This is a genomic window from Nonomuraea sp. B10E15, from assembly GCF_039871615.1.
Classification (GTDB): Bacteria; Actinomycetota; Actinomycetes; order Streptosporangiales; family Streptosporangiaceae; genus Nonomuraea.
In genome coordinates, this window is record NZ_JBDPMB010000009.1 from 227,645 (window position 1) to 282,652 (window position 55,008).

General features: G+C 70.5%; 60 protein-coding genes (2 of these 60 only partly in view). 33 read left to right on the forward strand and 27 right to left on the reverse strand.

Annotated elements, in window-relative coordinates:
• From ABGB14_RS25635 to ABGB14_RS25655, 5 genes are all read right to left on the reverse strand, one after another.
• A protein-coding gene (locus ABGB14_RS25635) for a UvrD-helicase domain-containing protein (RefSeq protein WP_347646363.1) crosses the window boundary here: on the reverse strand, positions 1–447 show its start. The gene continues 1,386 nt to the left of window position 1, outside the view; only the first 447 of its 1,833 coding nucleotides appear in the window; the start codon lies at positions 445–447; its stop codon lies off the left edge, out of view.
• A 4-nt stretch (positions 448–451) separates the two neighbouring features.
• Positions 452–3,112, reverse strand: coding sequence for a hypothetical protein (locus ABGB14_RS25640; RefSeq protein ID WP_347646364.1), 2,661 nt, complete (start codon positions 3,110–3,112; stop codon positions 452–454).
• Positions 3,113–3,224: 112 nt separating this feature from the next.
• Positions 3,225–4,001 (reverse strand): methyltransferase domain-containing protein, encoded by a 777-nt coding sequence (locus ABGB14_RS25645; protein WP_347646365.1) that lies wholly within the window; start codon positions 3,999–4,001, stop codon positions 3,225–3,227.
• Between the two features lie 102 nt (positions 4,002–4,103).
• The gene (locus tag ABGB14_RS25650; protein ID WP_347646366.1) at positions 4,104–5,174 is read right to left on the reverse strand and encodes an ABC transporter substrate-binding protein; all 1,071 of its coding nucleotides are present in this window, start codon (positions 5,172–5,174) and stop codon (positions 4,104–4,106) included.
• A gap of 17 nt (positions 5,175–5,191) precedes the next feature.
• On the reverse strand, positions 5,192–5,422 hold the full coding sequence (locus tag ABGB14_RS25655; RefSeq protein WP_347646367.1) for a hypothetical protein: 231 nt from the start codon (positions 5,420–5,422) through the stop codon (positions 5,192–5,194).
• 104 nt (positions 5,423–5,526) lie between these two features.
• Here ABGB14_RS25655 and fdxA point away from each other — a divergent pair, with 104 nt between their 5' ends.
• From fdxA to ABGB14_RS25670, 3 genes are all read left to right on the forward strand, one after another.
• A complete protein-coding gene (fdxA, locus tag ABGB14_RS25660; protein WP_195897498.1) occupies positions 5,527–5,853 on the forward strand; it encodes a ferredoxin in 327 nt (108 codons plus the stop codon).
• A gap of 100 nt (positions 5,854–5,953) precedes the next feature.
• The gene (gene dapC / locus ABGB14_RS25665; RefSeq protein WP_347646368.1) at positions 5,954–7,024 is read left to right on the forward strand and encodes a succinyldiaminopimelate transaminase; all 1,071 of its coding nucleotides are present in this window, start codon (positions 5,954–5,956) and stop codon (positions 7,022–7,024) included.
• A 90-nt stretch (positions 7,025–7,114) separates the two neighbouring features.
• A complete protein-coding gene (locus ABGB14_RS25670) occupies positions 7,115–7,771 on the forward strand; it encodes a DUF4178 domain-containing protein (RefSeq protein WP_347646369.1) in 657 nt (218 codons plus the stop codon).
• A 44-nt stretch (positions 7,772–7,815) separates the two neighbouring features.
• Here ABGB14_RS25670 and ABGB14_RS25675 read toward each other — a convergent pair whose 3' ends face one another.
• Complete coding sequence (locus ABGB14_RS25675) at positions 7,816–8,631, reverse strand: hypothetical protein (protein ID WP_347646370.1); 816 nt, start codon at positions 8,629–8,631, stop codon at positions 7,816–7,818.
• Between the two features lie 37 nt (positions 8,632–8,668).
• Here ABGB14_RS25675 and ABGB14_RS25680 point away from each other — a divergent pair, with 37 nt between their 5' ends.
• The 6 genes from ABGB14_RS25680 (at position 8,669) to ABGB14_RS25705 (ending at position 13,693) form a co-directional block, all read left to right on the forward strand.
• Positions 8,669–9,502, forward strand: coding sequence for a 2,3,4,5-tetrahydropyridine-2,6-dicarboxylate N-succinyltransferase (locus ABGB14_RS25680; RefSeq protein ID WP_347646371.1), 834 nt, complete (start codon positions 8,669–8,671; stop codon positions 9,500–9,502).
• Positions 9,502–10,557, forward strand: a complete 1,056-nt coding sequence (gene dapE / locus ABGB14_RS25685; protein ID WP_347646372.1) for a succinyl-diaminopimelate desuccinylase — start codon at positions 9,502–9,504, stop codon at positions 10,555–10,557. Before ABGB14_RS25680 ends, dapE begins: the two co-directional genes overlap by 1 nt.
• Positions 10,558–10,806: 249 nt before the next feature.
• Complete coding sequence (locus ABGB14_RS25690; protein WP_347646373.1) at positions 10,807–11,604, forward strand: TIGR00730 family Rossman fold protein; 798 nt, start codon at positions 10,807–10,809, stop codon at positions 11,602–11,604.
• 11 nt (positions 11,605–11,615) lie between these two features.
• Entirely contained in the window at positions 11,616–12,200 is a 585-nt protein-coding gene (locus ABGB14_RS25695) for a TIGR00730 family Rossman fold protein (protein WP_347646374.1), read from the forward strand.
• Between the two features lie 60 nt (positions 12,201–12,260).
• Positions 12,261–13,151 carry a hypothetical protein gene (locus ABGB14_RS25700; protein ID WP_347646375.1) on the forward strand — a complete coding sequence of 297 codons (891 nt, stop codon included), beginning with the start codon at positions 12,261–12,263 and terminating at the stop codon, positions 13,149–13,151.
• Positions 13,148–13,693 carry a DNA-3-methyladenine glycosylase I gene (locus ABGB14_RS25705; RefSeq protein WP_347646376.1) on the forward strand — a complete coding sequence of 182 codons (546 nt, stop codon included), beginning with the start codon at positions 13,148–13,150 and terminating at the stop codon, positions 13,691–13,693. The genes ABGB14_RS25700 and ABGB14_RS25705 overlap by 4 nt, the downstream gene beginning before the upstream one ends.
• 103 nt (positions 13,694–13,796) lie before the next feature.
• Here ABGB14_RS25705 and ABGB14_RS25710 read toward each other — a convergent pair whose 3' ends face one another.
• Positions 13,797–14,573 (reverse strand): enoyl-CoA hydratase-related protein, encoded by a 777-nt coding sequence (locus ABGB14_RS25710; RefSeq protein WP_347646377.1) that lies wholly within the window; start codon positions 14,571–14,573, stop codon positions 13,797–13,799.
• On the reverse strand, positions 14,570–15,346 hold the full coding sequence (locus ABGB14_RS25715; protein WP_347646379.1) for a PaaX family transcriptional regulator C-terminal domain-containing protein: 777 nt from the start codon (positions 15,344–15,346) through the stop codon (positions 14,570–14,572). The genes ABGB14_RS25710 and ABGB14_RS25715 overlap by 4 nt, the downstream gene beginning before the upstream one ends.
• A gap of 181 nt (positions 15,347–15,527) precedes the next feature.
• Between ABGB14_RS25715 and ABGB14_RS25720 the strand changes: the two genes are divergently transcribed.
• Complete coding sequence (locus ABGB14_RS25720; RefSeq protein ID WP_020545024.1) at positions 15,528–15,695, forward strand: DUF3117 domain-containing protein; 168 nt, start codon at positions 15,528–15,530, stop codon at positions 15,693–15,695.
• An 83-nt stretch (positions 15,696–15,778) separates the two neighbouring features.
• A complete protein-coding gene (locus ABGB14_RS25725; RefSeq protein WP_347646380.1) occupies positions 15,779–17,188 on the forward strand; it encodes a leucyl aminopeptidase in 1,410 nt (469 codons plus the stop codon).
• A 6-nt stretch (positions 17,189–17,194) separates the two neighbouring features.
• Here the strand turns inward: ABGB14_RS25725 and ABGB14_RS25730 are convergent, their stop codons facing one another.
• A complete protein-coding gene (locus tag ABGB14_RS25730; protein WP_347646381.1) occupies positions 17,195–17,833 on the reverse strand; it encodes an O-methyltransferase in 639 nt (212 codons plus the stop codon).
• A 185-nt stretch (positions 17,834–18,018) separates the two neighbouring features.
• Between ABGB14_RS25730 and sigE the strand changes: the two genes are divergently transcribed.
• The 6 genes from sigE (at position 18,019) to ABGB14_RS25760 (ending at position 23,240) form a co-directional block, all read left to right on the forward strand.
• Complete coding sequence (sigE, locus tag ABGB14_RS25735; RefSeq protein ID WP_347646382.1) at positions 18,019–18,651, forward strand: RNA polymerase sigma factor SigE; 633 nt, start codon at positions 18,019–18,021, stop codon at positions 18,649–18,651.
• A gap of 1 nt (position 18,652) precedes the next feature.
• A complete protein-coding gene (locus tag ABGB14_RS25740) occupies positions 18,653–19,180 on the forward strand; it encodes a zf-HC2 domain-containing protein (RefSeq protein ID WP_132597645.1) in 528 nt (175 codons plus the stop codon).
• Between the two features lie 167 nt (positions 19,181–19,347).
• Positions 19,348–21,180, forward strand: coding sequence for a trypsin-like peptidase domain-containing protein (locus ABGB14_RS25745; RefSeq protein WP_347646383.1), 1,833 nt, complete (start codon positions 19,348–19,350; stop codon positions 21,178–21,180).
• Positions 21,181–21,639: 459 nt separating this feature from the next.
• Positions 21,640–22,002, forward strand: coding sequence for a sec-independent translocase (locus ABGB14_RS25750; protein WP_347646384.1), 363 nt, complete (start codon positions 21,640–21,642; stop codon positions 22,000–22,002).
• 159 nt (positions 22,003–22,161) lie between these two features.
• Positions 22,162–22,629: a MarR family transcriptional regulator gene (locus tag ABGB14_RS25755; RefSeq protein ID WP_347646385.1), complete on the forward strand. Its 468-nt coding sequence runs from the start codon at positions 22,162–22,164 to the stop codon at positions 22,627–22,629.
• Positions 22,626–23,240: an NAD(P)H-binding protein gene (locus ABGB14_RS25760; RefSeq protein ID WP_347646386.1), complete on the forward strand. Its 615-nt coding sequence runs from the start codon at positions 22,626–22,628 to the stop codon at positions 23,238–23,240. Before ABGB14_RS25755 ends, ABGB14_RS25760 begins: the two co-directional genes overlap by 4 nt.
• A gap of 33 nt (positions 23,241–23,273) precedes the next feature.
• Here ABGB14_RS25760 and ABGB14_RS25765 read toward each other — a convergent pair whose 3' ends face one another.
• Positions 23,274–24,410 carry an Mrp/NBP35 family ATP-binding protein gene (locus ABGB14_RS25765; protein WP_347646387.1) on the reverse strand — a complete coding sequence of 379 codons (1,137 nt, stop codon included), beginning with the start codon at positions 24,408–24,410 and terminating at the stop codon, positions 23,274–23,276.
• A gap of 160 nt (positions 24,411–24,570) precedes the next feature.
• Between ABGB14_RS25765 and ABGB14_RS25770 the strand changes: the two genes are divergently transcribed.
• Positions 24,571–25,032, forward strand: coding sequence for a MarR family transcriptional regulator (locus ABGB14_RS25770; protein WP_347646388.1), 462 nt, complete (start codon positions 24,571–24,573; stop codon positions 25,030–25,032).
• On the opposite strand, the gene ABGB14_RS25775 is transcribed toward ABGB14_RS25770, so the two are convergent.
• A complete protein-coding gene (locus ABGB14_RS25775) occupies positions 25,016–25,483 on the reverse strand; it encodes a DUF1003 domain-containing protein (protein ID WP_347646389.1) in 468 nt (155 codons plus the stop codon). The two genes, ABGB14_RS25770 and ABGB14_RS25775, sit on opposite strands and share 17 nt — an antisense overlap.
• Positions 25,473–26,675, reverse strand: a complete 1,203-nt coding sequence (locus tag ABGB14_RS25780; RefSeq protein WP_347646466.1) for a CBS domain-containing protein — start codon at positions 26,673–26,675, stop codon at positions 25,473–25,475. The genes ABGB14_RS25775 and ABGB14_RS25780 overlap by 11 nt, the downstream gene beginning before the upstream one ends.
• 102 nt (positions 26,676–26,777) lie before the next feature.
• Here ABGB14_RS25780 and ABGB14_RS25785 point away from each other — a divergent pair, with 102 nt between their 5' ends.
• Positions 26,778–27,743, forward strand: coding sequence for a DMT family transporter (locus ABGB14_RS25785; RefSeq protein ID WP_347646390.1), 966 nt, complete (start codon positions 26,778–26,780; stop codon positions 27,741–27,743).
• On the opposite strand, the gene ABGB14_RS25790 is transcribed toward ABGB14_RS25785, so the two are convergent.
• Positions 27,727–28,095, reverse strand: a complete 369-nt coding sequence (locus ABGB14_RS25790) for a hypothetical protein (RefSeq protein WP_347646391.1) — start codon at positions 28,093–28,095, stop codon at positions 27,727–27,729. The genes ABGB14_RS25785 and ABGB14_RS25790 overlap by 17 nt on opposite strands.
• A gap of 50 nt (positions 28,096–28,145) precedes the next feature.
• On the opposite strand from ABGB14_RS25790, the gene ABGB14_RS25795 reads away from it, so the two are divergent.
• A complete protein-coding gene (locus tag ABGB14_RS25795) occupies positions 28,146–29,078 on the forward strand; it encodes a CoA ester lyase (RefSeq protein WP_347646392.1) in 933 nt (310 codons plus the stop codon).
• On the opposite strand, the gene ABGB14_RS25800 is transcribed toward ABGB14_RS25795, so the two are convergent.
• Positions 29,068–29,613, reverse strand: coding sequence for a DUF6529 family protein (locus ABGB14_RS25800; RefSeq protein ID WP_347646393.1), 546 nt, complete (start codon positions 29,611–29,613; stop codon positions 29,068–29,070). The two genes, ABGB14_RS25795 and ABGB14_RS25800, sit on opposite strands and share 11 nt — an antisense overlap.
• Positions 29,610–30,341, reverse strand: coding sequence for a hypothetical protein (locus ABGB14_RS25805; protein WP_347646394.1), 732 nt, complete (start codon positions 30,339–30,341; stop codon positions 29,610–29,612). Before ABGB14_RS25805 ends, ABGB14_RS25800 begins: the two co-directional genes overlap by 4 nt.
• 98 nt (positions 30,342–30,439) lie before the next feature.
• Between ABGB14_RS25805 and ABGB14_RS25810 the strand changes: the two genes are divergently transcribed.
• Both ABGB14_RS25810 and ABGB14_RS25815 read left to right on the forward strand, forming a co-directional pair.
• Positions 30,440–31,426 (forward strand): CPBP family intramembrane glutamic endopeptidase, encoded by a 987-nt coding sequence (locus tag ABGB14_RS25810; protein ID WP_347646395.1) that lies wholly within the window; start codon positions 30,440–30,442, stop codon positions 31,424–31,426.
• A 140-nt stretch (positions 31,427–31,566) separates the two neighbouring features.
• The gene (locus ABGB14_RS25815; RefSeq protein ID WP_347646396.1) at positions 31,567–34,521 is read left to right on the forward strand and encodes a hypothetical protein; all 2,955 of its coding nucleotides are present in this window, start codon (positions 31,567–31,569) and stop codon (positions 34,519–34,521) included.
• 7 nt (positions 34,522–34,528) lie between these two features.
• Here the strand turns inward: ABGB14_RS25815 and ABGB14_RS25820 are convergent, their stop codons facing one another.
• Complete coding sequence (locus tag ABGB14_RS25820) at positions 34,529–34,924, reverse strand: NUDIX hydrolase (protein ID WP_347646397.1); 396 nt, start codon at positions 34,922–34,924, stop codon at positions 34,529–34,531.
• A 74-nt stretch (positions 34,925–34,998) separates the two neighbouring features.
• On the opposite strand from ABGB14_RS25820, the gene ABGB14_RS25825 reads away from it, so the two are divergent.
• The 4 genes from ABGB14_RS25825 to ABGB14_RS25840 are packed head-to-tail and all read left to right on the forward strand — an operon-like array spanning position 34,999 to position 38,587.
• A complete protein-coding gene (locus tag ABGB14_RS25825) occupies positions 34,999–35,625 on the forward strand; it encodes a DUF6758 family protein (RefSeq protein ID WP_347646398.1) in 627 nt (208 codons plus the stop codon).
• Positions 35,626–35,677: 52 nt separating this feature from the next.
• Positions 35,678–36,397, forward strand: a complete 720-nt coding sequence (locus tag ABGB14_RS25830) for an MBL fold metallo-hydrolase (RefSeq protein WP_347646399.1) — start codon at positions 35,678–35,680, stop codon at positions 36,395–36,397.
• Between the two features lie 54 nt (positions 36,398–36,451).
• Entirely contained in the window at positions 36,452–37,369 is a 918-nt protein-coding gene (locus ABGB14_RS25835) for a PD-(D/E)XK nuclease family protein (protein WP_347646401.1), read from the forward strand.
• Positions 37,370–37,411: 42 nt separating this feature from the next.
• On the forward strand, positions 37,412–38,587 hold the full coding sequence (locus tag ABGB14_RS25840; protein ID WP_347646402.1) for an MFS transporter: 1,176 nt from the start codon (positions 37,412–37,414) through the stop codon (positions 38,585–38,587).
• Here the strand turns inward: ABGB14_RS25840 and ABGB14_RS25845 are convergent.
• The 3 genes from ABGB14_RS25845 to ABGB14_RS25855 form a co-directional block, all read right to left on the reverse strand.
• Positions 38,538–39,449, reverse strand: coding sequence for an oxygenase MpaB family protein (locus ABGB14_RS25845; protein WP_347646403.1), 912 nt, complete (start codon positions 39,447–39,449; stop codon positions 38,538–38,540). The genes ABGB14_RS25840 and ABGB14_RS25845 overlap by 50 nt on opposite strands.
• Before the next feature lie 13 nt (positions 39,450–39,462).
• The gene (locus ABGB14_RS25850; RefSeq protein WP_347646404.1) at positions 39,463–40,353 is read right to left on the reverse strand and encodes an alpha/beta hydrolase; all 891 of its coding nucleotides are present in this window, start codon (positions 40,351–40,353) and stop codon (positions 39,463–39,465) included.
• A gap of 293 nt (positions 40,354–40,646) precedes the next feature.
• Positions 40,647–42,572, reverse strand: a complete 1,926-nt coding sequence (locus ABGB14_RS25855; RefSeq protein ID WP_347646405.1) for a DEAD/DEAH box helicase — start codon at positions 42,570–42,572, stop codon at positions 40,647–40,649.
• Positions 42,573–42,925: 353 nt separating this feature from the next.
• Here ABGB14_RS25855 and ABGB14_RS25860 point away from each other — a divergent pair, with 353 nt between their 5' ends.
• Positions 42,926–43,570, forward strand: a complete 645-nt coding sequence (locus ABGB14_RS25860; RefSeq protein ID WP_347646406.1) for a ferritin-like fold-containing protein — start codon at positions 42,926–42,928, stop codon at positions 43,568–43,570.
• A gap of 345 nt (positions 43,571–43,915) precedes the next feature.
• Here the strand turns inward: ABGB14_RS25860 and ABGB14_RS25865 are convergent, their stop codons facing one another.
• The 5 genes from ABGB14_RS25865 to ligD (ABGB14_RS25885) form a co-directional block, all read right to left on the reverse strand.
• A complete protein-coding gene (locus ABGB14_RS25865; RefSeq protein WP_347646407.1) occupies positions 43,916–44,146 on the reverse strand; it encodes a DUF3107 domain-containing protein in 231 nt (76 codons plus the stop codon).
• A gap of 89 nt (positions 44,147–44,235) precedes the next feature.
• Entirely contained in the window at positions 44,236–44,856 is a 621-nt protein-coding gene (locus ABGB14_RS25870; protein WP_165975053.1) for a TetR/AcrR family transcriptional regulator, read from the reverse strand.
• 135 nt (positions 44,857–44,991) lie between these two features.
• Positions 44,992–45,204, reverse strand: a complete 213-nt coding sequence (locus ABGB14_RS25875; RefSeq protein ID WP_347646408.1) for a hypothetical protein — start codon at positions 45,202–45,204, stop codon at positions 44,992–44,994.
• A 33-nt stretch (positions 45,205–45,237) separates the two neighbouring features.
• Positions 45,238–46,110, reverse strand: coding sequence for a non-homologous end-joining DNA ligase (gene ligD, locus ABGB14_RS25880; protein ID WP_347646409.1), 873 nt, complete (start codon positions 46,108–46,110; stop codon positions 45,238–45,240).
• Positions 46,107–46,949 carry a non-homologous end-joining DNA ligase gene (gene ligD, locus ABGB14_RS25885; protein ID WP_347646410.1) on the reverse strand — a complete coding sequence of 281 codons (843 nt, stop codon included), beginning with the start codon at positions 46,947–46,949 and terminating at the stop codon, positions 46,107–46,109. Before ligD (ABGB14_RS25885) ends, ligD (ABGB14_RS25880) begins: the two co-directional genes overlap by 4 nt.
• A 120-nt stretch (positions 46,950–47,069) precedes the next feature.
• Between ligD (ABGB14_RS25885) and ABGB14_RS25890 the strand changes: the two genes are divergently transcribed.
• A complete protein-coding gene (locus ABGB14_RS25890; RefSeq protein WP_347646411.1) occupies positions 47,070–47,936 on the forward strand; it encodes a Ku protein in 867 nt (288 codons plus the stop codon).
• A gap of 48 nt (positions 47,937–47,984) precedes the next feature.
• On the opposite strand, the gene ABGB14_RS25895 is transcribed toward ABGB14_RS25890, so the two are convergent.
• On the reverse strand, positions 47,985–48,158 hold the full coding sequence (locus ABGB14_RS25895) for a hypothetical protein (protein WP_347646412.1): 174 nt from the start codon (positions 48,156–48,158) through the stop codon (positions 47,985–47,987).
• 520 nt (positions 48,159–48,678) lie between these two features.
• On the opposite strand from ABGB14_RS25895, the gene ABGB14_RS25900 reads away from it, so the two are divergent.
• Together ABGB14_RS25900 and ABGB14_RS25905 are read left to right on the forward strand one after the other, a co-directional pair.
• On the forward strand, positions 48,679–48,984 hold the full coding sequence (locus ABGB14_RS25900) for a hypothetical protein (protein ID WP_347646413.1): 306 nt from the start codon (positions 48,679–48,681) through the stop codon (positions 48,982–48,984).
• 445 nt (positions 48,985–49,429) lie between these two features.
• The gene (locus ABGB14_RS25905) at positions 49,430–49,714 is read left to right on the forward strand and encodes a hypothetical protein (RefSeq protein WP_347646414.1); all 285 of its coding nucleotides are present in this window, start codon (positions 49,430–49,432) and stop codon (positions 49,712–49,714) included.
• Positions 49,715–50,662: 948 nt separating this feature from the next.
• On the opposite strand, the gene ABGB14_RS25910 is transcribed toward ABGB14_RS25905, so the two are convergent.
• A complete protein-coding gene (locus tag ABGB14_RS25910; protein ID WP_347646415.1) occupies positions 50,663–50,968 on the reverse strand; it encodes a hypothetical protein in 306 nt (101 codons plus the stop codon).
• A gap of 382 nt (positions 50,969–51,350) precedes the next feature.
• Positions 51,351–51,683 carry a hypothetical protein gene (locus ABGB14_RS25915; protein WP_347646416.1) on the reverse strand — a complete coding sequence of 111 codons (333 nt, stop codon included), beginning with the start codon at positions 51,681–51,683 and terminating at the stop codon, positions 51,351–51,353.
• A gap of 695 nt (positions 51,684–52,378) precedes the next feature.
• Here ABGB14_RS25915 and ABGB14_RS25920 point away from each other — a divergent pair.
• The 3 genes in view from ABGB14_RS25920 to ABGB14_RS25930 are tightly spaced (at most 44 nt apart) and all read left to right on the forward strand, a layout consistent with a single transcriptional unit that may run on beyond the window.
• The gene (locus ABGB14_RS25920; protein WP_347646417.1) at positions 52,379–53,371 is read left to right on the forward strand and encodes an alpha/beta hydrolase; all 993 of its coding nucleotides are present in this window, start codon (positions 52,379–52,381) and stop codon (positions 53,369–53,371) included.
• Positions 53,372–53,415: 44 nt separating this feature from the next.
• Positions 53,416–54,597, forward strand: a complete 1,182-nt coding sequence (gene moeZ / locus ABGB14_RS25925; RefSeq protein ID WP_347646418.1) for an adenylyltransferase/sulfurtransferase MoeZ — start codon at positions 53,416–53,418, stop codon at positions 54,595–54,597.
• Positions 54,598–54,619: 22 nt separating this feature from the next.
• Positions 54,620–55,008 carry the 5' portion of a hypothetical protein gene (locus tag ABGB14_RS25930; protein ID WP_347646419.1) on the forward strand. 331 nt of this gene lie beyond the right edge of the window, so 389 of the gene's 720 nt are visible here — the first part of the coding sequence; it begins with the start codon at positions 54,620–54,622; the stop codon falls past the right edge of the window.

A 55,008-nucleotide genomic window follows, 5' to 3' on the forward strand; every position in this document is an offset into this window, starting at 1 on the left:
CCTGAACAGCGGCAGCGCGTGAAAGTCCAGGCCGAGCGCGAGCAGATCGCCGTCGCAGATCGGGGCGAACAGCCCAGGCTTGCGCACCGACCTGCGTAACGCGGGCTCCACCCGTTCGAGCGCCTCGGCGTCCCACTCCTCGATCACGCCGAGCACCGGGTTGACGCCGAACCTGTGACGCTGCGCGTACGACCAGGCCTCCGGGTCGGGCAGCACCGTACGCAGCCAGAACACGTCCCGCTGCCGCACCACCACCCCGCGATGCCCCTCGGCCAGGCGCAGCGTCGCGACCCTCGCGTCCCTGGCGCCCCGCACCCGCTGCGGATGCGGGGCGCCGGCCACGTTCAGCAGGAACCGGCGCAGCGCGACCACGGCATCCCTGCGCACCGGCGGCGCCAGTGCGCTGAGCTCCCTGGGAAACCCAGGGCCGATCGCGAGCCGCGGCACCGGCTCAGTCCAGGAGAGCGAGCAGGTCGCGGTCCCCGCGCTCGCGGAGCCTGGTGAGCAGGTCGGGCAGGCTGACCGGGCCCGTCATCCCGATCCTGGTGGCGATGACCCGGGCCGCCTGGTCCCTGGTGCCTCCCGGGGCGGTGTACCCGACCAGGCGCAGCGCCTTGGTGATCTTCTCCGCGCCCTGGGCGGCGACCGGCAGGTGCCTGGCCCTGAGCACGCCCTCGTCCGACAAGGTCAGGAACAGGTGCCCGCCCTCGCGCGCGCCCACGTCGACCAGGAGGCGCTCGATCGACTCGAGCACCGGCTTGCCGTGCCACGTCATCGTCAGCTCGCCCGCGGCGCTCCTGACCGTCCTGCTCTCACCCGGCGACAGGCCCAGGTACGACGCGAACCCCGTCGGCAGCGGGCACTCGCCGCCCGCGAGCTGCTCGGCGGTCACGTCGATGCGCAACCACCAGCGCCCGTCAGGCTGCCGGAAACAGCGCCGGGTCTGGGAGACGTCCTTCAACGGCTGGTACGGCTGGCCGCCCTCGTCGGCGGAGCCGCCGTTCGACTCGCCCGCAGGCGCGACCGGCGCGAACGCCTGGAACTGCGGCGGGCCGGCCGGCGGGGGAGCCGCCTGAACCGGGCCGAACGCCGACTGCGCCTGCGGTGCCTGGGCGGCCTGGGGCTGGGGCTGGGGCTGGGGTGCGAGGGTCGCCAGGACGAACTGCCAGGCGGGCACCTCCAGCGCGCGGATCTCCACCTGGTGCCAGTCGGCCGCGCCGATGAGCTGCTCCTTGGGGGCGGCCGGGCCCAGCGTCCGCACCAGGTCGTCCAGGTGGGCGCGGTACGGCGCCGCCTCCTCGCTGGCCAGCCACTGGTCGAGGCGGGCGCGCAGCTCGTCCTCGGTGGCGGCGATCTCCGCCGGCGGGACGGCGAAGAGCTTGGCCAGCTGGTCCACCGCCGAGGGCTCGTCGGTGAAGATCCGGTTCTGCGCCACCGCCCAGCTCTTGTCGTCCAGCCCGGCGAACGCGGCCTCGATGAGCGCCGGCAACGGCTGCTCGCGCCCGGCCGCCTCCGCCACCGGTTCGGGCTCCACGGTGCCCGGTCCGGACACCGCCCCATCGCCCTGGGACTCATGCGCCGGCGCCGCATCGGCCCGAGGCCCGGGCTCCGGCGCCGCGTCGGACTGGGGTCCGGACTCCATCGCCACGGCCTGAGGTTCGGATTCCGGCGCTGCCACGACCTGGGGCTCGGATTCCGGCGCGGCGTTGCGCTGGTGCGCGGGCTCCTGCCCGGCCGCGCTCACCGGCTCCGCAGCCTCGGGGGAGGACTCCAGCACGTCCTGACCGGGCGCGAGGGCGTCGCCCGCGCTTTCCGCCCGCCCGCCGAACGGCTGCCACGACTGCCCCGCCTCCGCGGCGGGCGCAGCCTCTACGGAGGAATACCCCTCCGACGGCTGCGCGTCGGGTCGCGCCTGCTCGGCCTCCGCCTGCTCGGCTGGTGCCTGCGGGAAGTCCGCCGGGCGAGCCTGCTCACCCTGGAACTGTTCTGGCTGCTCGAACGGAGGGTTCTCGGACCGGAGCTCGGCCGGCTGGTCAGCGCCCTTCTCCTGGCCCTTCTCAGCACCCTTCTCCGGGCTCTCCACACCGTGCGCGGGGCCGCCCGCCTCGGCCTCGGCCTCCACGACCGGCCCCGGGCTCACGGCCTCAGCCGCGGATTCCGCAGTCTCAGGCTCCGCTACCCGTTCCGGGCTCACGGCCTCAGCCGCGGACTCCACCACCTGCGCAACACTCGCGGCATTGGCGCCGGCTTCCGCGACCTGCTCGGCACTCGCGGCCTCAGCGTCGCGGTCGGCCTCAGCGTCGCGGTCGGTCACTGGCGCGGCTTCGCCCGGTTCGGCGGCGAACCGTGCCGGCGCCTCGGCGGCACGCTCACCGGCCGCCTGAGGCGTCTCGTGCTCGGCGGCCCGCCTGCGGAGCTGACCCGCCTCGACGGCCTCCTGACCCTCGCCCTGCTGGTCGGCCGCGGCGGAGTGCTCAGCGCCCGGCCGGACGGCGGCGACGGAGTGCTCGGCGCCCTCCGCCGGGTGCTCGGCTGCACGCGCCTGAGAGGCGCGCCCTCTCCGCGAGGTCTCGCGGGGCGGCTCCCCGGCCCTCCGCGCGGGCTCCAGGCCGGCGGCGACGGGCTCGGAGCCGTGCGCCGGTGCGGGGGCCACGATCGGGCCGACCGAGGCCGCGGCCTCGGCCGCCGGCACCGGGTGCTCAGGACGCGGGCGCGCGAGGCGTACCAGGACCGCGGAGAACAGCGTGTTCAGCACCGGCCGCGCCTGGATGAAAGGCTGGTCGACCAGCTCCCGGCTGGTCAGCGCCAGCAGTCCCGCCCACGAGCCGGCCCGGTCGAGCGCGATGGCGACGGCGGGCTCGTCGGCCTCGTCGGGGTCCAGGACGTGCAGTGCCGGCAGGACGTCGCCCACCGTCGCCGCGGGCCAGTGCTCCAGGGCGATCTCCGTGAGCAGCTCGCCCAGCGACTCCGGGCCGATGGCCGCGAGCACGTGTGGCATGGGCAGGGTGCGCCACCACGCGTCCGGCAGGTCCGGTTGCCCGGTGAGTAGCGTGATCGTCGACGCGTCGCTCCACCTCAACGGTGGTACGAGGTCGCTCAGGCAGAAATTCATCCCGTTCCGTTCACCAGCCCCTCACGCCGCCGCAGCGGTGCAGCCATAGTCTCGCCGCCCACGGAACAGACCATAGTCCGGCAAAACAGCCCTACGCATCATGCACTACGCATCAGCGCCGAACAGCGGCAAAGCGTAGGCGCACGTAGTCGGCCATCCAGCCGCTCTCCCTGCGCAGCGCAGGGGCGGCCAGTTCGTTGACGCGCCGCAGCAGGGGCCCCACGATGTTCGGCGGGAGCCCCTCGAGCACCGAGGCGGCGAACGTGTTCACCCAGTCGGCGGCTCCGCCCGGGCACTCGTCGAGGGGCGTCGGCCGGTCGAAGTATTCGAGCAACCTGACGACGAAACCCTCCTGTTCGAGACGCCGGGCGTACTCGGCAGGCGTGGGAAAATACCACGGCAGGTCCGGTTCGCGCAGGCCGTATTCCCGCCAGGCGGTGAGCATGGCCGCGGTCAGCTCGGCGCAGTTGCCCGCTCCGCCCATCTCGGCGACGAAACGTCCGCCAGGCGTGAGCGCCTCGCGGACGTTCGCGATCACGGTGCCGGGGTCGCGGCTCATCCAGTGCAGCGCCGCGTTGGAGAAGACCGCGTCGTACGGTTCGACGACGGTGAAGTCGTGCCCGTCACCGACGATGAAGTTGATGCCCGGATACTGGGCCAGCGCTTTCTCGATCATCTTGGCTGAGCCGTCGATGCCGAGCACGTCGGCGCCTCTGAAGGCGATCTGGGCGGTGAGCACTCCGGTGCCGCACCCGAGGTCGAGCACGCGCTCTCCGGGTCGCGGGTCGAGCAGGTCGACCAGTGGCGCGCCCTGGGTCGAGACGTAGCCGAAGCTGCTGTCGTAGGCGCGACTGTTCCACCGCTCCAAACTCGGCGTGTCGTATCGCAAGACGATCAGCTCACATTCGATCAGACATCGGGCCCCCGTGGCCGTGCTGTCCGTTCACTTTAGAGCCTGAACGTCCCTACGACATATCAAGTCACATCGGACTCATCCCATGCTCTTCGCCCATTGCCGCTTGAGGTACGCCTTCGCCGCGTCTGCCTGCGGAATCGTCAGGATGACCGGAGGGCCGGGCGCCTTGGGCAATTTCGCGGCCTGCTCGGCGTCGAGCGTGCCCTTCATGCGCATCGCCTCGGTGCGCGCCGGCCGGGCGAACCCCTTCATGAGCAGGTTCTGGCCCTCGTCGGAGAACAGGAACTCCTGCCACAGCCGGGCGGCGGCCGGATGCGGCGCCGTCTTGCTGATCGCCTGCACGTGGTAGCCGCCGAGCGCGGCGTCGCGAGGGATCGTCACCTTCCAGCCGTCGGGCTGGTGCGCGCTGCGGGCGGCGTTCAGGTGGTCCCAGGCGACGATCGTGTTGGCCTTGGCCGGTTCGGTGAGCCTGCCCGCCTGCTTGAGCTTGGCGAACAGCGACACTCCCTGCGCCGGCTGCGGCACGCCGGCCCGCATGGAAGCGGCCATCACGCCGTCGAACGCCGACGCCGAGCGCAGCGGGTCGCCGTCGAGCGCGACCCGGTAGCCGGGCTTCAGCAGGTCGGCGAAGGAGGCGGGCGGCTTGACGGCGCGTGGGTCGTACCCGATGGACATGTAGCCCCCGTAGGCCGCGTACCAGCCGCCTGACGGGTCCTTGACCTGGTCGGGCAGGTCCTGCCAGCCCTGCACCTTGTACGGGGCGAACCGCCCGGCTCCGGCGACGGCCACGTCCATCGTCAGGTCGAACACGTCGGGCTTGAGCTGCGCGGCGACGTCGAGCTGGCGCTTGCTGCCGGCGTTGGGCTCGAGCTCGTTGACCTTGACGTTGTACTTGTCGGCGAAGGTGTCGATGATCTCGCCGTAGTTGACCCAGTCGCGGGGCAGGGCGATCACGTTGAGCTCGCCCTCGCGCGCCGCGGCCTCGACGAGCCGCTCCATGGTGCCGAAGCCGGCCTTCATGGAGGCGGCCTGGGCGTTGACGGGCGGCAGGTTCTTGGCCTCGGTGGAGGCGGAGTCGGTGGACGACGCGCCGCATCCGGCGCTGGCGAGGATGGCTGCTGCGGCGGCGCAGGTACGTACAGTCACACAACGAATACTTACCGCTACATCCGTTCAGGTCGAGGAGGCGCGGCCGGAACGACCCTGGCGGCTACGAGTGTCTCTTCAGGAATCTCCACCAGAGTGCCGTCCCTCTTGCGGACGGTCAGCACCCCTGACTCCCACGACACGAGGATGCCCACCGCGTCGCGAAAGCCTTCTGGAACGCGCCTGCGGGTGGTGATCCGTGCGCCGATGTCCTGACTTGTGATCGCGATGACGAGCCGTGCCGCCACGAGTTTGCCACCCTCCGTTTCGGCCAGTCGGCAAGCACGGCAATACTAGGGCGTAGCAAACCGCGGTCAGAGTCATGTCATGGTGCGGAGAGAAGGAGCTCGAGGTGACCTACGTCATCGCGCAGCCTTGCGTGGACGTCCTGGACAAGGCGTGCATCGAGGAATGCCCCGTTGATTGCATCTACGAGGGCGAGCGCATGCTTTACATCCACCCCGACGAGTGCGTGGACTGCGGCGCGTGTGAGCCTGTATGCCCCGTCGAGGCCATTTTCTACGAGGACGACCTTCCCGAGCAGTGGAAGGACTACTACAAGGCGAACGTGGACTTCTTCGAGGACCTCGGCTCGCCCGGAGGCGCCTCGAAGGTCGGAAAGATCGAGAAGGACCACCCGGTGGTGGCCGCCCTGCCGCCGCAGGCAGAGGACCACTGACGGTCCCGGCACGGAGCGAGCGGGGGCATCCAGGCCGGGTGCGCCCCGTTCTCGAGGCATGCCCGGCGCTCGATACGGCAACGTGACACCCTGGAGAACCGTGAACAACCTGCCCGACTTCCCCTGGGACAAGCTGGAGCCGTACAAGGAGCGCGCGCTGGCACATCCCGGCGGCATCGTCGACCTGTCGGTCGGCACGCCCGTCGACCCCGTGCCCCAGAACGTCCAGGACGCGCTGGTCCAGGCGGCCGACAGTCCCGGCTACCCCTTCACCCACGGCACCAAGGCGCTGCGCGAGGCCGCCGCGGGGTGGCTGCGCCGCCGGCACGGCGTCACCGTCGACCAACGTGACGTGCTCCCGGTGATCGGTTCCAAGGAGTTCGTCGCCTGGCTGCCCACCTACCTCGGGGCACGGCGGGTGGTCATCCCCGAGCTGGCCTACCCCACCTACGACGTGGGCGCCCGGCTGGCCGGTGCGGTGGCGACCGCCGCCGACAGCACGCTCGCGCTCGGCCCAGAGCGGGCCGACCTCGTCTGGGTCAACTCTCCCGGCAACCCGACGGGCAAGGTGCTGCCGGTCGAACACCTGCGCAAGGTCGTGGCGTGGGCGCGCGAGCGCGGCACGGTCGTGGCCTCCGACGAGTGCTACATCGAGCTCGGCTGGGAGGAGGAGCCGGTCTCGATCCTGCACCCCGACGTCTGCGGCGGCTCCCACGAAGGGCTGCTCGCGGTCCACTCGCTCTCCAAACGCTCCAACCTGGCCGGATACCGAGCCGGGTTCGTGACGGGTGACCCCGTCCTGGTCAAGCGGCTGCTGGAGACGCGCAAGCACGCGGGCATGATCATGCCCGCCCCCGTCCAGGCGGCGATGACGGCCGCGCTCGGCGACGACGCGCACGCCGACCGGCAGCGCGAGCTCTACTCCGCCCGCCGCGCCCTGCTGCGGCCCGCGCTGGAGCGGGCCGGGTGGCGCGTCGACCACTCGACGGCCGGGCTGTACTTCTGGGCGTCGAACGGGCAGAGCGCCTGGGACCAGGTGGGCAAGCTCTCCGAAATCGGCATTTTGGTCGCGCCGGGCGAGTTCTACGGACCGGCAGGTGAGCGGCACATCCGCATCGCCGTCACGGCCACTGATGAGCGGATCGGTGCGGCCGTGCGCCGCCTCCAGTAGGATCGCGCGACATAGCCCGCCGCGCGGGCTTGACGCATAAATTGATAAGAGCTTTTGCCGAGACAGACCGCGAGTGGAGCGAGCTGATCGATGAGCATGACCTCCATGGTCGTACTCGGGCTGAGCATCGTCACCATCCTGCTGTTGCTGGGTGCCTTCCTGGCCACCCTGCGACAGGACAGGAAGGGCCGGACGAGCGCGCCGCCGGCTGAGGTCGCTCCCGTCGAGACCCCGCTGGCCGCGCCGGTGATCGCGCCCGGGCATGCCGGCACCGACTACACCGACCCTCGCACGATCCAGGTCGGCGACCGGATCGAGGTGCAGGGCTCGCCGGCGCGCGTGCTCGGCTCCATGCACGTCTCGTGGCAGGGCAACCAGTGGACCGAATATCTCCTGCGCGACGGCTCGCGGCGCTTGCAGTGGTTGTCGGTGGAGGTGCTCGACGGCGACCCGCCGCACCTCGAGGTGCTGCTCTGGACCGACGTGCCCACCCAGGGCATGGTCCCGGCCAAGAGCATGCTGATCATGGAGGGCGTGGAGTTCTTCCCGATCGAGCGGGGCACGGCCGCGTTCAGGAGCGAGGGCGACACGGGAAACCCCGAAAGGGGCCTGCTCGACTTCGCCGACTACCGCGCGTCGGACGGGCGGCTGCTCTCCTTCGAACGCATCCAGGGCCGCTCATGGACGGCCTGCTACGCCCAGCCGCTGCCGCCCGGCTCGATCTCCATCGTGCGCAGGGCGTCCTGACCGGGCGTCCTGGCCGGGCCTTCTGACCTGGCCTTTCGCGGGCGCTACGACAGGTCCACCCGGCGGGCGCTCGCCTGGCCGCCCGCCTGCCAGCCGTCGCGCTCGAAGTCGTTGACCCAGGTGGCACCGTTGTAGCCGACGCGGTTGAGCGCGTACTTCTCGGCGTGGGCCACCGACCAGGCGGCCACCAGCCAGCCGCGCCGCTTCGTGGTGATCGCCGTGCTGCCGAGCGCCCTGGCGAGCTGCTTGCGGGCCGCGGCGGCCCGCGACTTCGGAGCGGGCGTCCTGCCGGCGGGATACCAGCAGTGCACCGCCTGCGGAACGCGCCCGGTGAACGCCGCGGCGAGAATCTCGGCCTCGCTTTCGTGCGCGGCATAGGCGTAACCGCCCGCCGAGCGCTGCACGGCCTGCGCCGCCTCCGCCAGCGGGAGCTTGCGGTAGTTCTTCACCTTGACCAGGGCGGCGAAGAACTTGTTGGTGGCGTAGACGGGGTCCATGAGCTGCTTCTTCTTGCCCCAGCCCTGCGACGGGCGCTGCTGGAACACGCCCACGGAGTCGCGGTCGCCGAAGTTGACGTTGTAGAGCTTCGACTCCTGGATCGCCGTCGCGTACGCGATCACCACGGCCCGCTCCGGCAGCCTGCGCCGCGCCGCGACCGCCGCGATGGTGGCCGAGATCTGCGCCTGCTCGGGATCGAGGTTGCGGACGCCGTCGGGCGTGTTGACCACGCAGTACGCGTGCCGCTCGGCCAGCTGGGGTGTCCGCTTGAGCAGGTGGTAGAGGCCCACGGAAATGGCCACGGCGAGAACGATCACGATGATCGCGATGGTGATGACCCCACGGGAGAAGCGCACGCGCACGCTGAAGAACCTACCCGGACGGATAAGCTCCGAGGCCATGAGTCACGTGAGCACCTCGTCACCGATCTCGCCGGTGGTGGACGAGCTGTGGGAGCGCAGGGCGGAGTTGTCGCCCGCCGACGTCGACGCGCGCAACGTGGTGGTCGGCGCCGTCGACCTGCTCGACAAGGGCGAGGCCAGGGCGGCCCGCCTGGTCGGCGGCGACGTCGTCGTGGACGAGCGCGCCAGGCGGGCGATCCTGCTCAGCTTCACGGTGCTCGGCATGGCCCGCTCGCAGGTGGGTGACTTCCAGCACCACGACAGGCACCCGCTCAAGAGCTCGTTCGACGGGGTGCGGGTGGTGCCGGGGGCGATCGCCCGGTGGGGCTCCTATGTGGCGCCCGGGGTGGTGCTGATGCCGTCCTTCACCAACATCGGCGCGTACGTGGACGCGGGCACCATGGTCGACACCTGGGCCACGGTCGGATCCTGCGCCCAGATCGGCAAAAACGTGCATTTGTCCGGCGGGGTGGGCATCGGCGGCGTGCTGGAGCCGCCCGGCGCCGTCCCCGTCGTCGTCGAGGACGACGCGCTGGTCGGCAGCCGGGCGATGATCGTCGAGGGAGCCCGGGTCGGGCAGGGCGCGGTGGTCGGCGCGGGGACGATCCTCTCCGGCTCGATCCCCGTGATCGACGTGCGGACGGGCGAAGAGGTCGCCCGCGGCCGCATCCCCGCGTGGTGCGTGGCGGTCGGCGGCACCCGCCAGAAGGAGTTCCCCGGCGGCACGTTCGGCCTGCCCTGCGTGCTCGTGCTCAAATACCTGGAGCCGGGGCAACGGCACGACAAGGCGGCGCTCAACGAGGTGCTGCGCGAACACGGAGTGAACACCTGATGCTTGACCTGACGCAGGACGTACGCGCGCTCACCGCCGCGATCGTGGACATCGAGTCGGTCAGCGGCGCAGAGCGTCGGCTGGCCGACGAGGTGGAGCGGGCGCTGTCGGCGCTGCCGCACCTGAAGGTCGATCGGTCGGGGGAGACCGTCGTGGCCCGCACCCGGGCGGGCCGCCCCGAGCGGGTGCTGATCGCCGGGCACCTCGACACCGTCCCCGTCGCCGCCAACCTGCCGAGCAGGGTCGAGGGAGACCTGCTGTACGGGTGCGGCACGTCCGACATGAAAGCCGGCGTGGCGGTCGCGCTCAAGCTGGCGGCGGCCGTCCCGGCGCCGGGCAGGGACATCACGTACGTGTTCTACGACTGCGAGGAGGTCGAGGCCGAGCGCAACGGCCTCACCAGGGTCGCCAGAGACCACCCCGGCTGGCTGGCGGCCGACTTCGCGGTGCTGATGGAGCCGACCGACGGCGTCATCGAGGGCGGCTGCCAGGGCACGCTGCGCGCCGAGGTCACCGTGACGGGCAAGCGCGCCCACAGCGCCAGGTCGTGGCTGGGGGTCAACGCCATTCACGGGATCGAGCCGGTGCTCGCCAGGCTCAACGCGTACGAGGCCAGGCGGCCGGTGGTCGACGGTCTCCAGTTCCACGAGGGGCTGAACGCGGTCGGCGTGCGCGGCGGGGTCGCGGGCAATGTCATCCCGGACCAGTGCGTGGTGACCGTCAACTACCGTTTCGCACCCGACCTGTCGATCGAGCGGGCCCAGGAGCGCGTACGCGAGGTGTTCGACGGTTTCGAGGTGGCCTTCGTCGACGCCGCGCCCGCGGCGCGGCCGGGCCTGACGCATCCGGTGGCGGCGGCCTTCACCGAGGCGGTCGGCGGCACGCCGCGCGCCAAGCTGGGCTGGACCGACGTCGCCCGCTTCTCCGCGCTGGGGGTGCCCGCCGTCAACTACGGGCCAGGCGATCCGAACCTGGCGCACCAGCAGGGGGAGTACGTGTCGCTGACGAAGATCGTCGAGAGCGAGCGGGCCATGCTCGACTGGCTGTCCACATGAAAGTGGCCTTCCTCGCCGGCCATTTGGCGGGGAAGACCACTTTCAGTCCCGAGCAGCACCCTCGGCAATTAGACGCGGGGGAGTCGAAATTCGGTTCCCTGCTTCTTCCAAGAATTTTTATTGGCCGGTGTCAAGGCGCCTACCTGCGGTTTCGTCCTGATAAGCACCTCCGTCCGCCGGCACCGTACGGCTCCGTCCGCCGAGCGGAGGTGGAACCGGCGGCGTCCGAAGGCGACTAGCGTGACCCGCATGGAACAGTCACGTCGGGAACGCCGTCAGGGGCAGGCAGTCGTCCGCGGTCGCCTCGTCCCCACCTCCACGCACGACCAGCGCCTGCTCGCCCGGCAGGGGCCGTCCGACTGGGTGCACATGGACCCGTGGCGGGTGCTGCGCATCCAGGCCGAGTTCGTGGAGGGTTTCGGCCAGCTCGCCGAGCTGCCGCGGGCGGTCACCGTCTTCGGTTCCGCGCGCACCGGTGAGGAGTCCCCCGACTACACGCAGGGCCGCCGTCTTGGCCGGGCGCTGGCGGAGGCGGGCTACGCCGTCATCACGGGCGGCGGGCCCGGCGTCATGGAGGCCGCCAACCGGGGCGCGCGTGACGTGGACGGCGCGGTGTCCGTCGGGCTCGGCATCGAGCTGCCGTTCGAGCAGAGCATGAACGACTACGTCGACCTCGGCATCGAGTTCCGCTACTTCTTCGTGCGCAAGACGATGTTCGTCAAATACTCCTGCGGCTTCATCGCCCTGCCCGGCGGCTTCGGCACGCTCGACGAGCTGTTCGAGGCGCTCACGCTGGTGCAGACGCGCAAGGTCACCTCCTTCCCCGTGGTGCTGGTGGGCACCGAGTTCTGGGGCGGGCTGCTCGAGTGGGTCAAGTCCGCTCTGCTCGGCACCGGGAAGATCGCCCCCCAGGATCTCGATCTGATCACCGTCACCGACGACGTCGACGAGGCCGTGCGCATCATCGCCGACGCCGACCGGGCACGGTCGAAGCAGCAGGAGGAAGAACTGGCGTCCGCCGCCGCCCAGCCCGCAGAGCCCCAATAGGCTGGCGCTTCGTGAACATCTGCGTCTTCTGTGCCTCCAGTCTGCGTATCGACCCGAAATACATCGAGCTGGCCCGGCAGGTCGGCACCGAGCTCGCCAAGCGCGGCCACACGCTCGTGAGCGGCGGTGCCACCGTCTCCTGCATGGGCGCGGTCACCTCGGCCACCCGGGCCGCCGGCGGGCGCACGGTCGGTGTGATCCCGCAGGTGCTGGTGGACATCGAGGTGGCCGACGACGATTCCGACGAGCTGATCGTCACCAACGGCATGCGCGAGCGCAAGGGCGTCATGGACGCCCGCTCCGACGCCTTCCTCGTGCTGCCGGGTGGCATCGGCACGCTGGAGGAGCTCTTCGAGATCTGGACCGCGCGGGTGCTCGGCATCCACGACCGCCCCTTGGTGATCCTCGACCCCTGGGGCCTGTACGAGCCGCTCAGGACCCTCGTCAGCACCATGTACGACCAGGGCTTCACCCGCGCCGACGTCTTCGACGCGATCTCCTGGACCTCCACCGTGGACGAGGCGTTCGCCCATCTCGAAGCCCGTTCGCAGCCCGTGCGGCCCAGCGTCGCCGAACTCGGCGAGGCGACCGGCTGACCGTATTGCGGTGCTTGCGGTGATGCTGAACGAGCCCCGCCGTATGAGTACGATGCCAATGTGCTGGTCGTACTCGCCATCGCCGCGATCGCCATCTTGGCATGCGTGGTCTTGGTCTCCCTTGGCAGGGGCGGTGAGCTGACCGAGTTCCCGCCGGACGTGCCGCCTCTCGAACTTCCCGAGCCCGCGCAACTCACGGCGGTCGACTTCATGGCGCTGCAGTTGCCGGTCAACCTGGTCGGCTACCACACGCAGAGCGTCGACGAGACCCTGCGCAGGGCCGCCGGCGCGATCAGCGCCCGTGACAGCCGGATCGCGGTGCTGGAGCAGCGCGTCTCCGAGCTGCTGTCGAGCCGGCTGTACGCGCGGCAGGAGAGCCACGCCGCACCGGGTGCCGGTCTGCGCACGGACCACGCGCCGCAGGCCCCTACCACCTACAGGGAGCTGCCCGAGTCGGGCGACCCGGTGCCCGGTGGAGGGCCCCGGGACGACGACGCGGAGGGCCAGTACGCGCAGTGGCGCGTCTCGCCTCGGGATGCCGCCGTCGAGCAGGCCTCCAACGGCGCCTCACCGGCCGGACACGAGCTCCGGGAAGGCGACGGCCCCGGCTTCGGAAACGGGGCCGCGGACGGTGGCGAGCGTGCGGAGCAGCCGGAGGGCGCGCCGCAGGACGGCGAAGGTGCGCAGGACGTGCCCCCCGACGGTGAGCGGGAAGACAAGCCCGCCGAGCCGACCGGCACGGGGACGACCGGTACGCAGACGGGCGGCGCGGGGACGTCCGCCGCGGAGGCCGGCACTGCGCCGAAGGGCGGCACGGAGATGGACGGCGAGCCGGAGTCCGGCTCGGAGACGCGCGGTGAGCCGGAGACGGGTGGCGAGCCGGTGGCCGGGGAGGTGCGCGAAGAGGCGGAGACGCCCGTGCGCTCCACGACGGGAGACGATCGGTCGTGACCGAGCCGATCCGCTGCACGTGGCCCGGCATGTCCGACCCGATCTACCTCGCCTACCACGATGAGGAGTGGGGCCGCCCGGTCAAGGGTGACGACGCGGTCTTCGAGCGGGTGGCTCTGGAGGCGTTCCAGTCGGGCCTGTCGTGGCTGACGATTTTGCGTAAGAGGGAGAACTTTCGTGCCGCCTTCGACGGCTTCTCGATCGTCAAGGTCGCCGCGTACACCGAGCAGGACGCCCGACGGCTGCTGGGCGACCCTGGCATCGTCCGCAACCGGGCGAAGATCGAGGCCGCGATCAACAACGCCAGGGCCGCGCTCGAGCTGCCCGAGGGGTTGTCGGACCTGGTGTGGCGCTTCGCCGAGCCCGACGCGGCCGTGCCGAGGACGATGGCCGACGTGCCCGCCACGACCCCCGGCTCCAAGGCGCTGGCCAAGGAGCTGAAGAGGCACGGCTTCACCTTTGTCGGCCCGACCACGGCATACGCGCTGATGCAGGCCATCGGCCTGGTCAACGACCACATCGAGGGCTGCCTGGCACGCTAGCGGCGCCGGCGAGCGTGCGCGGGCGGTTCCTCCGGCGGCAGCCCCGGCCGGCGCCCGACAGGCGGTGTCCAACAGCCGGCGTAGGAACGAACGGTCGTGCCCGTCAGGCGCCCTCGAACGTGGGGCGTTCCTTGGCGAGGAAGGCTCTGGTGGCGTTCTGGTGGTCGCGTGAGGCGGCGCACGCGTCCTGGAGGTCGGCCTCCAGCGCCAGCGAGTCGGGCAGCGCGTGCGTCGCGGCGTACGCCAGCGCCCGCTTGGTGGCGGCGTACGCCACGGTCGGGCCCTGGGCCAGCGACCCGGCGAGCTCCCGCGCGGTCTTCAGCACGTCGTCCTGGGGGACCACGCGCGTGACCAGGCCCAGCTCCAGCGCGCGGGCCGCGTCGACAGGCTCGCCGAGCAACATCAGCTCGGCGGCCCTGCCCTGGCCGATCAGCCGCTGCAGCGTCCACGACGCGCCCGAGTCGGGCGCCAGCCCGATGCCCACGAACGCCAGCGCGAACTTGGCCCTGTCGGACGCCACCCGCAGGTCGCAGGCGAAGGCCAGGGACGCGCCAGCGCCCGCCGCGACGCCGTTGACGGCGGCCACCACCGGCTTGCCCATGGTGGTGATGAGCTCCACGATCGGGTTGTAGTGCTCGCGCACGGTGTTGCCCAGGCCGCGGCCCGCCTCCAGGTTGCCGGCGTGCTCGTGCAGGTCCTGGCCCGCGCAGAAGGCCCGCCCCGAGCCGGTGAGCAGGACGGCCCTGACCGCGGGATCGGCCGCCGCCCGGCGCAGCGCGTCGAGGAGGGCCTGCTTGGTCTCGGCGGTCAGCGAGTTCATCGCGTCGGGACGGTCGAGGGTGATGGTGGCGACGGCGTCGGCCACGTCATAGCGGATCAAAGCAACTCCCTGTCGACGAACGCGGCTGCTGCGGGCAGCAGCCGGGTGGCTTCCTGCTCGAAATAGACCCTGGCCTTCTCGCCCGGCCATCCGGCGGGCAGCAGCTCGGGCGGCAGCCCCGGGTCGCGGAACAAGAAGTTGCGCCAGCCGTGCACGAGCCTGCTCCTGGTGGCGAACACCTGGTCGGCCGGTGCCCCCTCCGGGAGCCCGCTGATCAGCGTGTCAGCCTCGGCCAGCCAATGCTCGTACGCCTCGCCGATGGCGGCCAGATCCCACGCCCTGGCGACGAGCTCGCGGGGGTCTCCCTCCAGCGCCGAGTCGAACCTGTCCGCCCGCACGCCCTCGCTCTCGAGCAGGTTGTCCAGCTCGATCGACGAGCGCGGGCCGATCCAGGCCGTCTCCGACAGCGCGGCGTAGCCGAGGAACGTCAGATCGGCGCGGAGCCGCTCCCTGCGAGGGCGGTCCTTGACGGGTCCGAAGACGATCAGATGCCACCTGCCGTGCCAGATCAGCGTTCCGGCTCGGTAAATTCTCAGCGCCGCCTCATCCAGGCGCCTGACGCACTTCGGCGTCAGCCCGTAGCCGGGGCCCTGAGGGAGCCTGACCGGTTGCAGCCAGCCCTGCCGGACCATGCGTGAAACCGCCGTACGCACGGCGGGAGCGGCGATCTCCAGGGGCTTCATGAGCCGGACGAGAGCGGCCACGGTGGCTTGCCCACCGCGCGAGCGAAGGTGGTCTCCATAGAGGTCGAACAGAGCGGCGCGAGCGTGCACGAAGTCCAGTTTGGACGCGATCGCCGACCTCGACAACGCATTCTGGGAGGAGATCGTTACCCATGAGCGCTCTCGATGCGGGAGAATAGGACATCACAGAAGACGTGAATGCGCCGACCACCCCCGATGGGCGGTCGGAAATCGCGGGCCGCGGGAGCCCAAGGCAGGAAGGGAAACACGCATGGCGGCGATGAAGCCGCGGACCGGCGATGGTCCGCTCGAGGTCACCAAGGAAGGGCGCGGCATTGTCATGCGGGTCCCCCTGGAAGGTGGCGGCCGGCTCGTCGTGGAGATTTCCGCCGACGAGGCCAAGGCGCTCGGCGAGGCGTTGAAGAACGTCGTCGGCTGAGCGCTCCCGAGAGACACCTTTTTGGTTCTACGACCCTGGCGATAATCCGGCGCCAGGGTCGCTGACGTTCGAGGAGAGATTCCGTGCCCATAGAGACCACTGCGTCGGTGGTCGCCGAGGTTTCCGACGATCCCGAGCTGCTGGCCGTCCCCTACACCTCTGACCTCACCCCAGCGTACGCGGTCGAGCTGCACCTGCCCGTGTCCGACCTGCTGGCACACTACGAGGCCAAGGGGGAGGCTGGAGAGGTCGTCGAGGTCCCGGTGGCACGGGGTGGCGGTGTGCGCCGCGTGCTGCTCTACGGCGTCGGCGACGGCTCCCCGCGCGCGCTGCGCCGGGCCGGTGCGGCGCTCACGCGCAGGGTCAAGGGCAAGGACACGCTGACCGTGGTGCCGCCCGGCGGCGACGTGGCGGCCTTCGCCGAGGCGGCGCTGCTGGCGGCGTACTCGTACAAGATCGGCAAGGTGGGCAAGCCGGCGGTGCGGACGCTCGCGTTCGCGGGGGCCGACGAGGCCCAGGTGCGCCGCGCGCAGGTGGTCGCCCAGGCGGTGGCGCTCGCCCGCGACCTGGCCAACACGCCGTCCTCGGTGAAGAACCCCGCCTGGCTCGCCGAGCGGGCCGCCGAGAGCGGCCTGCCGGTCAAGGTGTGGGACGAAGAGCGCCTCCAGGCCGAAGGCTTCGGCGGCATTCTCGCCGTGGGCCGCGGCTCGGCCAGCCCGCCCCGGCTCATCCAGCTCTCCTACACGCCCGAGCGGGCGGCCGACCGGCACGTGGTGCTGGTGGGCAAGGGCATCACGTTCGACTCCGGCGGGTTGTCGCTGAAGCCGACGGACAACATGAAGACCCAGAAGACCGACATGGCGGGCGGCGCGACCGTGATCGCCGTGCTCGGCGCGCTGGCCAGGCTGGGCGCGCCGGTGCGGGTCACCGGGCTGGTCGCGGCCGCCGAGAACATGCCGTCCGGCACGGCGCAGCGGCCCAGCGACGTCATCAAGCACTACGGCGGCCGCACCGTCGAGGTGCTCAACACCGATGCCGAGGGGCGCCTGGTGCTGGCCGACGCGCTCGCCTACGCCGACGCCGTCCTCGACCCCGACGCGGTGGTCGACGTCGCCACGCTCACCGGGGCGATCACCGTCGCGCTCGGGCGCAACATGGGCGCCGTCTACTCCACCGACGACGCGCTGGCCAAGCAGCTCGTCGACGCCGGCCAGACCGCGGACGACCGGCTCTGGCGGATGCCGCTGATCGAGGACTACGTGCCCGCGCTGAAGTCGCCGATCGCCGATCTCAGCAACGTCGAGTCGGGGTCGAGGTTCGGTGCGGGGTCGATCACGGCGGCGTTGTTCCTGCGGGAGTTCGCGGGGCAGCGGCCGTGGGCGCACCTCGACATCGCCGGCGTCGGGCGCAGCACGGTCGACGAGGGCACCCTGAGCAAGGGCGCCACGGGCTTCGGCGTGCGCGTGCTCCTGGAGTGGCTCACGCGCACCTGACAGGCGTCAGTCGGCGATCTTGATGGCGGCGAGCAGGCCGTCGCCCAGCGGCATCAGCACCGAGCGGAGCCGGTCGTCCGACTGCACCAGCTTGCCCACCTCGCGCAGCGTCACCGTCTCGGGGTCACGCTGCGCCGGGTCGGCCACCCGGTTGTGCCACAACATGTTGTCGAAGGCCACGATGCCGCCCACGCGCAGCAGCCGGACCGCCTCGGAGAGGTAGTCGGCGTATTCGTGCTTGGCGCCGTCGGCGAACACCATGTCGTAGCCGCCGTCCGACAGCCGTGGCAGCACGTCGAGCGCCCGGCCCGAGATGAGCCGCACCCGCCCGCCCGAGAAGCCCGCCTCGGCGAACGCCTGCCGGGCCAGCCGCTGGTGCTCGGGCTCGACGTCGACACTCGTCAGCGTGCCGTCGGTGCGCATGCCGCGCAGCAGCCACAGACCGGAGACGCCGCAGCCCGTGCCGATCTCGACGACGGACTTGGCGTTGACCGCGGTGGCCAGGAAGCACAGAGCCGCCCCGCCACCGGGAAGGATGGGCGTGGCCCCCATCTCGAGCCCGCGCTGCCGCGCAGCGTGCACGATCTCATCCTCATGATGGAACTGCTCCGCATAGGCCAGAGTGGCCTCCACCGGAGTGGTCATCGGCCGCCTCCCCCCACTTTCGTGCGATTGTCGCAAAAGGTCATACACGTGATTGGTGTCGATCGCAGCCTATGGGAGACACGCCGGGACGGGAACTCAGGAGGGACCTGAGGCGTTGCAGGTTTAAACGGGCTTTGCCGGTCCGGAAGGCAGGCAGTGCGCACGAAGGGACGAAACCAGGCACTATGGCGGTAGCGGTGGTCCCAGAGAGAGGAGTTCTGGTGGACGAAAGCGACCACCAGACAGATACTCCGGTGTCGTCTGACTGGACTCCTCCCACATGGGAGGAAGTGGTGCGGACCCACTCCGCACGGGTGTATCGGCTGGCGTACCGGCTGACCGGCAATGTCCACGACGCGGAAGACCTGACCCAGGAGGTCTTCGTCCGGGTCTTCAGGTCGTTGTCGAGCTACACCCCCGGCACCTTCGAGGGATGGCTGCACCGGATCACGACCAACCTGTTCCTCGACATGGCGCGGCGCAAGCAGCGCATCAGGTTCGAGGGGCTGGCCGACGACGCCGCCGAGCGGTTGCGCGGTCGTGAGCCGTCTCCTGCCCAGGCGCTCGACGACGCCCATCTGGAGCCCGACATCCAGGCCGCCCTCGACGCGCTCGCCCCGGAGTTCCGGGCCGCGATCGTGCTCTGCGACATCGAGGGCCTGTCCTACGAAGAGATCGCGGCCACGCTCGGCGTCAAGCTGGGCACGGTCCGAAGCCGGATTCACCGTGGCCGGGCGCAGTTGCGGGAGGCGCTCGACCACCGAGCCCCCCGTAATTCTCAACTCCCCCCGACCGTGACCCGTGGGGAGGAAAACTGATATGGCTCATCTTGGAGAACGCGTATCCGCGCTTGTCGACGGGGAGCTCAACCACACCGAACGCGAGCGCGCGCTTGCCCATCTGACCTTCTGCGCTGACTGTCGGCGAGAGGTCGAGTCGATGCGGGCGCTGAAGTCGCGCCTGCGCTCGCTCGACGATCCCGCGATGCCGGCCGACCTGACGATGTCCCTGCTCCGGATGGCGGAGCCGGGAGGGCCGCTGCCCCCGAGGGAGCGCCCTTTCCCCACTCGCACCTTCGGCGGGGTGCCGATCCCTGGGCCGCACAGCATCGCGCCTCTCGACAACCGCCCGCGCCGGGACGCCGCTGGTGGGGCCACGGGCCCTGGGCGCGGGGGTAGGCGGCGCACGACCTACGTGGCGGTCGGGGTGGTCTCCGCGGCCGTCGCGCTCGGCACGTTCTTCGCAGCCACCGGCGTGGGCCAGAGCAACCCCGCGCCTCCGGTCGAGCTCTTCCAGCAGCCCGATCGCAACTCGCCGACGAGTGCTCCCCCCACCGCCACACCTTGAGATCGCACCATGCCTGGGATACTTGGGGTGGCGTAGTCAACGACGCGTGGGGCATACGATCTGGGTTCGGGATTTGTCACAAGCGATTCCTGACAAATGCTTTATGACCCTCGTATGCCGCAAGAGCGACGATTGCGGTGGCCGAGCCAAGGAGTGGTGAGACTTAGATGACCGACGAGACGCGCCCCAACGAAGGACGCACGACGTCGGACTACCCCGAGCCACAGGGGCGGCCGGACTTCCTGCCCGCGGAGGACGCGCCCGAGCACGAAGGCAAGCGGCCCGAGCCGCCCGCCTCTTTCGGCACCTCCTGGGGCGACCCGTCCGGCCGTTCCGAGCGTCCCGGCACGCCACCGTACGACAGCCGCCCGTCCGGCGGCTCGCCCACCGACGGCGGGGCCGCGCCGGACACTTCCGGCCAGAGCGGGCCGCGGCCCGGTGCACCCTCCTTCGGCCCGCCCGACCCGGGTGCCCGCTCCCATGACGGCCTGCCGTCCGAGCCGGGCGCGAGCCCCTACGGCGGCCCGCCGTCCGATCGGGACCCACGCTCCCAGGACGGGCCGTTCTTCGGGCTCGCGGAAAGCGGCACGCGGGAAAATCCCGCGTTCGGCCGCCCTGACGGCGGCGAGGGCGGCCACGGCCGTCCTGACGGCGGCGAGGATGGCTATGGCCGTCCCGATGGCGGCACGCAGGAGAATCTCGCGTTCGGCCGCCCTGACGGCGGCACGCGGGCGTACGAAGCCCCGCTCTTCGGCGGCCCGCCCTCCTACGGAGGCGCGCCACCGCCGCCTCCGCGCCAGGCACTCGGCATGGGCGCGGGCTGGGCGCCGCCGCCCTCGGGCGCGCACAGCCACGGGAGCAGGCCGCGCCGCATCCCGAGCACCGGCTTTCTCATCTCGACCGCGGTCGTCATCGCCCTGGTGGCCTCCCTGCTCGGCAGCGTGGGCACCTACCTGCTCACCAAGCCGACCAGCGACAACGACCCCGGCTACAGCCTGGGCCCGGTGCCGACCGGCGCCACCAACCGGGCACCCGACTCGGTGGCGGGCGTGGCCGCCCGGGTGCTGCCGAGCGTGGTCTCCATCGAGGCCGGCAACGGCATGGCCACCGAAGGCGCCTCGGGATCCGGCTTCGTGATCAAGAACGGTTACGTGGTGACCAACAACCACGTGGTCTCCCCGGCCGCCAAGGGCGGAGAGATCAGGATCATGTTCAACAACCGCAAGACCACCTCGGCCCGCATCGTCGGCCGCGACCCCGGCTCCGACCTCGCCGTGATCAAGCCCGAGGACACGTTCGGCACGCCCGAGATCACCCTCGGCAACTCCGACCAGGTCGTGGTCGGCGACCCCGTGATCGCCGTCGGCTCCCCGCTGGGCCTGACCGGCACGGTGACGACCGGCATCGTCAGCTCGCTCAACCGCCCCGTCATCGCGGGCGACGACACCGGCGCCAGTTCCGAGGAGCCCGCCTACATCAGCGCGATCCAGACCGACGCCGCCATCAACCCCGGCAACTCCGGCGGGCCGCTCGTCAACGGCCGCGGCGAGGTCGTCGGGGTCAACTCGGCGATCGCCACCCTCAGCCGCTCGCTGAACAGCCAGAGCGGCAGCATCGGCCTGGGCTTCGCGATCCCCGTCAACCAGACGCGGCGGGTGGCGGAAGAGCTGATCGCCACCGGCAAGGCCAAGCGTCCCAAGATCGGCATCCTCCTCGACCGCGACTACAAGGGTCAGGGCGTACGCATCGCCTCGGAGCCGGTCGGCGGCCAGCAGCCGGTCGACGCCGGCGGGCCCGCCGGCAAGGCCGGGCTGAAGGCGGGCGACATCATCCTGGAGATCGACGGGCTCGCGCTGCAGGACGGCAACGAGCTGATCGCGCTCATCCGCAGCAAGGCGCCCGGCTCCACGATCAACATCAAGTTCCAGCGCGCGGGCCAGGAGCAGAGCGCCACACTGACCGTCGAGGCCGACGACCAGCCCGCCCCGACCCCGTCCTGAGCGCGTTCGGTCGTCTGTGGATCGGCTGCTCCGCCACAGCAGCCGATCGCTCCTCCCTTCACGGCACAGCCGACCTGGCTCCACCCGCCGGCGTGCCTGACCGGCCTTCCAGGGTGACGCTCACCGGCTTCCCCGCCGTGCCGCCGTAACGAACCGGGCTCGGCCGTCCGCGTGGTGACCAGGCACCCCGGTCCGCGCGCGGTGGTTCGTGTGCGGGGTGGCGGCCCGGCTGTTCGCGCGGTGTGCGGGTGTTCCGGGCCGCGGGTGTTGGTCCGTGGGCAAGTGGCGGGGGCAAGTGGCGGACCGGGCGGCTGCGCGCGGGAGCGGATCGGGCGGCTGGGCACGGGATTCGCAGCAGAAATGACCATGGGGCGGCGACCGACCTACGCCGGAGAGCCCTTAGTCTGTGGATAGGCCGGGGTTGTCCTCGGAGAGGTTGGACTGCGGTAGGAGCTCACGGTGTTCGGACTCGGGTGGGGGGAATTCGCGGCGCTGATCGTCATCGCGCTGCTCGTCTTCGGCCCCGACAAACTGCCTCAGGCCGCCTCGCAGGCGGGCCGGACGCTGCGAAACCTGCGGCGCATGGCCACCAACGCGCGCGACGACCTGCGTGCCGGGCTGGGCCCGGAGTTCTCGAACTTCGACCCCGCCGACCTCAACCCGCGCACGTTCGTCCGCAAACATCTCCTCGACGACATCGAGGACGACTGGAACAACAAGCCGCGCGAGCTGGAGCCGGCGTCCACGGCCCCCGCCACACCCGACCCGGTGGACGAGCTCGGCTACGGCGAGCTCCCCCCTTATGACTCCGAGGCCACCTGACGGCACCGGGTGACGCCGGCCGCCCCGGGCGATCCCGCTCGGCGGCGACGGTCGCGCCCTTGCGCCGGCCGTGGCCGGCGTGCTTTTCAGCGGTGATTGCGGCAACCCGTGCCGGGCAAATAGTTGCCATGGTTATAGTAATAGAGTTTACTACTTGACGTGGATCTCGAACGGGAGCAGGTGCCCTCGACCGGATGGCTGCTCTGGCAGGTGGCGTTGCGCTGCAGGACCGCGCTCGACCGGGCGCTGGCCCCCTTGGGGCTGACCAACGCGCAGTACGGCCTGCTGGCGGCCCTGTGTGAGCTGTCGCGTAACGGGGCGTCACCTTCCCAGCGCCGGCTCGCCGACTTCGCCGGCCTGGAACCGATGTACGTCTCCAAGCTCGCTCGCACGCTGGAACAGGCCGGGCTCATCGAGCGTCAGGACGACCCCGACGACACCAGGGCCGTCCGTCTCATCCTCACCGGCGCGGGAGCCGAGCTCGTCGGGGCCGCCCGGCAGAAGGTCGTGGCGCTCGACGAGCGCATGCTCGCTCCGTTCGGCGGAAGATCCAGTGACGACACCGCCGCCCTGCATGGCCTGCTGCTGACCCTGCTCCACCACCTCGACCAGGAGAAGCCATCATGAAGATCGTGGTTCTGGGCGCGACCAGCCGCACCGGGCTGTGCCTGCTGGCAGAGGCGCGGCGGCGCGGTCACCACGTCGTCGCGTTCACCCGACGGCCTGACGCGCTGGACGCGGTCGCTGCGCCGGCGGGGATCGTGCACAACGACGGCCGCGACCTGTACACGGTGCGCGCGGCCCTCGAAGGCGTCGACGCGGTGATCTCGCTGCTGCCCGGTGGCGGCCGCCGCGACCCCCACCTGGCGGCCGAGTCGGCGCGTGTGCTCATCACCGCCATGGCCGACGCCGGTGTCCGCCGGCTGGTCGTCGTCAGCGCCTATCCCATTGTGGGCGTGCGGCCCCGCGTGCCGATCTGGATTCTGCGCCGCGTCCTGGCCACGCCGTACGCCGACGTGTCCCGGATGGAGCGGATCGTCTCCGCAGCCGACCTCGACTGGACCATCGCCCGCCTGAACCGGCTCGTCGACAGGCCCGCGACCGGCGCCATCACCACCGGCACCGGCCTCCTGGCGAAGCCCCGCCCGCACAGCCGAGCCGACACCGCCGCCATGCTCCTCGACCTCGCCGAGGACTCCCAGACGGCCCGGTCCGCGCTCAACGTCAGCGGTTCGTGAGCTCAGGCGCGGGCCGGGCGGCGGGGTCGCGGGTCAGCCGCGGGGCGCGAGGCCGAGCTGGAGGCCCTTGAGGCTCGAGGAGCGCTTGCTCAGGGCGCCGGCGATCGAGCGCAGCTCCGCGGCGGCCGGCGAGTCGGGGTCGGTCAGGACCAGGGGCTTGCCCTCGTCGCCGCCCTCGCGCAGCCGCAGGTCGATCGGCACCTGGCCGAGCAGCGGCACCCTGGCGCCGAGGGTGCGGGTCAGCGCGTCGGCGACCGTCTGGCCGCCGCCCTCGCCGAACACCGCGATGCGCTCGTCGCAGTGGGGGCACGGCAGCCACGCCATGTTCTCGATGACGCCGGCGATCTGCTGGTGCGTCTGCGCGGCGATGGAGCCGGCGCGCTCGGCCACCTCGGCGGCGGCCATCTGGGGCGTCGTCACGACCAGGATCTCCGCCGACGGCAGCCGCTGCGCCACCGAGATGGCGATGTCGCCGGTGCCCGGGGGCAGGTCGAGCAGGAGCACGTCGAGGTCGCCCCAGTAGACGTCGGCGAGGAACTGGTGCAGGGCCCGGTCGAGCATCGGCCCGCGCCACACCACCGCCGTGTTGCCCTCCGGCTTGAACATGCCGACCGAGATGACCTTGATGTCGTGGGCCACCGGCGGCATGATCATGTCTTCGACCTTGGTGGGCTTCTCGGCGGCGCCCAGCATGCGGGGCACGCTGTGGCCGTAGATGTCGGCGTCGACGATGCCGACCTTGAGGCCGCTCGAGGCCATGGAGGCGGCCAGGTTGACGGTGACGGACGACTTGCCGACCCCGCCCTTGCCGCTGGCCACCGCGAAGACGCGGGTCAGCGAGCCGGGCTGGTTGAAGGGGATCTCCTTCTCCGGGCCCCGGTCGCCTCTCAGCTTGGTCTGCAGGGCCTTGCGCTGCTCGGTGCTCATCACGTCGAGCTCGAGCTGCACGTCTGTCACGCCGTCGAGCTTGGCGACGGCGTTCTTCACGTCGCGGCGGATGGTGTCCTTCATCGGACAGCCGGCCACCGTGAGGTAGACGCCGACGCGCACCGCGCCGCCGGAAGCGATCTCGATGCTCTTGACCATGCCGAGGTCCGTGATCGGGCGGCGGATCTCGGGGTCGATGACGGTGGCGAGAGCGGCCGTCACGGTTTCCTGGGTTAGTGCCATCGAAGTCTCGGCACGAGGGAGTGCCGTCCCTCCTTTGTCGGTATATGTGTGACAGGCGCTGGACGCCAGTGAGGATGCCCCTCCATCGTATGAACCGGCGGCCTCGCTGGGTTAATCCGGGCTGTTAGATGTTCGTGCAACAACGTCTTAAGGTTACTCCGTGACTCTTCTGCGCCACGAAGGCCTCACCGCCGACGAGCTGGCGGTCTGGCGGATGTTGCAGCGGGCCCAGGTGCGCATCACCCGTCACCTGGAGGCGGAGCTGCTGGTCGCCCACGACCTGCCGCTGGCGTCGTACGACGTGCTCATGCAGCTGGCCGAGGCGCCGGAGCGGCGGTTGCGCATGAACGATCTCGCCGAGCGCGTGCTGCTCTCCCGCAGCGGGCTGACCAGGCTCATCGACCGGCTGCAGCGCGACGGCCTGGTGGCGAGGGAGGCCTGCGCCGACGACGCGCGCGGGCTGTTCGCGGTGCTGACCGAGCGCGGGGAGGCCAGGCTGGCCGAGGCGACGCCGACCTACCTGCGCGGCATCAGGACCCAGTTCCTCGACATGCTGGGCCCTGACGAGATCGGCGAGGTGCGGTCGATGCTCGCCAAGCTCGACATCACCGGCGCTCCCTGAGCTCCTCCAGCAGGCGCCCGAGCTCGGAGCGCAGATAGTCGCGGGTGGCCACCTCGTTCAGGGCCAGGCGGAGCCCGGCGATCTCGCGGGTCAGATATTCGATCTCCGCCTGGTTGCGCTCGGCCGTCTCGCGGTCCTGCTCGTACTGGATGCGGTCGCGGTCGTCCTGGCGGTTCTGGGCCAGCAGGATCAGCGGCGCGGCATAGCTGGCCTGCAGTGACAACATCAGCGTGAGGAAGATGAACGGGTAGGGGTCGAACTTCAGGTGATCGGGTGCGGCCACGTTCCAGGTCACCCAGGTCGCCACGAAGACGGTCATGTAGACGATGAACCGGGCGGTGCCCAGGAAACGGGCGATCCGCTCCGACAGCCGCCCGAAGGCCTCGGGGTCATAGTGCGGCCGCAACGACCGCCGCAGGTCACGGGGCTGGTCGAGGCGTTCAGACGTCATGGTCGGCCCCTTCGCGCCAGTCTTCGGGAAGAAGGTGGTCGAGCACGTCGTCGACGGTCACCGCGCCGACGAGCCGGCCGAACTCGTCCACGACCGGGGCGGCCACGAGGTTGTAGTTGGCCAGGTAGGAGGTGACCTCGCGCAGCGTGAACTCCGGTTTGATGGGGTCGATCGAGGGGTCGAGCACGCCGCCGAGAATCGTGGACGGCGGCTCGCGCAGCAGCCGCTGGAAGTGCGAGACGCCCAGGTAGGTGCCCGTCGGCGTCTCCGTGGGCGGCCTGGTGACGTAGACCTGCGCCGCGACGGCCGGCGTCAGATCCTGCTGGCGGATGTGGGCGAGGGCCTCGGCCACCGTGGAGGTGGGCGGCAGGATCACCGGCTCGCTGGTCATCACGCCGCCCGCGCTGTCGACGGGGTAGGTCAGCAGGCGCCGCACCGGGGCGGCCTCTTCCGGCTCCATCAGCGCCAGCAGCCTGGCCGCCTGCTCCTGAGGCAGGTCGTGCAGCAGGTCGGCGGCGTCGTCGGGCGCCATCTCCTCCAGCACGATGGCGGCCCGCTCGGGCTCCAGCGTGCCGAGGATGCCGATCTGGTCGGCGGGCGGGAGCTCCTCCAGCACGTCGGCCAGCCGGTCGTCGTTGAGCGCGCGGGCGATCTCGACGCGGCGCTTGGTCGGCAGCCCGTGCAGCGCGCTGGCCATGTCGGCGGCCCTCAGCGACTCGAACGCGGCGATCAGACCGGCGGCCCCCTGGTCCTTCTGCAGCGTGTCGAACCCGGTCACCTCGGTCCAGTCGACGATCCGCAGGTCGCGCCGGCGGCCCCGGTGGAGTGCGACCTTGGTGATCTCCCACGTGGACGGCTTGACCTCCTCCATGGCCACGTCGTAGACGGTCATCGGCTGGTCGTCGCAGGTCACGGTGAGGTCGAGCATCTCGCCGATGGCCAGTGTCTCCGTGGCCCGCTGCTCGAACCTGCGCATGTTGAGCCGGCCGGTGAAGACCACGGCGCCGGCCTCGATGCGGCGTACGCGGGTGATGGGCAGAAAGACCCGGCGGCGCGGCTGCACCTCGACCACCAGGCCGTGCACGTTGGGCCGGCGGGTGAGGCGCAGGCCCGCCACGACGTCGCGCACCCGGCCGATCTGGTCGCCGGCGGGGTCGAAGACCGGGGTGCCCTGCAGCCGGCCCACGAAGATCTGCACGTGGCCAGGCTAACAGGGCTATCCCGTTGCGCCCCGTACGCCGGACGTGTCAGTATCAAACCCGCTTAACGGTCATTACGGTTCGGATGGTGTGCGATGAGGTATGCGGGGCTGGCGCTCGCGTTCGTGGGGTCGTGGTGTTTCGCGTTCGCCGGGCCGATGGCCAAATACCTCATCGCTGCCGGGCTGGCGCCGATGGAGGCCGTCTGGACGCGGATGGCGGGGGCGGGGCTGCTGCTGGTGGCCGTGCTCGCCGTGGTGAGGCCGAGCGCGCTGCGGATCGCCCGGTCCAAACTGCCGTTCTTCGGCCTTTACGCGCTCATGGGCGTCGCGGGCGTGCAGTCGCTGTACTTCGTGGCCATCACCAGGCTGCCGGTGGGGGTCGCGCTGCTGCTGGAGTTCATGGCGCCGGTGATGGTGGTGGCCTGGGTGCGGGTCGTGCGCAGGATCAGGCTCGCCCGGGCCGCGTACGTCGGAGCGGTCGTGGCGGTCGTGGGCCTCGCGATCGTGGTCGAGGCCTGGCAGGGGCTGCGGATCGATGCGCTGGGCCTGCTGCTCGGCCTGCTGGCCGGGGCGTGCTGCGCCGGATATTTCCTGATGTGCGATGGCTTCGGCGACGACATCGACCCGCTGGGCCTGATCGCGTGGGGTCTGCTGGGCGCTGCCGTCCTGCTGATCCCGGTCTCGCAGCCCTGGAACATCCCATGGGAGGCCTTCACGGTCTCCGCCACCCCGGAGGGCGCCGTCACGCTGCCGGTGATCGGGGCCTACCTCTGCATGGCGGTCGTCGCGACCTCGATGGCGTACATCCTGAGCATGTACGCCGTGCGGCGGTTGTCGGCCGCCGTGGGAGCCACGGTGGCGTCCCTGGAGGTCATCGCGGGCGCGGTGGTGGCCTGGGCGCTGGTCGGGGAGACGCTCGGCGTGTTCCAGATCGTGGGAGGGCTGATCGTGCTCTCGGGTGCGCTGCTCGCTCAGACCGCCACCGCCTCCGCCCAGCCCTCGGAGGAGCCCGAACCCCAGGTCATCGAGGAACCGGCCGCGGTCACCGCTCCGGGGTGAGGCGCACGACGGTGCACTCGCGGGCCCAGCGCTCGGTGAGGCCCTCGCCGTCGCGGGCGTTGAGCCGCTCCTTCGCCAGCACCGCCACGGCGTCGGCGTCCGAGGCCTGGTCGACGACCGACACCGCGGCGTCGAACTCCACCAGCCTGGCTCCGTTGTCCTTGCTGCGCAGCGTGACACGGACCCGGTCGAGCCGGTCGAGACCGGGCAACTGCTGCTCCTCGCCGCCCGTCACGACGTAGATCGCGCCGTCGTGCCAGGAGTGCCAGGCCAGCCGCGGGCGGTCGAGGGTGAGCCAGAGGATGCCCGACTTCTTCGCGCCCTCTTGGATCGCAGAGGTGTTGTCGCTCACAGCTCCGACTGTACGGCCGAGCCGGGGCCGCGGACGAGTACCGTGTGCGCATGCGCTCCCGTCGTTCGGTGCTCGCCGTGCCAGGCAGCAACCCCCGTTTCCTCGACAAGGCCCAGACCCTGCCCGTCGACGAGGTCTTCCTCGACCTGGAGGACTCCGTCGCGCCCCAGGCCAAGGAGGAGGCGCGCAAGAACATCGTGACCGCGTTGCGCGAGGGCGACTGGTCGGGCAAGACGCGGGTGGTCCGGGTCAACGACCTCACCACCCAGTGGACCTACCGCGACGTGATCGAGGTCGTCGAGGGCGCGGGGGAGTTCGTCGACTGCCTGATGCTGCCCAAGGTCCAGGACTCCACCGAGGTCGTCTGGCTCGACACGCTGCTCACCCAGATCGAGAAGGCCATGGGCCACGAGGTGGGCCGCATCGGCATCGAGGCGCAGATCGAGAACGCGCGCGGGCTGGTCAACGTCGACGCCATCGCGGGGTCGTCGCGGCGGCTGGAGACGCTGGTCTTCGGCCCGGCCGACTTCATGGCCTCGATCAACATGCGCACGCTCGTCGTCGGCGAGCAGCCGCCCGGCTACGTCGAGGGCGACGCCTACCACTACATCCTCATGCGCCTGCTCATGGCGGCCAGGATGCACGACCTGCAGGTGATCGACGGCCCCTACCTGCAGATCAAGGACGTCGAGGGCTTCGTGAAGGTGGCGCGCAGGGCGGCCGCGCTCGGGTTCGACGGCAAGTGGGTGCTGCATCCCTCCCAGGTCGACGCGGCCAACGAGGTGTTCTCGCCGGCGCAGGAGGACTATGACCACGCCGAGCTCATCTTGGAGGCGTACGACTACTACACCACGGTCGAGAAGCGCGGCGCGGTCATGCTGGGCGACGAGATGATCGACGAGGCCTCCCGCAAGATGGCGCTCGTCGTGGCGGCCAAGGGGCGGGCCGCCGGGCTGACCCGTACGACCTCCTTCACACCTTGAAGCCGATGGCGGTGAAGAACCAGAACGACGAGGTCAGCCAGAGCCCGACGAGCACCGTGAACGCCGCCCCGCCGAGCACCGGCAGCGTCCAGCCCGGCGCGCCGCGCTTGGGCAGGGCGAGCATCTTCGCGGTGAACACCCCGTAGAAGAAGCAGCCGAGCAGCGAGTGCACCAGCACCCTGGGCACGTCGTACTGCAGGCCCAGGGCATAGAGGCAGTGGAAGGCGACGGGGATCGTCAACAGGAAGGCGATCCGGCCCGACCAGCGGTGCACGCCGGGCGGGACGGTGACGCCGAGCCTGCCCCACATCGACAGGGCCGAGACCACCTGCACGATCGCCAGGACGAACGCGCCCGTGGTGAGCCAGACCTTCATCGACAGCGCGGCGGAGAAGCCGGCCACGCCGACCGCGAACCCGGTGGGCGTGTGGGCCCGCCCGAAGACGCCGAGCGCGACCACGACCAGCCCTCCGGCGATCAGCGGCCACAGCAGCGGGGTCAGGCTGCGGGAGGGCCGCTGGTGGATGGCTGTCATGACATCTCCTCGATGAAGCCGTCGACGTCCTTGGGGTAGACCGTGGTGTCGTCCACGGTGAGGGGGGTGGTGGGCCGCTCGCCGTCCAGCCGCGGGATGTCGAGCTGCTCCTCGCCGAGGACGGCGGCGCCGACCTGGGTGAAGCCGCCCTGCGGGTTCTTCAGGACGATCCAGCCCGCCCTGAGCTTGGCGCCCCTGACGATCGCGGTGGCGCGGTAGAGGCCCGACGGCTTGACGACCGTGGGCGCGACGAAGCTCCACTTCTCGCCGCCGAGGGCGACCGTGCCCCTGGCCTTGCCGCCTCCCAGCGCGGCCGTGACCTTGGCGCTGCCGAAGCCGGTCAGCGACAGCTCGCCCGCCGACTCCTTGCCCTTGAACCAGGCCTCGGTCCTTCCGTCGCAGAAATAGCCGATGGCCTTGCCGTTCCTGATCGAGAGGGCGATGAGGCCGCCGTTGCCCTTGACGCGCCCGCCGTAGTCGGCCCTGGTGATCTTCTTGGGCTCGGTGCGGGAGGGTGAGGGGGAGGGCTGCGCGGTGTTCGTCGCCGCGGGAGGCGACTCCGTGGTGTTCTCCTGCGCGGGGGTGGTCTCCTCTGCGGAGGGCGCCTCCGCGGCTGTGTTCGCGGCCGTGTTGTCGGCCGCGGGTGCCGCGTTGATGCTGGCGACACCGAGTCCCGCGGCGAGCACCGCGCCTGCCGCGAGGGTGATGACAGGTCCCAGCCTTGACATGGACTGCTCCCAGGTTCGAATGCCTACGATCCCGAGCATCCGCCTAAAAGAGCGCGCCGTCTGTGAACTAATGCTCACCAAGCGGACAGAATGGATGGATGCAGGAAAACCCAGGGCCACAGTTCCCGTACGGCGCGCCGCCGCCGGGCTACCCGTACCCGCCCCGACGCCAGCCCTGGTTCCTGCCGACACCGCGTGGGGCCCGCTACGACCACATGGCCAGGACCGCCGCGTCCCATCCGTGGCGGGCGATCGTCGGGACGCTCGTCATCGCCGCGGGGTTCTTCACGCTCGGCCTGGTGGTGGTGTTCGCGGGCATGCTGGTGTCGCTGCTGGCCGGCATCCCGTTCACGATCGAGCCCAGCGGGCAGCTTTCCGGCAATCCGGAGTTCGCTCTGGTGGTCCTGCTGCTGTCGCTCGCGCCGATGATCCTGCTCGTGCTCGGCACTGTGGCGCTCATCCAGCGCCGCCGCCCCGGCACGGTCTCGTCCGTGGCCGGGCGGCTGCGCTGGTCCTGGATGGCGCGCTGCGCGGGGCTGGCGGTCCTGGCGCTGGCGGCCGGCCAGGGCACGCAGTTGCTGGTCATGTCGGCCTCGGGCGAGAGCAGCGAGATGTTCGGCTGGGCCGGTTGGGAGGGTTTCCTGCCGGCGTTGATCGTGATCGTGCTGCTGGTGCCCTTCCAGGCGGCCGCCGAGGAGTACGTCTTCCGCGGCTGGTTCGTGCAGGCGGTGGGCGCGCATGTGCGCAATCCGATCTGGTCGATCCTCATCGGGGCGGCGTTGTTCGCGTCGTTGCACGGGTATCAGCCGGCCGGGCTGGTCGACGTGTTCGTGTTCGGGGCGGTGATGGGATGGCTGACGGTGCGGACGGGGGGTCTGGAGGCGGCGATCGGGTTGCACGTCATGAACAACGTGCTCGCCTTCGGGCTGAGCGCGGCGGCCGGCAGCCTGGAGGAGGCCCTCGACCAGCCGAACGTGCCGGTGCCCTGGCAGGCGCTGCTGGGTACCGCGGTGCAGCTCGCGGTTTACGCGGGCGGTGTGTTGCATCTAGCCAAAAAGCGGTCAATAAGCACTGTTTCTGGATAAATCAGGCACGGGGTGCCGGGAATCTCGCTAGAGAGGTCTCGCTATTCCGGCCGAGTCATGCTGGTCTGGATCCTGTGGGGACGGCGAGGGTTTCCCGGAGGTAGTCGTTTCGACCGTTCCCATGCCCGGACACGACCCGATTGATCGACGAGTTCCACCCGTACGACACGTTCGACGAGGAGGTACGGCGCGTGGCCTCCGGCCCCAGCGAACCGCCACGGCGACCGCCGGGTGACGACGACCCGCGTTCTGAGGGGGCGTCGGAACCGCAATCTTCTGAAGAGCCCAGGATCAGCCATGCGCCGCCGGGGCCCACCGACGACCGGGCCAGGGGATTACCGCTGGCATCACCGTGGGACATGCCGCCGTTCGCCGCTCCCGTCCCGGAGGACGAGCCGCAGGAACCGCCCAAGGGGCGCCGGCCGTACAGCTCGCCGACAGTGGATTCCGAGGTGGAGCCGCGCCGCCGCCCACGCCGCGTCGTCAACCGCCCCGACAAGCTCGTGGCGGGCGGCCCGCCCTCCGAACCGGAGCCGGACGCCGTCGAGGAGGAGGCGGAGGCGGAGGCGTTCCAGGGCACCCGCATCCCCCCGTACGTCCGGGTCTACCCCGTCGAGGAGCCCCCCGACGCCGAGCCGGTGCCCGAGCCGCGGGAGGAGCACCCGGAGGAGGGCGAGCCGGAGGTGCGGCGCGTCGGACGGCCGCCGTCGGGACGTCCCACACGCCCCGACCTCCTGGTCGCCACCGGACCGCCCCGCCCGCAGGGGTCGAGCGGCAGGCACCACAGGGGCCCGGCGCCGGCCGCCGTCCGCAGGGCGGGCCCCATGCGCCGCGGCAGCAGGGCGACCCCCATCGTCCTGTCAGTGGCCGCGGCGGTCCTGGTGGCCGCCGGCGTGCTCGTGTGGCAGTGGAGCGGCGACGAGGCCCCCGGCCTGCGCCTGGAGGCGGGCACCGGGCGTTCGGGCGACGAGTTGTTCACCGTGGCCGCCGCGGGCGACGGCGTCAACCAGAAGCTCAACGACATGGCCTCGGCGGGCCGGGCGGTGGTGGCGGTCGGCAGCGACACGACGAGCCCCACGCCGCGCCCGCTGTTCCTGTTCTCGCCGGACGCAGGCAAGACCTGGCAGCTCGGGCAGGTGAACGGCGTCTCCTCGCCCACGGTCCAGCGGGTTGTGGGCGGCGACGGGCGGTGGCTGGCCAGCGGCGGCGACGGCCTGGCGGGCGAGCGCGGCCTGTGGACCAGCACCGACGGGTTCAGCTGGACGGCCGTGGAGCAGCCGGGCGGGGCCGCGTTCCGGGCCGGTGACCACATTCACGACATCGCGCGGACGGCCTCGGGGTTCGTCGCGGTGGGGCGTACGACGGGGGAGGACGGCGGGTCCGGGCCCGCGGCCTGGCGCTCGGACGACGGCGCCAGGTGGGAGCGCGTCGAGACCAGAGGGCTGGAAGTGGGCGAGATCAGAGCCGTGGTGGCCAGGGGCGACACCGTCGTGGCCGTCGGGCAACCCGCGGTCGGCGAGGGATCGCGGGTGCTGCGCTCGGCTGACGGCGGCCGTCACTGGCAGGCGACCGGCTTCCAGCTCCCCGAGGCCGTGCCGCGCACCGGGACGCTGGGCCTGCTGCCCAAGCAGTTCGTCCTGGTGCCGACGCGGCAGCGCACGGTCACGGGTGACGTACGCGTCTACTGCTCGCCGACAGGGGCGCAGTGGAAGCAGTGCGGCACCATCGGCGGCCTGAGCGGCGAGAGCCCCGGCGTGGAGTCGCTGATCTCCTACAAGTCCGGCGTCGCGGCGATCACGCAGGCCGGCCTCGGCAGGTACACCGTGCTGACCAGTACGAACGCCCGCGACTGGGACAAGCGGGCCGACTTCGCGGACCTGCGGGGCTCGACCCTGCGCGGGTTCACGATCTCCGACAGCGGCACCCTGTTCGCCGGCGGCGACCAGGCGGCGTCCGACGTCGACAACCAGCTCGTGCTCATGGCCGCGCCTCCGCGCGGTGCGGCGGCGCGCGTCAAGCTCGGCGAGGTCGAGGGCCTGTCGCGGATCGCGCGCGAGACGACCGCGCTGGCCAGCTTCTCCGGCAGGTACGTCGCCGTCGGCTCGGCGTCCGGCGACGCCGGCCTGTGGACGATCAAGAACTGGCAGAGCTGGAAATCGATGAGCCTCGGCGGGCCGGGCAGGCAGTCGCTGGAGGACGTCACGCATGGGGAGCGGGGCTGGCTGGCGGTCGGCGCCACCGAGACGAACGTGGCCGTCACCGACCCCCTCCTCGTCACCTCCGCCGACGGCGAGAGCTGGAAGAGGCTCGACGTCTCCGGCGACCTGGCCCGCGACAAGGACCACCCCTCGCTGACGACGCACGTGGTGACGGCAGGCAAGCAGGGGTATGTCCTGGTGGGCGAGTCCAAGGACCAGGCGGGCGTGTCGAGCACGGCCATCTGGTTCACCCCTGACCTGCGCAAGTTCACCAGATCGGAGAAGTTGCCGCACGGCGGCTCCGGCGTGCGGGTCCACGACGCGGTCGCCAGTTCCGACGGCTTCGTGGCTGTGGGCGGCTCGGGCGCCGCCGAGCAGGAGAACAGCGTCGTGTGGCACTCCGACGACGGCGTCAACTGGACCGCTCGCGACGCGGTGTCCCCGCCCGGCGCCACCTCGGCGGGGCTGCGGCGGGTCACGGCGTACCAGGGCAAGCTGGTGGCGATCGGCACGGCGCTGGTGGACGGCGCGCGGCGGGCGTTCGCGGCCGCCTCCGACGACGACGGCGCCACGTGGCGTACGGCCTGGCTGCCCGCGGAGCAGGCGGCGGCGGTCTATGACCTGGCGGCGGCCGATGAGGGCCTGGTGGCGGTCGGCTGGCACGGCGCGCCCGGTGAGGGCGACAGCGCGGCCTGGACCTCGCAGGACGGGTTGTCGTGGAACCGGATGGAGCTGACGAAGGACAGGCTGGCGGGGCAGGGCATGCAGTGGTTGTCGGCGGTGGCGGTCTCGCGTGTCGACGCCTCAGGGGCGGAGGTGGTGGCCCTCGGCCGGTCGACGACGTACAACGCCGACCATCTGATCCTTTGGACCTCCAGCCTGTCCGCCAGCAGGTAGGAGCCGGCTAGCGCGGCAACACGCCCCAGCCCGTCAGCGTGTCGAGCAGTCCTTCGGTGAGCGGCAGCCGGGCCAGCTCGTCCATGCCGCACCACCGCACGTCCGCGGCGTCGTCACCGGCCGCGGGGGTTCCGCCGGTGACGGCCGCGAGATAGTCGCGGATCACGTACGTGACCCCGCCGGGTCCGGGGCGCTCAACCGCGCCGGCCAGGCGGCCCACCTCCACGTGCAGCCCCGTCTCCTCAAGGACCTCGCGCCGCAGTCCCGCGGCGTCGGTCTCGCCGGGCTCCAGCCTGCCGCCGGGGATGGACCACAGGCCCATGCCGGGCGGATGCCCCCGCTGCACAAGGAGAATTCGGTCAAAGGCATCAAAAACTATCGCCCCAATACAATTTACGCGCACATGACCAAGATTACGACGAGATAACGAGAACCGCCCTTGACGCAACGCCGCAGAAGGAAGCACCGTGGGTAGCTGTGAGAGCGGCTGCAACCTGCCCACGATGTTCTGGCCGGCTTCACGAGCCGAGCGCCTGGTCGAGTGCGTATCGATGCGACACGCACGGGGATGTCCTGCCCTATCAGCCTCCATGGCCGCCGACCAGCACGGCGCTGGAGGCGATCCGCAAGAGCTCCGTGGTTCCCGTGTGGCTGCCATGGCCGTTGCCGGCCGGCTGGCTGGTGACCGGTTTCGGCGAGGTGGGCGACCAGCGCACCGGCGGTCGCGCCAGCGTGGTCGCGCTGAGCGGGCCGTCGCTCATGGAAGGGCCCGCCGACCTGCTCGTGATCGCGGAGGAGCCGGGCATCGGGCTGGGCGCGGCGTTCGCCGGCCTCGACGGCCCCGACCCGGGCTCGGGGTTCGACGCCGGCCCGCCGAACGCCAAGATCCAGGTGCTCGGCCATCCCACCGCCATGTGGTGCGTGAACGGGCAGGCCGACCGGGCGGTCTACGCCGGCGAGGCGCTCGGCAACTGGTTGTGGACGATCGCCTGGCCGGCCGACGCCGGCTGCCTCATCGCGCTGACCGAGCTGTCGCTGATCGACGCGCGGGATCACGACCTGGATGTCCCTTTCGGTGCGTTCTCTCCCCGGCTCGAGGAGTAGGACGGGCGACGGCGATTCGCGCTCTCGTGTAGACGGGCTAGAGTTCGGAGGCGTGACAGCGCGTATCGAGCGAGTGGTGACCGAGGGCGTCGTCGACATCGACGGCACCGAGCACAAGGTCGAGAACAACACCTGGATCGTGGGTGACGACGACGAAGTGATCGTCATCGACGCGGCGCGTGACGCCGACAAGATCCTTGAGCAGGTGGGCGAGCGTGAGGTGCTGGCCGTCATCTGCACGGCGGGCCTGCCCGACCACGTCGGCGCCGCCATCGAGGTGGCCAGCAGAGACGAGGCCGTGGTCGCCCTGCATCCCAAGGACAAGCCGCTGTGGCGGGAGACCTGGTCGGAGACCTGGCCCGACATCGACATGGAGGACGACGGCGTCTTCGAGGTGGCCGACGTCCAGCTCGACGTCATGGAGACCCCTGGCGTCACGCCCGGCGGCGTGTCGCTCTACTGCGAGGGGCTCGGCGCCGTGTTCACCGGCAAGGCCCTGCAGGCCGACGGCCCCGGCAAGCTGGGCGGCGAATATCCCGCCCTGGCCGACCAGCTGACCTCGATCGGCGGGCGGCTGTTCACGCTGCCCGGCGAGACGCGGGTGCTGGCCGTCCACGGCGACGAGGTCACGGTCGGCGACCTGGAGCCGCACTTCGACGACTGGGTGTCCGGGTCGCTGACCCGCGTCGACACCGAGCCCGCCGACGACGACGGCCCGCTCACCGACGGCACCAAGATCTCCGGCATCCGCCTCGGACCCGGCGACGAGTGAGGCCATGAGCAGGGTGGACGGGTCCCGTCCGGCCGCCTCGCGGGGTGAGGGCGGATGAACACGCAGCTTCCGCTGGAAGGGATGCCGCGGCGGCTCTACTCCTGCACGCCGTCGCGGCTGAACACCTGGCTCGACTGCCGCCGCCGCTACCGGTTCACCTATCTCGACCGGCCGCAGCCGTCAAAGGGCCCCGCCTGGGCGCACAACAGCGTCGGGGCGAGCGTGCACAACGCGCTGGCGGGCTGGTGGCGGGAGCCGTACGAACGCAGGACCCCGCTGACGGCGGCCGTCCTCGTCACGAACGGGTGGATCACCGAGGGGTTCAAGGACGCCGAGCAGTCGGGCCGGTGGCTGGGCCGCGCTCGCGACCTCGTGTCCGGATATGTCGCGACTTTAGATCCTGCTGACGATCCGGTCGGCGTCGAGCGCACGGTCGCCACCCGCACCAAGGTCGTCGCCCTGTCCGGCCGCATCGACCGGCTCGACCGGCGCGGCGACGAGCTGGTCGTGGTCGACTACAAAACCGGCCGCCGCCCGCTCACCCAGGACGACGCCCGTTCCTCGCTCGCCCTGGCCGCCTACGCCATCGCCGCCTCCACGATGATGCGCACGCCCTGCCGCACCGTCGAGCTCCACCACCTGCCGACCGGCGAGATCGTCCAGTGGCGGCACACCGACGAGTCGCTCACCCGCCACCTGCGGCGCGCGGAGGAGGTCGCGACCGAGGCCGCCGAGGCCGACGAACGCTACCGCGAGCTCGTGGCGGCGCCCGCGCGCAAACCCGCGGCCCCGCCAGGCGAGCGGCCGTCCACCCGGCCACCCGTCGGACCCGCCGCCGTGCCGGCGGAGGTCGACGAGCTGTTCGCGCCCGCCCCCGGCCCCATCTGCTCCTGGTGCGACTTCCGCCGCCACTGCCCCGAAGGGCAGGCCGCAGGGCCGGAGCGCCGCCCCTGGGACGGGCTTGCCGACTAGCCGGGCTCACCCCCTGGCGGCGAGGGCCGGACCGTGAAGGGCGTGGAGCGGTTACCGGCCGCGGTGGCGCTGGGCTCGCTGTTCAACCCGCTGAACTCATCGATGATCGCGGTCGCCCTGGCCGGCATCGAGGCCGAGTTCGACGTCGGGATCGCCGCCGTCACCTGGCTGGCCGGGGGCTTCTACTTCATCGGCATCATGGTGCCGCCGCTGATGGGAACGCTGGCGGACCGGTTCGGGCCGAGACTGGTGTTCTGCGCCGGGCTGGTGACGATGGCCGTCACCGGCGTGCTGGCCGCGCTCGCGCCCACCTACCCGGCCCTGGTGGCGGTGCGGCTCCTGCAGGCGTTCGGCAGCTGCGCCACCATGCCCGCGGGCATGGTGATCGTGCAGGCGGCGATGGCCGACGCCGACGGCAGGCCGCCGCCGCGCGTCATCGCGATGATCTCGATGGTGCTCACCGCCAGCGCCGCCATCGGACCCGTGCTCGGCGGATTCCTGATCTCCTTATGGGGATGGCGGGCGATCTTCCTGGTCAACGTGCCGCTCGCGGCGGTCGCGTTCGCCGCCGCCCTGCGGTGGCTGCCCAAGGTGCGCGTGGACGGCGCACGGCAGGCCCTGCTGCCGCGCCAGAACCCGCGGCTGCTGGCCACCTACGGCCAGTACGCGCTCGTCAACGTGGTCTTCTACCTGGCGTTCCTCGCGCTGCCGCTCTGGGCGCAACAAGTCGGCGGCGTGCCCGCGCACGTCGCCGGGCTGCTGGTGCTGCCGCTGTCCGTGCTGGCGATCGTCGCGACCCCCGTCGCGGTGACGCTGGCGGCCAGGCTCGGCATGCGGGCCGTGCTGGTGGTGAGCGGCGCGCTGCTGGTGGCGGGATCCTGCGCGATGCTCGCGGTCGGCCCCGTCATGCTGGTGCCGGTGGTCGCGGCGCTGCTGGGCGTGGCGTCGGCCTTCAGCCAGTTCGGGCTCAACTCGCTGGTCTTCGTGCACGCGGGCGGGCGCGACACGGGCAGTGCGGTGGGTTTCTTCCAGGCGTCCCGCTACGTGGGTGCGGCGACCGCGTCCGCGCTGCTCGGCGTGCTGTTCGACGGGACGAGCCTGGACACGGGCGGCTGGGCCATGGCAGGCGTGTCAGCCGCGGTGCTGGTCGCGGGCGTGCTCGCGCCCGTCAGGCGGCCGGGAACTTCGGCCAGCGGCGGGGATCGGTCAGCCCCTTGAGGCCTCTGCTCACGTCGTAGCCGGCGGCGCCGAGCCGCTCCCTGGAGGCCCGCAACATCCGCCGCGTGGCCGGCATGAACGCACGGTCGTGCACGGGCTCGGGCAGCGCGTTCATGGCCAGCCTGAACGCCACGAGCCCGGCCGTCACGGCCGCCGCGGGCACCTCGGGCAGCGCGCCGTACATGCGCCTGGCCCAGTCGGGCAGCGTGAAGTAACAGAGCGCGCCGAAGGGGAAGTAGCCGGGTTTGCCGGGGGACAGCAGCCTGAGCTCGCGCGGCAACCGCGGCCACATCAGGAAGCGCACGGTCGAGGCCGCCTCCTCCGTCACGCGCAGGCTGGGGCGCATCTGCTTGAAGTAGGCGTCCATCTCCGCGCACGAGCCGGGCACGTCGTCGAGATGCAGGCCGACGTACGTGGCGCTCTTGCGCTGCTCGCGCAGGTAGCGGTCGGCCTGCCGCTCGGTCAGCCCGAGCCCGCCGCGCCTGGCCACCTCGAGGTACGACGAGACCTCCGCGCAGTGCACCCAGAGCAGCAGCTCGGGGTCATCGACCCGGTGCGTCCCGCCGGTGTCGGGATCGTGGACGCGCAGGGCCCGGTGGATGCCGCGCACCCGCCGGCCGATCTCGTCGGCCTCCTCCGGGCTGCCGAACGTCACCCGGCCCACGAAGTCGGCGGTGCGGCGCAGGCGGCCGAAAGGATCGTCCTGGAAGGTGGAGTTCTGCCAGACGCCGCGCATCGCCAGCGGGTGCAGCGCCTGCAACATGAGCCCGCGTACGCCGCCGACCCACATCGAGCGGTCGAGATGCACCTGCCACGTCGCGCTCTGCGGCGGCTGGACGACGATGTCTTCGATGCCCCTCATGGTGAACGCAGGATTACACGGCAGTGGACCTTGTGTCCAAGTACTGTTTCTCGGCCGAATTCCAGAACCTCACCAGCGCCGCCGCCGTCGTCTCCGGCGCCTCCACGGCGGGGGAGTGCACCGCGCCCGGCACGACCACGGAGTCGGCTCCGAGCCTGGCGGCCATGTCCGACTGCGCCTCCGGCGGCCATCCGTCGTCGTGCTCGCCGTACAGGACGAGCGTGGGCACCTCGATCTGGCGCAGCTCGTCGGTGCGGTCGCGCATGGTCAGCACCTGCTCGGCCATCCGTGCCAGGCCGGTCGGCGAGTTGCTGATCAGGCGCCTGTGCAGGAACTCCCTGATGTCGTCGGACACGTCGCCGGCCAGCGCCTCGGGCTCGAACCTGTGGTGCCACAGGTGTTCCAGGCCCAGCGCCGGCACCTCCTCGGCGATCGTCCTGGCGTTGCGCGCCCGCCGGCCCTCGATGGGGCCTGGACCCGAGCTCATCAGCGTGAACGACGCGAACTTCGTCACCCCGTCGATCACCGCCTCCCTGGCCACCAGGCCGCCGAAGGAGTGGCCCACCAGGTGCACGGGCTCGCCGCCGCCGACGACCTGGGCGAGCGTGTCGATGTCGGACCCGAGCGCGGCGCACGTGTAGGCCCTGGGATCGTCCGGGCCCGGCGTTTCGTACTGGCCGCGCAGGTCGACGACCACCACCCGGCGGCCCGACTGGGCCAGCGTCATCAGGACCGCGAGGAAGTCCTCCTTGCTGCCCGTCAGGCCGGGGACCAGCAGCGCGGGCCAGCGCTCGATCACACCACTGACCGGAACCGCCTCCAGGACCGCGAACGTGCCCTGTGGCGTTTCGATCTTCTGTGATGCGACGCCAGGCGGCAGGTCGAGGAATCGCGGCGTACTCACGTGGGGCAACAATACCCAGAGGTCAGCGCCTCGACACCGGCATGGCCACGACGCCGGTGCGAGTTCTCAGGAGAGACGAGCTGTACGCGGTGCGGGAAACCCTCCCGTCTGGGGCCTGGGACGCCCCCAGACCCCCGCGGCGGGCGCTGAGCGCCTCCTGGGGCCGCCTGCGTACGTGGGCGGGGTCATCTCGGCGGGTGCGCTGCGGCATCGTATGAGGGGCCCTTACGGCCCGTCGCCCGGCATGCGAGAGGCGCGCACCCGCTCGGGGTGCGCGCCTCTCGCGTCGCCTCCTAGCCGGTGCGGCGGCGGTTGCCGCCACCGCCGTTGCCGCCACGGGACTGGCGCCGCTGCTGCTTGCGCTCGGTCGCCGCGGACGGGGCGATGTCGTCGTCGTCCGTGGCCAGATCGGGTGACTGGAAGATCACCGCGAACGGGCTCGGCGGGATGATGCGGTCGGGCTCCTTGCGCGCCGGTGGCGGCGGCGTCGACAGGAAGCTCGGCTCGCCCGCGGCCGGCGTCACCGGCTCGGGCCCAGTAGTGGGTGCGGTAGTGGGCCCGGTAGTGGGCCCGGTAGTGGGCCCGGTAGTGGGCCCGGTGATGGGCTCGCTGACAGGCGCGGCGGGAGCGACCGGCGCTGACTCGGCTCCGGCGTCGCGCTTCGAGCGGGTGCCGGCACCGGTGCCGGGCCCGGTGATGGGCCCGGTGATGGGCCCGGTGATGGACCCGGTGTCGGCCTCGGGCTTGGCGGACCGGCGTGAGCGGGTGGGCTTCGCCGGCGCCTCCGGCGAATCGGCCAGCGCCTGCTCGATCGCCGTGGACGCCGCCCCCCTGCGGGTGCGGCTCCGCTTCGGCTCGGCGGCCTGGATCTCGTCCGGCGAGAAGATGGCGGGAGTCTCCTCCGTCTTGGCCTTCACGGGCTCGACCTCCGTCGTCTCGGCGGGTGCGGTCTCCGCCAGCTCCCTGCCGCCGCGGGTGCGGCGGCGCTGGCGCGGCGTGCGGGCGGGGCGCTCCTCGCGCTCGTCGCGGCGGCGGCCGCCGCGCCCGCGGATCCTGCCGGTCTCACCGAGGTCCTCGATGCGCTCCGCGGACAGCCCCGCGCGCGAGCGGCTCGCGTGCGGCAGGACGCCCTTGGTGCCCTCGGGGATGTCGAGCTCGGTGTAGACGTGCGGCGAGGTGGAGTAGGTCTCCTCGGGTTCGGCGAAGTCGAGCCCGAGCATCTGGTTGATCATCTTCCAGCGGGTCAGCTCCTCCCACTCCACGAACGTGACCGAGATGCCCGTGCGCCCGGCCCGGCCGGTGCGGCCGATGCGGTGCACGTAGGTCTTGTCGTCGGTGGGGCAGTCGTAGTTGACCACGTGGGTGACGTCGTCGATGTCGATGCCGCGGGCGGCCACGTCGGTGGCCACCAGCACGTCGATCTTGCCGTTGCGGAACGCCCGCAGCGCCTGTTCGCGCTGGCCCTGACCGAGGTCGCCGTGCACGGCCGCGACCGCGAAGCCGCGGGTGTCGAGCTGCTCGGCGACCATGTCGCAGGCTCGCTTGGTCTCGCAGAAGACCATGGTGAGCCCGCGGCCCTCGGCCTGCAGCAGCCGGCCGAGGATCTCGATCTTGTCCATGCGGTGGACACGCCACACGAGCTGGCGGGTGAGCGGCGTGGTCTCGCCCTCGCCGCTTTCGAGCTCCGCGCGTACGTGTGTCGGGCGGTTGAGGTATTTGCGCGACAGCGCGACGATCTCGCCCGGCATGGTGGCCGAGAACAACATCGTCTGCCGCTGCGCCGGGATCAGCTTGAAGATCCGTTCGATGTCGGGCAGGAAGCCGAGGTCGAGCATCCGGTCGGCCTCGTCGAGGACGAGGGTGGTGACCTGGCTCAGGTCGAGATGCTTCTGCTTGACCAGGTCGAGCAGGCGGCCGGGGGTGCCGACGATGACGTCGACCCCGGCCTTGAGCGCCTCGATCTGCGGCTCGTACGCCCGCCCGCCGTAAACGGTCAGAACCCGGGAACCGAGCTTGCCCGCGGCGGTGACGAGGTCTTCGCTGACCTGGACGGCCAGCTCGCGGGTCGGTACGACGACCAGCCCGCGCGGCTTCTTGCGGTTTTTGCGCGGCTTGCCGATGCCTTGCAGCATGGCGATGCCGAACGCGTAGGTCTTTCCCGTGCCCGTGCGTGCCTGACCGATGAGGTCCTGGCCGCTCAGCGCGAGCGGGAGTGCCATTTCCTGGATGGGAAACGGTGCGACGATGCCCTCGGTCTCAAGGGCATCGGCGATCTCTGGTGTGACTCCGAGGTCTCGGAAAGTCGTCAGCGTGGCCTGCCTCAGTCTCAAATGAAGGCGGGCCTGCCGGGACCGACGGGCGGAAAACAGCCCCCGTGTCGTGGGTCCGCGCGGTAGAGCCAGCCCTCTCGCGTCATCAGCGACCGCGCACCCGGGGAACGGGGGTCAATCGGGGGAAACCCCCCGAATTTACACAGTGCGGTCGCACTTTCACAGAGCAGTGTACTCGATACCACAACGCTGACCGAGCTTACGTATGTTCCCGAAGATTCCCCCAAGTACGCTGCCTTGTTATGAAGGAGTCTCCTGGAGTCGTCGACCTGCTCGGTGTGCTGGCCTACGCGGAGTTGAGCGCCCACGCGCGGATGACCGAGGACGCCGCGTCTCTTGCGCCCTCTCTCGCCGACCGGGCGGCGCTCAGCGAGCTGGCCGTCACCGAATTCGCCCACTTCCGCCTGCTGCGCGACCGGCTCGCCGAACTGGGCGCCGATCCCGCCGAGGCGATGACGCCGTTCGTCGCGGCGCTGGACGCCTGGCACGCGCAGACCAGGCCGGCCGACTGGCTGCAGGCGCTGGTCAAGACGTATGTGGGAGACGGCATCGCGCTCGACTTCTACCGGGAGGCGGCCAGGCACCTCGACCCGTCGATCGCCAAGCTGGTCGACGAGGTGCTGGTGGACGAGGGCCGGTCGAAGTTCGCGGTCGAAGGGGTGCGGGCGGGCATCCAGGCGGACCCGGCGGCGAGCGGGCGGCTGGCGTTGTGGGCGCGACGGCTCGTCGGCGAGGCGCTCAGCCAGGGCCAGCAGGTGGCCTCGGCCCGGCCGGAGCTGGCGCTGCTGTTGATGGAGTCGGCCGGCGAGGGCCAAACGGATATATCCCGACTTTTCGCGAAGTTGACCGAGGCGCACAACAAGCGTATGGCGGCCATGGGCATCTGAGGCAGGCGCGTTGCCCGCATAGGGCGGCGCAAGGGCACGCAACGGTTGTACCGTGCCAGACATGAGGGCCTCGCGCCGCTACGGCAGTATCTTGACGAGATGTGAGCCGGCCCGCTGGACACCGCGGGCGGTGCTGCGGAGACAGAGCGCGGCCTGCCCGGCCACGGAGCCCAGGCGAGATGCCGTGCCCCGGCCGCGCAGGCCCCGGGGTTGCCTGATCGGCAAGCCGCCCGCGCAGGGCTGAGCCGGGAGCCGAGCCAAACCGGTGCGGGCATGGCGGAGCCGCGCACGTGGGTGAGGGGGAGGCGGGGCACGGCGCGTGCGCCGCACCCCGCTCACAAGCCTTTAGAGCGTGCCGCCGAACCCGACCGGCCGCGACTCGTCCTCACCGATCTCGATGAACCCGAGCGATGCGACCGGCACGACGATGCGCCTGCCCTTGATGTCGGTCAGGGCGAACACGCCGCGCTCGACCGACAGTGCGTTTCTGATCTCCTCCTCCACCTGCTCTGCGGTGAGGTCGGTCTCGACAACGAGCTCGCGGTGCACGGAACGCACGCCGATCTTGATTTCCATCCTGGCTCCCTAGTCGACGGGGCTGGCTCACCCCAATGGTGACCGCTCGTCCCGGCGAGCACCGCCGGCGATCGCGCCCAGCGAACGGGTTATGCCGTACGCGGAAAACCGCTGATGCCGCGCCAGGCGAGCCGAGCCATGAGCTGCTCGGCCGCGTCCTTCGGGATCGAGCCCTGCGTGGTGACCCAGTAGCGGGCGCTCACCTCCGCCATGCCGACCAGGCCGACGCCGAGCAGGTGCGCCTCGTCGCTGGTGCACCCGGTGTCCTCCTGGATGACCGCGCTGACCATCTCGGCGCACTCGCGCAGCGACCGCTCCACCCGCTGCCGCACCGGCGCGACGTTGCGCAGATCGGACTCGAAGACCAGGCGGAACGCCTCGCCCTGGGTGGAGACGAAGTCGAAGAACGCGCTGAACGTGGCCTGCACGCGCAGTTTGTTCTCCTGAGTGGAGGCCAGCGCCTCGCGGCAGCGGTTGACCATGTCGTCGACGTGGAGGTCGAGCAGCGCCAGATAGAGCTCGAGCTTGCCGGGGAAGTGCTGGTAGAGCACCGGCTTGCTGACGCCTGCCCGGTCGGCGATCTCGTCCATGGCGGCCGCGTGGTAGCCGTTCTCGACGAACACTTCCTGCGCGGCGCTCAGCAGCTGCCGGCGTCGGGCGAGTCGGGGCAGCCGGGTGCCCCGGGGCTTCGCGTCCGGGGTTGCGGTCACGCGGGTCTCCATAGGTCTCTCAGCGGGGCTGTGCGGACATCCTACGGGCGCGTCAACGGGCCCTCGGTGACAACGGTCACAGACGAGCCGCCATCGCACAGGTCATAGCCGTGGAGCCGGCTCACCGGCACCGGCTCAGCGATAGTCGTCATCGTCGAGTTCCACGACGCGGTCCTGGTCGGCCGCGTCGGCGGGATCGACGTCGAGCGGCAGCTCGCTGCGCAGCCTGCCGACGGGGCGGATCTCACGTTGCTGCTCGGCCGCGTCGGCCTCGGGCGTCTCGATCGAGAAACGCTCCTCTTCCTCTTCGTAGGTGCTCGCGTCCCCGCGTATGTCCATCTCTGACATGTCGGTCCCCCTCTTGGTGCGGACGCGTCCAGACTACGCCCGGCTGAAAAGGTCGCCGCGTTTCTCCACTCGGGCGAGTACGTCCGGCGCCGTGAACACGAGTTCCTCGGCGCGCTCGCAGTCCTCGACCTCCTTCCACGACAGGGGGGTCGAGACAGTCGGCCGCTCCCTGGCCCGCAGCGAGTAGGGCGCCACGGTCGTCTTGGCCGGGCTGTTCTGGCTCCAGTCGATGAACACCTTGCCCGGCCTGGCCTTCTTCGCCATCACGCTGACGACCTCCTGGGGATGCTCCTTCTCCAGGAGTTGTGCCAGCCGTTTGGCGAAGGCGGAGGGCTCCTCGCGGCAGTCCCACTCGGCGTACAGCTGCATGCCCTTGTTGCCGCTGGTCTTCGGCACCGCGACGAGCCCTTCGCCCTTGAGCACCTCGCGGAGCATGAGCGCGACCCGGCAGCACTCGACGATCGTGGCGGGCGGGCCGGGGTCGAGGTCGAACACGAGCGTGTCGGGCGGCAGCGCCTCGCCGTCGTCGTCGACGCGCCACTGGGGAACGTGCAGTTCGAGCGCGGCCAGGTTGGCGTAGTAGACGAGCGTGGGCAGGTCCTCGACGACGGCGAAGTCGATGCTCTCGCGGTTCTTGGTGCTGCCGGGCGCGGGCAGGTTGACCCGCCTGACCCAGTCGGGGGTGTGGTCAGGGGCGTTCTTCTCGAAGAAGGACTGGCCGGTGACGCCGTTCGGGAACCGCTTGACGGTCAGGGGCCTGCCCGCGAGATGCGGCAGCAGGACAGGGGCGATGCGGCTGTAGTAGTCGATGATCTCGGCCTTGGTGAAGCCGTAGTCGGGATAGAGCACCTTGTCCAGGTTGCTCAGCGCCAGCTCGCGCCCGTCGACCTTGACCGGCACCTTCATGGCGTCACCTCCGAGGGGAGCTTGTCGGGGCGCAGCCCGCGCCACACGGGGTGCCGCAGCCGCTGCTCCTCGGTCCACATCGTGTAAGCCACCTCCCCGACGAGATCAGGCCTAACCCACCGGTTCCGCCACGGAACCTCGTTGCAGAACGGGCTGCGCGCGACCTCCAGCGGGCGCAGCCTCCCGTGGAGATCGTCCAGTACGGCGTCCGTGAACCCGGTGCCGACGTGTCCCACGTACGTCAGGCCTGCGCCGGTGAACATCCCCATGACCAGCGACCCGATCCCGCCGGACCGGCGGCCTTTGCCGGGCTTCCAGCCGCCGATCACGACCTCCCTGGTGCTCAGGTTCTTCACCTTGACCCACCACGGTGAGCGGGTGCCCTGCCGGTAGGGCGCGTCCAGCCGCTTGGCGACCACACCCTCCAGACCCTGCTCGTACGTGGCCGACAGCAGGTCGGAGTCGCCGGGGAAGTACGGGGGCGCACCGATGTCCAGCTCGTCGAGGAGTGCCCTGCGGTCGCGGTAGGGCAGGTCGAAGAGGGGCATGCCGTCGAGATAGAGCAGGTCGAACGGCATGTACGTGACGGGATACCGTTTCAGCATGGCCGGGTCGGGATCGGTCAGGTGCATCCGGTGTTGCAGCCGGACGAAGCTGGGCCGGCCCTGCGGGTCCAGCGCCACGACCTCGCCGTCGATGATCGCGTGCTTGACCCCAAAGCCCGAAATCTCCGGATAGCGCCGCGTGTACTCGACCCCATGCCGCCCCGTCACCCGTACGCCGTCCTCGATGTGTACGAGAGCCCGGATGCCATCCCACTTGACCTCAAGCCCGTACATGTCGCGATCAGAGGGTAGTTCCCCGGGCACAGCCAACATCGGTTCGACCGGGTATGGCATTGGTTGCCCCATGACGGGTATGTGCCCATCGGTGGACCGTTGAGTGCTGAGGAGTTGCGTATGCGCAGCATCTGGAAAGGTGCGATCTCCTTCGGGCTGGTCACCATCCCGGTCAAGCTCTACTCGGCGACCGAGCAGAAGGACGTGACGTTCCACCAGGTGCACCGCGAGGACGGCGGGCGGATCCGGTACAAGCGCGTGTGCACGGTCGACGGCGAAGAAGTCCCCTACTCGGACATCGCCAAAGGGTACGAACTCGCCACCGGCGAGGTGGTCGTGCTGACCGACGAGGACTTCGAGGACCTGCCGCTCAGCAGCTCGCGCCGGATCGACGTGCTCCAGTTCGCCCCCGCGGACCAGATCGACCCCATCTACTTCGCCAAGTCGTACTACCTGGAGCCCGACGCGCAGGGGGCGAAGCCGTACGTGCTGCTGCGCGACGCCCTGGAGAGCTCCGGCCAGGTGGCCGTGGTCAAGGTGGCCCTGCGCCAGCGGGAGTCGCTGGCCACGCTGAGGGTCAGGGACGGCATCTTCGTGCTGGAGACGATGCTCTGGCCCGACGAGATCCGCACACCCGACTTCCCGTTCCTGGAAGAGGACATAGAGGTACGCGCGCAGGAACTCAAGATGGCCGAGTCGCTGATCACCACCATGGAGTCCGACTTCGACCCGAGCGAGTATCACGACACGTACCGCGAGGCCCTGCAGCAGGTCATCGAGGCGAAGGTGGCGGGCAAGGAGGTCGTCGCCGCCCGCGAGGAGGAAGAAGCGGGACCCGCCGTGGACCTCATGGCCGCGCTGAGGGCGAGTGTCGAGGCGGCCAAGAAGGAACGCGAAGGCGAACCGGCCAAGCAGAAGAAGGCCGGCGGCAAGTCGAAGGACGAGGACAAGGCCGCTTCCAAGCGCAAGACCCGCAAGTCCGCGTAGCGCTCCACCCGGGCCGAGGAGCCGCCTGAGCGCGGGCCGGGACGCGCCCTACCTGTCGACGTGGCAGGCCGCCTCGACAGCGGAACCTGGTTCGCTCTGGCAGCGCGCCTGGACGCGGGCGTCGCGGATGTGGCTCAACACCGGCGGCAGACGGCGGCCGTTGACCGGCGAACCGCGGTCGGCGAGCACCTTCGCCTCGGTGACGGCGGCCGGTGATGGCACCGTCCCACCCTGGCCCTGGCCCGCCATCGTGTACGGCGCGCGGCCGTGCCCCGTCGCCGGGGTTCGAGGTTCACCACCTGACGTCTTCGTCCTGTGCCCGGAGGCGCTGCGGGCCGGAGACGGTTCCGGCGGCGGGGACGTTCAGGCGGAGCCGGTGTCCCGGGCGTCGCGCAGGTGCGCGCTGGACGGACACACGCCCGTCAGGGACCGCGCGCCGGACCGCCGGCCCTGCCTGGCCATGGCCGTGCGCCGGCCCGACGCGGAAGTCGAAAACGAACCCCGCCGCCATGATCAATCATCGAATCGGACAAACCGGATAATTCATAGCATTTCATTGGATAAATGTTTAATAGAAGCAATAACATTGTTAATGCCTAGCAAAATGGGGCGATAGCTGTTTGTCTCCCTTCGTGGCGGAAATGACATTCCGTGGATGACTCTTCAGCAGCCGTCCAAGACTGTTTTCTGTTTATCGGGAAACGCGAGAACGGGGCAATCGATCCTTTAGGGGGAAAACGCAATGCCCAAGCTCAAGAGTGCTATCGCAGGCCTCGCCATCAGCACGGCCCTGACTGGTGGTGCGGTCGCCGTTGGTGCGGCGACGACCTCGTCCGCCGCTGGTGCCGCCACCCAGGTCAACACCGGCACATCCGTGGTCGCGGGTGGCTGCCATGGCTGGTGGCGCTGCGGATGGCGCCGTCACCACCACCACAGGATGCATGTGAGGGTGAAGGTCCACAACAGGAACCGCAACATCAACAGGTTCCCGCGTCCGACTCCGACTCCGACGATCACCATCACCGCCACTGCTTCAGAAGACGAGTAGGGTGATCCGCCGGACGGCGCAGAAATGAGGAGTCGTCTTTCACGTACGGTCGCCGCTCGCGGGGAGCTGGAATTGGCCGGGTGAACTCTCGACTCTCGGGAACGGCCCGTGCATTCATCGCACGGGCCGGTCCTGAGCTTTGTTTCTAGGTCCTACGGCAATCACTGGTGAGGGCTCTGCCGGCATCCGTCGCGGGGCCCTCGCTGCCGTCTTGCAAGTGGTGGGCCAAGAGCTCTGTTGCATGATGCGTGGCGTAAAAGCCATGACGATGGATGTGGCCGGAAAAGGCTTGCTAATTCCAGTTAGATGGACATTGTCTCGGTTAGATGCAGGATGCGGATGAGCCGCTAGTGGGGAATCCGTGCCGCTTCCCGGCATTCTGGTATCTGCTGGTTATCCGGGAGCACAAAGAACGGGGCAATCGATCCTTTAGGGGGAAAACGCAATGCCCAAGCTCAAAAGTGTTGTCGCAGGCCTCGCCGTCAGCACGGCGCTGACCGGTGGCGTGGTCGCCGCGGGCGCGACCACGACCGCTGCCAGTGCCGCCACCCAGGTCAGCGCGGACACGTCCGTCCTGGCGGGCGGTCACTGCCACAAGCGCCGCTGCGGTTGGGGCTGGGGCCGCTGGGGCAAGTGGCGCCGGCACCACCACGGCCACGGCCGCATCCGGATCGTCATCATCAACCGGAACCACAACCACAACCGCTTCGACCACGACCGGTTCAGGTGATCGGCTCGCTCATGGTCTGAGCCCGTGGCGCAATTTCCCTGCGCCACTGTAGGAGTCCGCTGAATGCGATGTACTCCTGCATGGGAAGGGGTGCCCGCATTTGATGGGATCGACGTCATCTCTCCGTAGAAAACGACGTCCTCCCACAAATGCGGGCACTCGACTTCTCTGCCACGCCTCCACCACCGACCGCTCACCCCCGCCATCCCCTACCCCGACATCCCCACCCCGGCAGCTCCCCGCCGCTCCACCCTGACCGCCTCCCCACCCCGCTCGGGCCGGTTCCCCGCCGCTCCACCTGGTCCGCAGCGCCCTGCTCGACCAGTGCCGCCGGCCTTCACCACCGCGCGTCAACGCTTCCACCGCAGCCACCCCAGGCGGCCGGCACACGCAGGTGGGCATGTCGGCCGCGCGACCGGCATGGGCACGATCGAGGGCGCCGGCCCGGCTCCGGCCGGGGGCATGGTTCCCAGAGCACGGACGAGGGACGGTGCCGGAGCAAGAGGGGCCGAGAAGCACGGCGCCCGAAGCGAGGCGGGACGCAGCGTGCGCGGGTGGATCTCAGGGGACTGGATGGTGAGCGGGTGGCTCACGCGGTGATGATTACAGCCTGCGTGCCCCGACCCACTGGTGCGTCGGCCTGCTCGTGTGTGCGCCGGTGGCAGGCGCGCCCGTCGACCCGCCCGTGTGTCCGTGCTGCCCGCCCGTTCGTGCCCTTGCTCCCCAGCCCGTCCGGTGTTCGTCGCCGGCGACGAGGAGGCTCCCGGAGTGCGGTACGAGGAACGCGAAGTGCCCGCATCCGCTGGGTGGACGTCGAGACTCCGAAAGGAGGACGTCGGTCGCCGCGAATGCGGGCACTCTGTGGTGAACCGGAGTTCATCGCCTTGGCGGACTCCGGGGGTGGCGCAGGGAGCGCGCCACCGGGCTCAGGTTATGGCGTGAGCCCGATCACCTGAACCGGTCGTGGTCGAAGCGGTTGACGTTGTGGTTCCGGTTGACGATGACGATCCGGATGCGGCCGTGGCCGTGGTGGCGGTGACGGCCCCACTTGCCCCAGCCGCCCCACCGGGCCCCGCGGCCCCAGCCCCAACCGCAGCGGCGCTTGTGGCAGTGACCGCCCGCCAGGACGGACGTGTCCGCGCTGACCTGGGTGGCGGCACTGGCAGCGGTCGTGGTCGCGCCCGCGGCGACCACGCCACCGGTCAGCGCCGTGCTGACGGCGAGGCCTGCGACAACACTTTTGAGCTTGGGCATTGCGTTTTCCCCCTAAAGGATCGATTGCCCCGTTCTCCCATTTCCTGCGATCACAAGGATCGGCGGGAAGCGGGATCGGATGTCTCGCTAGCGATTCATCCGTGGTCTACATATATCCGAATCAATGACCAACTAACCGCAATTGTCCAGTTTTGCCGGATAGTAGAGACCTGTATGGCTTTTGTGGGGATGGCTGCCACAGCATGTGTCGTACAAATGCAGCGAGGGCCCCCTGGCTGACGCCAGTGGGGCCCTCGCCGGGAGTGCCGTGCGAGATGCGGAGAATGAGCCCGATATTCGCTGGTCGTGTTCACGTCGCCGTGTACGACGACCATTCACGGATAACGGGTGCTCATTCCTGCTCCATCAATTCGCGGTGATGTCACCAGTCACGGTTGTGGTGGTGGCGGTGGCGGCGCTCGCCGTTCTCGTTGCGGTTGTCATTGCGGATGACGACGCAGATGTTGCCGCGGTGGTGACGGCGGTGTCCCCAGCCCCAGCCGCCACCGTGGTGGCCGTGACGCTTGCACTTCTGGCGGTGGTGACGCCGGTGTCCCCAGCCCCAGCCCCAGCCGCCGTCGTCCCCAGTGACGACGGACGGGCCGGAGCGGACCGGGGTGTTGGCCTCGGCGCTGGTCGCGCCCAGGCCGACCACGCCGCCGGTCATCGCCGTGCTAAGGGCGAGGCCTGCGATAACACTCTTGAGCTTGGGCATTGCGTTTTCCCCCTAAAGGATCGGTTGCCCCGTTCTCGACGTTTCCGGGTGACCTGAAAGCAGGTCTTGGACGGCTGCTGAAGAGTCATCCGTGGAAAGTCATTTCCTGGGCTGTGGGCGGGCAAACAGGAATCACCCTATTTTGCTGTGCATTAACAATCTTATTGCTCGGCTTAAACATCTATCCAATGAAATGACATGATATGTCCGATTGTGCCGTTATCCAGAGGATCGCAGCACGGAATGGCGGATACTGCCCGTCCTGGCGTCCGGTGTCCTGGGCGCGCGGGCGCAATACCCCGATCGGTATTTGTGGTGCACGTATTCGCCGACACGATGGAATGGCGCGATCGACCGGCGGCACTCATTCGTGCGTCGGCGGGCATGCCTGAATGGGCGCGGCGTCGCCGCCCCTTCGTTGATCCCGCCATTAACGGTAAGTGCTACGGCGATTACGCTGGGTGTCGCTGGTCTGATGGTTTCCAGCCACGCCTGCCATAAACGGCAAACGATGGCTTTTGCCGCAGTCTTGGGGTGCCATGAGATCCCTTAGATGCCTATGGAGCGGTATATGCCGATATGTCCAGATCGACGGGCCCAGCATGCCCGCCCGCCGCGGCGCCGGCTGCCTCAGAAGAGCGTGGTTATCGTTGAGGAGACGGGAAGAGACGCTCCAGCGCGACCAAGGAGGCTCGATGATGACCGCGGAGCCGGTCCCGCACTGGCCGGGACGCATGATCGGCTCGGTGCACGTCCGATCCACCCAGCCGGCCCCGGGCGAGACCTGGGCCGGTTCCTCCACCGCCAGGCCACCCCACGGCGAGGGACCGGGCGCGGCGCACGCGCACGCGGTCAGGGAGGGCCCGACGGAGCAGGCCGTCTTCGTGCACGGGCTGGCGGGTTCGGCGACCAACTGGACCGATCTCATGGACGAGCTCAAGGACGAGGTCACCTGCCACGCCCTCGACCTCCCCGGCGCGGGTCACTCGCCGGTCCCCGCCGACGGCGACTACACCGTCGCGGGCCATGCCAAGGCCGTGATCGGTCTGCTGGAGCGGACGGGACCCGCCCACCTGTTCGGCAACTCGCTCGGCGGCGCGGTCTCCGTCAGGGTCGCCGCCTGCCGTCCCGACCTGGTCCGCTCGCTCACCCTCATCTCGCCCGCCCTGCCCGACCTGCTCCCCAGGTACGGTCCCGTCCGCGTGGCCGCCGCCGCGCTGCCCAGGCTGGGCGAGTGGGCGGCGAGCACGATGCGGCTGCTCCCGGCGGAGCAGCGGGTCAGCGCCTCGCTCGCCATGGTCTACGCCGACGCCGACGCCGTCCATCCCGAACGCCTGCGCGACGCCGTCGACGAGCAGCGCAGGCGCGACGACCTCCCCCACGCCGGTGAGGCCGTGATCGCCTCCGCGCGGGGCATCGTCGCCGAATACTTCCGCTTCGGCGAGGACAACCTCTGGCGCCAGGCGGCGAAGGTCGAGGCGCCGACCCTGATCGTGCACGGGCGGCACGACCGTCTGGTCCGCCCGGCCATGGCCGCGAAGGCGTACCGTACATTCCGGAAGGTCAGGCTGGTGTTGCTGCCCACGGCCGGGCACGTGGCGATGATGGAGACACCGCAGGTCGTGGCGGCGGAGGCACGCCGTCTGATCGGTGAGACTCGATTGGGGAATGCCCGACTCGCCAGCTAGGTTTCAAGGTGAGATAAGACCCCCTGCAAACGGGAGCGTAGAAAGTGTCGTTGCCACCGCTGGTCGAGCCGGCCGCAGAGCTGACCGTCGACGAAGTGCGCCGCTACTCGCGTCACCTGATCATTCCCGATGTGGGCATGGCGGGGCAGAAGCGGCTGAAGAACGCCAAGGTGCTGTGTGTGGGCGCCGGAGGCCTGGGCTCGCCCGCGCTGCTCTATCTCGCGGCGGCAGGTGTCGGCACCCTCGGCATCATCGACTTCGACGTGGTCGATGAGTCCAACCTGCAACGCCAGGTCATCCACGGCCAGTCCGACGTGGGCAGGCTGAAGGCCGAGAGCGCCGCCGCGTCAGTCCGTGAGATCAACCCGCTGGTCGACGTCGTGATCCACAACACGGCGCTGAGCACGGAAAACGTCATGGAGATCTTCTCCGGCTACGACCTCATCGTCGACGGCACCGACAACTTCGCCACGCGCTACATGGTGAACGACGCCGCGGTGCTGCTCGGCAAGCCGTACGTCTGGGGGTCGATCTACCGCTTCGACGGGCAGTCGAGCGTGTTCTGGGCCGAGCACGGGCCCTGCTACCGCTGCCTCTACCCGGAGCCCCCGCCTCCCGGCATGGTGCCGTCGTGCGCCGAGGGCGGCGTGCTCGGCGTGTTGTGCGCGTCGATCGGCTCCATCCAGGTCAACGAGGCCATCAAGCTGCTGACCGGCATCGGCGATCCGCTGGTCGGGCGACTGATGATCTATGACGCCCTGGAGATGAAATACCGCGACGTCAAGGTCCGCAAGGACCCCGAGTGCGTGCTGTGCGGGAAAAACCCGACGGTCACGCAGCTGCTCGACGACTACGAGGCCTTCTGCGGCGCGGTCTCCGAGGAGGCCGCCGAGGCCGCCAGCGGCTCCACGATCACGGCGCTCGAGCTCAAGGGCATGATGGACCGCGGCGAGAACATCTACGTCGTCGACGTCCGCGAGCCCAACGAATATGAGATCGTCTCCATCCCCGGCGCCAAGCTGATCCCCAAGGGCGAGTTCCTCAACGGCTCGGCCCTGGAGAAGCTGCCGCAGGACAAGAAGATCGTTCTGCACTGCAAGTCGGGCGCGCGCTCGGCCGAGGCGCTGGCGGTCGTCAAGGACGCCGGTTTCTCCGACGCCGTCCACGTCGGCGGCGGCGTGCTGAGCTGGGTCAAGACGGTCGACCCGAGCCTGCCCAGCTACTGACGGTCTCAAAGGGGCGCTCGCCGTGGATTCCGCACGCCCCTGGCCCACCCTGGTGACGGCCTCCGCGCTGACGCTGATCTGCGCGGTGGCCGCCGGGGTGGCCGGCAGCGCGGCGGGCACGGAGCTGACCCGCGGGCCGAGCACGGCCGAGTTGCACGCGGCGGCCCAGCGCGAGATCGCCGAGCGCTGGCGCGCCTGGCCCACGGGCCGCATCTTCCCCACCACGCTGGCCTACGCCGCTGAGCAGGGCGGGCGAGAGCGCGCCAGGAGGATCGGCATCTCGTCGCACACCTCGTGCGCGGACTCCGTGGACGCCGGGGCCGCCACGGCGTTGCGCGCGGCGGGCTGCCGGGGCGTGCTGCGGGCGACCTACATCGACGCGCTGCGCGGGGTGCTCGTGACGATCGGCGT

Excerpts from the sequence above, each read along its gene's own strand:
- dapE (WP_347646372.1), top strand. The coding sequence starts at position 9,502 with ATGCTTGACCTGACGCAGGACGTACGCGCGCTCACCGCCGCGATCGTG.
- ligD (WP_347646410.1), bottom strand. The coding sequence starts at position 46,949 with ATGTACGGGCTTGAGGTCAAGTGGGATGGCATCCGGGCTCTCGTACAC.
- ABGB14_RS25795 (WP_347646392.1), top strand. The coding sequence starts at position 28,146 with ATGCGCTCCCGTCGTTCGGTGCTCGCCGTGCCAGGCAGCAACCCCCGT.
- ABGB14_RS25900 (WP_347646413.1), top strand. The coding sequence starts at position 48,679 with ATGCCCAAGCTCAAGAGTGCTATCGCAGGCCTCGCCATCAGCACGGCC.
- ABGB14_RS25855 (WP_347646405.1), bottom strand. The coding sequence starts at position 42,572 with ATGGCACTCCCGCTCGCGCTGAGCGGCCAGGACCTCATCGGTCAGGCA.
- ABGB14_RS25920 (WP_347646417.1), top strand. The coding sequence starts at position 52,379 with ATGATGACCGCGGAGCCGGTCCCGCACTGGCCGGGACGCATGATCGGC.
- sigE (WP_347646382.1), top strand. The coding sequence starts at position 18,019 with ATGGCGGTAGCGGTGGTCCCAGAGAGAGGAGTTCTGGTGGACGAAAGC.
- ABGB14_RS25640 (WP_347646364.1), bottom strand. The coding sequence starts at position 3,112 with ATGAATTTCTGCCTGAGCGACCTCGTACCACCGTTGAGGTGGAGCGAC.
- ABGB14_RS25890 (WP_347646411.1), top strand. The coding sequence starts at position 47,070 with ATGCGCAGCATCTGGAAAGGTGCGATCTCCTTCGGGCTGGTCACCATC.
- ABGB14_RS25860 (WP_347646406.1), top strand. The coding sequence starts at position 42,926 with ATGAAGGAGTCTCCTGGAGTCGTCGACCTGCTCGGTGTGCTGGCCTAC.
- ABGB14_RS25835 (WP_347646401.1), top strand. The coding sequence starts at position 36,452 with ATGAACACGCAGCTTCCGCTGGAAGGGATGCCGCGGCGGCTCTACTCC.
- ABGB14_RS25740 (WP_132597645.1), top strand. The coding sequence starts at position 18,653 with ATGGCTCATCTTGGAGAACGCGTATCCGCGCTTGTCGACGGGGAGCTC.
- ligD (WP_347646409.1), bottom strand. The coding sequence starts at position 46,110 with ATGAAGGTGCCGGTCAAGGTCGACGGGCGCGAGCTGGCGCTGAGCAAC.
- ABGB14_RS25865 (WP_347646407.1), bottom strand. The coding sequence starts at position 44,146 with ATGGAAATCAAGATCGGCGTGCGTTCCGTGCACCGCGAGCTCGTTGTC.
- ABGB14_RS25810 (WP_347646395.1), top strand. The coding sequence starts at position 30,440 with ATGCAGGAAAACCCAGGGCCACAGTTCCCGTACGGCGCGCCGCCGCCG.
- ABGB14_RS25765 (WP_347646387.1), bottom strand. The coding sequence starts at position 24,410 with ATGGCACTAACCCAGGAAACCGTGACGGCCGCTCTCGCCACCGTCATC.
- ABGB14_RS25775 (WP_347646389.1), bottom strand. The coding sequence starts at position 25,483 with ATGACGTCTGAACGCCTCGACCAGCCCCGTGACCTGCGGCGGTCGTTG.
- ABGB14_RS25800 (WP_347646393.1), bottom strand. The coding sequence starts at position 29,613 with ATGACAGCCATCCACCAGCGGCCCTCCCGCAGCCTGACCCCGCTGCTG.
- ABGB14_RS25720 (WP_020545024.1), top strand. The coding sequence starts at position 15,528 with ATGGCGGCGATGAAGCCGCGGACCGGCGATGGTCCGCTCGAGGTCACC.
- ABGB14_RS25875 (WP_347646408.1), bottom strand. The coding sequence starts at position 45,204 with ATGTCAGAGATGGACATACGCGGGGACGCGAGCACCTACGAAGAGGAA.
- ABGB14_RS25785 (WP_347646390.1), top strand. The coding sequence starts at position 26,778 with ATGAGGTATGCGGGGCTGGCGCTCGCGTTCGTGGGGTCGTGGTGTTTC.
- ABGB14_RS25905 (WP_347646414.1), top strand. The coding sequence starts at position 49,430 with ATGCCCAAGCTCAAAAGTGTTGTCGCAGGCCTCGCCGTCAGCACGGCG.
- ABGB14_RS25745 (WP_347646383.1), top strand. The coding sequence starts at position 19,348 with ATGACCGACGAGACGCGCCCCAACGAAGGACGCACGACGTCGGACTAC.
- ABGB14_RS25680 (WP_347646371.1), top strand. The coding sequence starts at position 8,669 with ATGAGTCACGTGAGCACCTCGTCACCGATCTCGCCGGTGGTGGACGAG.
- ABGB14_RS25730 (WP_347646381.1), bottom strand. The coding sequence starts at position 17,833 with ATGACCACTCCGGTGGAGGCCACTCTGGCCTATGCGGAGCAGTTCCAT.
- ABGB14_RS25845 (WP_347646403.1), bottom strand. The coding sequence starts at position 39,449 with ATGAGGGGCATCGAAGACATCGTCGTCCAGCCGCCGCAGAGCGCGACG.
- ABGB14_RS25805 (WP_347646394.1), bottom strand. The coding sequence starts at position 30,341 with ATGTCAAGGCTGGGACCTGTCATCACCCTCGCGGCAGGCGCGGTGCTC.
- ABGB14_RS25690 (WP_347646373.1), top strand. The coding sequence starts at position 10,807 with ATGGAACAGTCACGTCGGGAACGCCGTCAGGGGCAGGCAGTCGTCCGC.
- ABGB14_RS25915 (WP_347646416.1), bottom strand. The coding sequence starts at position 51,683 with ATGCCCAAGCTCAAGAGTGTTATCGCAGGCCTCGCCCTTAGCACGGCG.
- ABGB14_RS25910 (WP_347646415.1), bottom strand. The coding sequence starts at position 50,968 with ATGCCCAAGCTCAAAAGTGTTGTCGCAGGCCTCGCCGTCAGCACGGCG.
- ABGB14_RS25670 (WP_347646369.1), top strand. The coding sequence starts at position 7,115 with ATGAGCATGACCTCCATGGTCGTACTCGGGCTGAGCATCGTCACCATC.
- ABGB14_RS25760 (WP_347646386.1), top strand. The coding sequence starts at position 22,626 with ATGAAGATCGTGGTTCTGGGCGCGACCAGCCGCACCGGGCTGTGCCTG.